Origin of the sequence: Vibrio chemaguriensis (genome assembly GCF_012275705.1) — a bacterium.
Classification (GTDB): domain Bacteria; phylum Pseudomonadota; class Gammaproteobacteria; order Enterobacterales; family Vibrionaceae; genus Vibrio; species Vibrio diabolicus.
The window spans coordinates 1-57,671 of the sequence record NZ_SHOE01000007.1 but is presented as its reverse complement, the minus strand read 5'-3'; the positions used below and the strand labels follow the sequence as shown (position 1 = coordinate 57,671).

The window sequence follows — 57,671 nt, the reverse complement described above, 5'->3', positions numbered from 1 at the left end:
ACCCTGCAGGACAACACATGATCGTCACTTCCGGTACCGCACTTACAGGAACGCGTGATGGGCATGTAATTCGATTTGCTGCTGGTGATAGTGTTTGGTGTCCGCCTGGTATCGACCATTGGCACGGTGCAACACCAAATGCGCCAATGACTCACCTAGTTGTTACGGCGTCAAAAGACGGTGAAAACGTTATCTGGAAAGAGCAAGTCACCGATGGTCAGTATGCAGCAGGACAGCAATAACTAAGGCCACGTTTTTATAGTGAGCGCAGAGCTTTTACTCTGCGTTTTTTATTGTCTTGTTGGGCCAACCAAGCGCATTTCCCAATCCTCGACTTCGCCAGTTTCTAGGCGGCGCTCGACCAACTTGCCCCAAGACTCGACTAACGGCAGCTCAGACAGTTGAGTGAGTTCTTTTCTATCTAAACAGCCAGTGAAAACCGCCCCCATGATGCGAGCCAGTGGCCATTCTGGATAAGGTCTTTCACACAGAATAATCTTGTCACCTGCACCGATATCGCCTTCCTCCAACACTCGGAAATACCAGCCTGTTCGAAGCGTATCTTGCAGTCTCCTAGCCATGTCGTGTTGGTCAAATCGTACGTTAAGCTTCCAACAAGGCATGCGACCTTGCGACACTTCCAGTAGTGTTGAGCCGATACGGATTTTATCTTTCAAGCAAATCGTGGATTCGGTTACGCCTTCGGAGCTGATGTTTTCGCCAAAGCCGCCAGCGGATTGGAAAATTGTTCTTTTTCCTAATTGTTGTTGCCAGATTGAGTAGTGCTCGCTTGGGTAAATATGAAGCGCTTTTTGAATGCCACCATGAAAGCGTGGATCGCCTTGCTCATCACTGGTAAAACCAAGCTCTGTTGCGTGCTGGCGATCGGGCAACACTTGTTTGTTGATTGCGCTTTGCGCTCCATGAGCATAAGGGACAGTTTTCCCTGCTAGCACAGCTTTTACGACGCCGATTTTCTTCATGTAACCTCCTTATTGTTTGAATGAGAGATAAAGTGTTTATCTTCATTCGCGATGCGGAGCATGATAGCCTAGTGAACTTGTGTCGGAATAGGGATGAAAAGACAATCAACAATGCTAACTCGCCAAATTGATTCGAAGTCAGGCGTCATGACCTCCAATGAGATGATGGCCGCGAATCCCCATTCTCCTGTTTTGGTGAAAACCATCGACATGCCAAAAGGTTACATTGATGCGCTGCATCAACACACTTGGCATCAAATCATCTTTCCTATCAAAGGGTTATTGCAAACGCAAACGGAGCATTATCAGCATTTGGTTCCGCACACTTCTGCGTTATTTGTTCCTGCGGGTGTTCAACACGAGTCGGTTGCTGTGAGCAACACGATATTTGTTGGTATTTACCTCAACCCTGAGTTTGGTGCGACGTACGATCCACAAGTGAGAACCATTGCTTTAACGCCGTTTTTAAATGAGCTTTTACAAGAGATCCGCAGACAGTGTGAAAATGAGGCAAGCCATGAAGAAGTGCTGCATTTGCTGGCGGTGTTGCATGATCAAATTTTGAAAAGCAACGTGCAGACATTTCAGTTATTACTGCCACAAGATCGCCGACTCAAACTGATTTTCGAGCAACTGACTGACGAGCCCGCGTTGAGCTGTTCGCTAAAAGAGTGGGGGGAGAAAATTGGGGCGTCTGAGCGCACTTTATCACGGTTGTTCGCCAAGGAATTCAACACTTCATTTCTGCTTTGGCGGCAACAAATTCGGCTGATTTACTCGCTTTCTTTGTTAGATGAAACGTTACCAATCCAAGCCATTGCAGACCGAGTGGGTTATCAAAACGATTCATCCTACATCAAAGCATTTAAAGCCTATTTTGATATGACGCCACAACAGTTTAGAGTGAACGGCGCATCGCGCAGGTAGAAATACAGAGCTTCGACTTAACTCAATGCGTTTGAGTAGAAGTCGCGAAACTTCCTTTTTGAATTTCAATTACATGGTATGAATAACAATGGCACCAACGATAAATACTCGAGTGAACCAATTCTGCTTTGGTCAGCCAAAAACATCGCTGTCGTTGGAAAAAGTGCCCCTCAAACCGCTTGCTCAGGGCAAGGTTCGGGTGCGACTGGAAGCCACCAATATTAACCCAAGTGACTTGCTTTCCATTTATGGTGTTGGGCAATACCGCCGCGTTCACGTACCCCCTCGCGTGCCAGGATTTGAAGCGGTTGGGCGTGTGGTGGAAGTCAGTGCTGTCGGTCACACTGGCTTTCAAGTTGGGCAAAAAGTGTTGGTGGCGATGAGTGGTACTTGGCAATACTACATAGATGCTTCGCCTGAGAATCTTTTTCCGCTACCTGAACGTTTGGATAACGGCTATGCCTGCCAGTTGTATATCAACGCGCTAACCGCGTGGGTTATCACCACGAAAGTGGCTAAGTTGAACAAAGACGATGTGGTGATCATCAATGCGGCAGGGTCAGCGATCGGTAAGATATTTGCCCAGTTCGCCCATTCACTGGGTTTTACACTGATTGCTGTCACTTCAAAGCCAGACGAGTATCCGTACGATACGATTCCAGTGTTGGACGCGAAGCAAGACTTACACGCGCAACTGCAAACGCGCAAACTGCCACAACCAACGGCCGCTTTGGATGCGATCGGTGGTGAGGCTGGCACGTATCTCATTCGTACCTTGAAAGAAAATGGCCAATACATCAACTACGGAACGTTGTCGTTAGCGCCTTATACGCCTGCGTTTTTTGAATCGATGAAGACCAACAACATCGACTTTAACCCCTTCTTTTTGCGGTATTGGGAAGAATCGGTAGGTAAAAGCGTGAGAAAGGCGGTATTCGCTGAAATGTTAGACCACTTTATTGCCAACGATATAAAGTTAAATGTAGCGTCTGAGCTGCCGCTAGAGGATTTTCAAACTGCGATTGAAATGGTTGAGCAACGCTCATCGGCGGTGTCAGGAAAAATCATTTTGACGCTATGAATTACAGTGAGTCTGTTGAGAAAAGGGAGGATAAAATCCTCCCTTTTTGATGGGTTATTTGTAATGATGGGACTATTTTAGATGGAAAATTTGTTCTGTTTCGAGCGATGTCATCGTACGTACTTGACGCCAAATGTAATAAAAAATACCGAACATCATTAACATACTTGGAATTGCAATCATCGGGTAGCTGTAAAGCGTCATCTTACCCAACTCTTCATTAAAGGCAGCCGTGCCCGAAGGACTGGTCACGATCCAAGTCGCAAGGAAGTAGTTCATCGCGGATGAAAACGCAAAAGTACTCGCAAACAGATAGTTTGATGACATTAGACAACGTTCAAATGCCTCTGATTGACCGTTCTCTTTCAAGCGTTCGTTAATCAGCGATAAATTCAATACCGTGTCATTCAGTACTAACTTCTGCATCAGTGGGTAGCGGGTAAACGTTGAGCCCAAAACCGCTAAACCGATCAGGCCAGGGATCAGGGCTTCTTTCAAGGCTAACCAACGTGTATCGAGCTCTAACAAGCCAATGCCGCCAGTTAATAAAACACTGATAAAGCCAAGTGCAGAAATAAAGTTAAATTTCTTGTTCCGGACAAGGTCCATACCGCCGTAAATGATAGGAAATAGCAAAGCGACAACCAGCGCCATTGCTGTTCCTAGGTGTTCATCGCCGCTAAACTTCATCAAGATAAAGGAAGGGATGAATACGTTAAAAAGAATCTCGAATAGGGGATTCGGCTTTTTCGCCGTCGTGTTACTCATAATGTTTTACTGACTCTACTCTATGTCGGCTGTTATTGTACTTTGACGAGAAGTGTTCATCTAGTCGCGCTTGATGTAAAGCGTTAAAGCGCCGAGTTGTGTAACGACTTATGAAATAGACCGGAGCATAGCCAGTTAGTTGACATGATTGACTACTTTTTTTGTGTCTTAATCGCTCTCCCTCTGCGCAATGATCTGATTGCGTGCTCTGAATAATCGAGTCGCCACGGTGTTGTGATTAAGCTCTAATACTTGAGCAATTTCATTATGATTAAACCCGACTACGAGTTTTAAGACCAATGGCTCTCGGTATTTGGGTTCGAGAATCATCATTTGTTTTTGAAGCCAATCTTGTGCCATGTCGTGGTCACTGCCAGGGTAGGTTTTTGCCTGTATTACACACTCATCAATATCGACAAAATCGTACTGCTTTTTATCAAAGCGCCGAGCATTCTCACGACGCAAAATGGTGATGAGCCAAGGCTTCGCGGCATTGGGATCATTTAAGTTATCAAAGAATCGCCACGCTTTCAGGAAGGTGTCTTGCGCCAAATCTTGAGCAAGGTGATGATCTTTGCATAGCCAATATGCGAGACGATAGATATCTTGGTATCGCTCCTTCGTCAGTGCTTCGTATCGTTTGTGTTTTTCCATAGGATTAAGATCAGAAGTGTAGAGCTGAGTAGTAAGGTAACCTCTGAAGCTCAAAGGTTACCTGCGGTTTAGTTCTTGCCCGCTTAAAAGGGCTGGGTAGAAAAACGTGAGTATTGAAGGGCGTCTGCGACTTCTTGAGCTTTAGATTCTGAAGTCATGAGATGCAGCAATTTAAGGGCGGCTTGATAGCTAACTAGGCTGCCGTTTGAGGTGATGACACCCTCATCAACAACAAAATTCTGGTCGACCTGTACATCAACTGCTGGATAGTCTTTTTGTAATCCGTTTTCACCTCCTGCCCACGTCGTCGCTTTCTTACCGTTTAACAGGCCAGCCTCGGCCAATAGATACGCACCAGAGCAATTACTTGCCATCCAATCTGCCGCCTTTGATGTGGTTTGAATAAAGTGAATGAGATCCTTGTTTTCGATTAGCGCATCCATGTCGTAGCTGGATGTTAAAACCAGCACGTCGAGTTCCGGTTGATCGCCAATCCAAGCATCCACACCAATTTTTAATCCCTCTTCAGTGGTGATGGTTTTCTGCTCAGAGACGGAAATAGTGAGCACTTCATAATCACTAAACCAAGTCAGCCGACTTGCGACGCCAAAGACCTCTAAAGGCGCAGTAACATCAGAGGTCAATACGCCGTCATAAACCAGAATGCCAATGCGTTTATCCGCCGCATGTGCCGTTTGAAGCATCCCAAAGAATAGGACTAAGGTCGCTATCAATAGTTGTAGTGCATTCTTTAATCCATTTTTACCCATTGTTTTTTCCTCGCTAACAGAGCATCAAGTTATTGAGATTCATTATATTTGGGCTGATTGGTGATTGAAGAGCCACTTTGTCTTTACTAAAGTGAATAAAGTTCACGAATGGAGTGCACGAGTTTTATGGATAAGATACGGTCCCTACGATTTTTTATTGCCACTTTAGAAGGTGGCAGTTTTGCTGCGGCCGCCAAAGCGTATGGCACAGACCCTTCTACGGTGAGTAAGGCCATCCATCGTCTTGAAAGCGACTTGGGAATACAGCTTTTCCAACGTTCTACGCGACAGATCCGTCTGACAGAAGCCGGTCGTCGATACGCAAATACCGCTAGGTTTGTACTGGACGAACTGACAGCGTGTGAGGATTCATTGAAAAGCCACAATGATGTGCTTTCAGGACTGCTTAAGATTAATGTGCCGGTCTCTTACGGTCGCCTTTACATTCGCCCTTTATTAAAAGAGTTTTGTCGCCGCTACCCCAGTATCACTATCGATATTCATTACGATGACGCCTACGTTGATATTATTGAGCAAGGGATTGATGTGTCGATTCGTTCTGGTGTTGTTCAGGACAGTCAGTTGATTGTGCGCCAGCTGAGTCCTATCGATTTTATTATCTGTGGCAGTCAGGATTACTTAGCGCGGCATGGTATTCCGAGTGGCCCGGATGTATTCAATGACCATTCTTGGGTTCGTTTTCGTTTTAAACAAACGGGGAAACTGTTGCCGATTCGGATGCCAGAACCAGACGGTGCAAGTGAGTATAACCCCGAGAGAAATTTTATTGTAAACGACGGCGAATCCATGGCAGAGCTTTGCGCAGAAGGCTTAGGGTTAACTCAGATTCCTCACTTTATCGCGAGAGATTGGCTCAAAGCGGGGCGTTTAGTGCCGATATTTCCGAGTATGCGCCAAGCTGGAAATGGCGTGTATCTGCTCTATGCCAACCGGGAATATGTGCCTGCTCGAGTAAGGGTGTTCATCGATTTTATCACCCAAGCGATACAGGATATGGATGAAACGCCATTCCATACGTGGGCTGAAACGTTGCCGATTTACCAACCGAACCAAGGAGATTGAAAACTTCATGTGAGTCTTTGGTTAAAACACTCCAAGCCATATGGTGCTTTTATGGGTTTTTGTTAGGTTATTGGGCGTTATTATCGACAAGCGCAGTTTGCTCTTCGTCACTCATAAAGGAAAGACAATGCCAACTAAGATCTTAGTTCCAGTTTTGGCTCTACTTCTCAGCGCATGTGGCGGCGACGGGGAGTCGTCAGCACCTGTAGACAGCGGCTCTCAAAACACAGGTTCCACATCGTCACAAGGCACATTTGCCGAGCAGATGCTCGCAGCTGTCAACAGTGCTCGCTCTACTACACAGCAGTGTGGGGCAACCACCATGCCACCTGTTGGGGCCCTGACTTGGAGCTACGATTTGGAAAGCGCCGCTTATCGACACTCAAGCGACATGGCGAACAGCGATTTCATGAGTCACACAGGCTCCGATGGCAGCAATATGTCAGATCGAGTCAACGCAACGGGCTATGCTTGGAGCGCTATTGGTGAGAATGTCGCCGTAGGGCAAAGTTCCATTAACGCCGTCGTTAATGCTTGGTTATCGAGCGAAGGTCACTGCCTCAATATCATGAGTGCGGATTTTGATCAGATGGGCGCGTCGCTTGTCGAAAATCACTCGGCAAGCTACGGGTATTACTGGACTCAGGTTTTTGCCAAACAGCGCTAATGCGATAAAGAAACCTGATAGATAAACTAAAACGCCAGTAGTCACCATCTGCTGGCGTTTTATTGTTTACGTCTCTTTTAGCTTGTCAGGTTACGAAGTTTTGGATCATCCGTCAGGTATTCAACAAATTCGATCTCAAAACCTGCAGGGTCAACAAAATACACATTCTTGCGGTATGGCTCATCAGCCCCAGGTTGGGCAATTGAATAACCGGCATCGGTCAGTCTTTTTATGATGGCATCGACGTTGTTGGTCACATAAGCAAAATGCGCTAGCCCTACTTGGTGGCCGCCCAACTCGCGGTTCTCTCCTTCACCGTGGTCACTCATCGCAATGTATTGATACTCGTCGCCAAAGTGCAGCCAGTTTCTATGCTTGCCGCTCCATGTACCTTCTCCCTCGTCACGCACGTACCAATGTGGAAATGCAGTTTGATAAAACTTCAGCATTTCAGGGATGTTTTTCACGACTAAATTAATATGTTCTAGTTGGATCATGATGTGCTCCTTTTTGTCATCTCCTAGCCAACGATGAACATGCTAAAACCTCAAGTTAAGTCGAGGTAAAGGGCTTTTTTAAAATTTTTTAGGGTTGATATCTTTGGATCTTGATACATGGAGAGATTCGGTGGGGTGGTACTTTGAATCTGCGAGTTGGGTTAGGTGCTTGCAACCCTCTTTCATCTTTTGTTCGTGCTAATCATTTTCGAGCGAGTTTGTGGTGAGTAGATTCCCAGTCTCACCTAGGTTCGCGGGGATGACGTGAAGAGAGCGCTAAACGAACAGTCATTCTGAAGGAGCCTAAGCGAGTATTCAGAATCTATTTGCAGCGCGTTTTGATGCAGGTGGTGTGAATTGAATTATCCGCGATTGTAGAACCAGCCCCCCCCCCTTTTTTAGTCCGGAGTGCTGAGATCTTTAGAGTTTGATACAAGAGAAGGTTAGGTGGGGTTGGTGGTTTGATGTTGAGAGAAGGAGCATGTTCATGAACCCTCTAACCGTTGATGCTTCACGTATATGTGTGACTTTCTTTCGTTCAAGCTTGCGGTGGGTAGATTCCCAGTCTCACCTAGGTTCTCGGGAATGACGTGAAGAGAGCGCTAAACGAACAGTGTCATTCTGAAGGAGCCTAAGCGAGTATTCAGAATCTATTTGCAGCGTGTTGTGATGCTAGCGGTGTGAAGTTAACTGTCCACGATTGCAGAACCAGTCCCTCCCCTTTGAGCCCGGAGTATTGAGATCTTTAGAGTTTGATACAAGCGAAGGTTAGGTGGGGGTGGTGGTTTGAGGTTGAGAGGAGGATCATGTTCATGAACTCTCTAACCGTTGATGCTTCACGTGTATGTGTGTGAATTTCTTTCGTTCAAGCTTGTGGTGAGTAGATTCCCAGTCTCACCTAGGTTCGCGGGAATGACGTGAAGAGAGCGCTTAACGAACAGCGTCATTCTGAAGGAGCCTAAGCGAGTATTCAGAATCTATTTGCAGCGCGTTGTGATGCTGGTGGTGTGAATTGAATTATCCGTGATTGTAGAGCCATTCCCTCCAGTTTGAACTCGGAGTGCTGGAGGATGTGCTTACACCCCTCTCCAAAACCAAAAAAAGCCAGCAGTTGGTACCTGCTGGCAAAGTCTTTGGGCTTCTAGGTTTTTTGCTTTTATTTCTTGTTACTCATCGCTGTCACGGTGCCCCGATTGGTTTTCAGGGGAAGAAAACACAGCACCGTGCGCTTTGTGCTCAAGAAAGTGGAGATTAACCTTGCTTACGGATTAGGTAGTCAAATGCGCCTAAGCTTGCTTTTGCACCTTCACCCATCGCAATGATGATCTGTTTGTAAGGAACCGTCGTTGCGTCACCCGCTGCGAAGACACCTTCTAGGCTGGTTTCACCACGGCTACCAACTTCAATTTCGCCGCGCTCAGAAAGCGCTACTTCTGAATCTTTTAGCCATTCTGTGTTTGGTACTAGACCGATTTGAACAAAGATACCTGACAGTTCAATCTCTTTGATTTCATCTGTGTTGCGGTCTTTGTACTTCAAGCTTGTTACGCGAGTACCGTCACCCACTACTTCTGTGGTTTGTGCCATCGTGATGATGTCGATGTTTGGTAGTGAGTTCGCTTTGTCGATAAGTACTTGGTCTGCGCGAAGTACGTCTGCAAATTCAAGAACGGTTACGTGCTCAACAATACCTGCTAGGTCGATAGCCGCTTCGATGCCTGAGTTACCACCACCGATAACGGCGGTTTTCTTGCCTTTGAACAACGGGCCGTCACAGTGTGGGCAGTACGCGACGCCTTTGTTGCGGTACTCTTGCTCGCCCGGAACGTTCATTTCACGCCAGCGTGCACCAGGGCTTAGGATGACACTCTTACTTTTCAGCGTTGCGCCGCTTTCAAGTTGGATATGAATCAAGCCATCATCTGTGTGCGCTGCGCCCATCAGTTTTTGCGCTTGTTGCTCAGTCACGACGTCTACGTCATATTCTTTTAGGTGCTCGGCTAGGTCAGTCGCCAATTTTGGACCTTCAGTACGTTTTACCGAGATAAAGTTCTCGATTGCCATGGTGTCCATCACCTGACCACCGAAGCGTTTAGCGACAACGCCAGTGCGAATACCTTTACGCGCTGCGTATAGTGCTGCTGCACTACCACCAGGGCCACCGCCGACAACTAGCACGTCGTATGGGTCTTTTTCGCTCAGTGCTTTGGCTGCTTTCTCGCTCGCGCCGTCATCCACTTTGTTTAGGATTTCAGTCAGAGACATACGACCTTGGCCGAATAGCTCACCGTTCACGAATACGCTTGGTACTGCCATGATGTCACGTTGTTTTACTTCATCTTGGAAGAGTGCACCGTCGATCATGGTTGCTTTCACTTTCGGGTTGATTGCCGCCATCATGTTGAACGCTTGAACGACGTCTGGACAGTTTTGGCACGACAGTGAAATGAACACTTCAACTTCCAACTCTTTATCTAGCGCTGCGATTTGTTCAATCACTTCCGGCTCTAGTTTGATTGGGTGACCACCAGAGTGCAGCAATGCCAATACCAGAGAGGTAAATTCGTGACCCATTGGTAGGCCAGCAAAGCGAAGTGCTGTGCCTTTTACTGGGTTGGTCACCGTCATCACTGGTTTACGTGCGCTTGCGTTGTCGTCACGTTCAACGGTGATAAAGTCGCTCATCTCTGCGATTTGGTTCGCCAGAGACAGAATGTCATTCGATGCTTTGCTTTCATCTAGACTAACCACTAGACGAACGTCTTCTTTTACATTAGCCAGATATTGTTTGAGTTGTTGTTGGATCGCTTGGTCTAACATAGTTGTTGTTACCTTAAATAAACAAAAGAGTGGTTACTCTGGATAAAATCAGTAGGGAGAGAGCAAACCAGGCAGAAGGTCGTCAAGGTATCTAACCTGGAATGCTCTCTAAGTTAAGCGTCAATTAGCATGTCAAATTGAGCTTAAATTCAGTGGCTTAGATTTTGCCTACTAGGTCTAGAGAAGGAGCTAGCGTCTCTTCGCCTTCTTTCCATTTCGCTGGGCAAACTTCACCTGGGTGTGCTGCTACGTACTGAGCTGCTTTTACTTTGCGTAGTAGGTCTTCTGCGTCACGACCGATACCTTCAGCAGTGATTTCCATTGCTTGGATAGTACCTTCTGGGTCGATTAGGAACGTTGCACGGTCTGCAAGACCTTGACCTTCACGCATCACACCGAAGTTGTTTGTGATGTTGCCTGTTTGGTCGCCAAGCATGTAGTACTGGATCTTGCCGATGGTTTCTGAGCTATCGTGCCAAGCTTTGTGAGTGAAGTGTGTGTCTGTTGATACTGAGTACACTTCAACGCCGCGTTTTTGTAGCTCTTCGTAGTGGTCTGCTAGGTCACCTAGTTCTGTCGGACATACGAATGTGAAGTCTGCTGGGTAGAAGAAGAATACAGCCCATTTGCCTAGAACATCTTGTTCTGTTACTTCAACGAATTCGCCGTTTTTGTATGCTGTAGCTGCAAATGGTTTGATCTTTGTATTAATCATTTTTACTTTCCTCAGAATGTTTTAGGGTGAGCAGTTCTTGCTTTCGGAAAGTATATTCGCATTGGAACGTGTTTAAGGAAAATCGCTTGTAACTATCCTATTGATAGTCATTTCCTATCTTTCTTAATAGGGAAACCCGATGTAAGTGAGTTTGCTTTGATAGGTTTTATTGAAGAGGAAGGCCAAGTGGTAATAGAGAATACTGATGATGACCTTTAAGAGATCGTCTGGCTAAGATCGAAAGAACCTGCATCTCGGCAGGCTCTTTCTAATAGGAAGTGGGGAAGCTGATGTTTCTATTTGGTTAGCCCAGATTGTCGAGCACCTTGCCGCACAACTTCTTCAGCATGATCATTTCATCCAGCTCCAACGTGATTTTACACATCATGGCGTTTGGCACTGACTTGGCTTGCTCTTTGAGGTCACGACCTTGCTCTGTAAGGTTGAGTACGCGTACGCGCTCATCGGTGTCACTGCGACCACGTTCTACATAGCCCTTTGTTTCTAATCGTTTAAGCAGCGGCGTGAGCGTGCCTGAATCGAGGTGAAGCTGTGATCCCAGCTGTTTTACGCTCGTGCCATCTTTTTCCCACAATACCATCATTACCAAGTACTGCGAGTAGGTGAGATCAAGTGCGTCCAACAACGGTCGGTACGCGCGAATCACAGCGTTAGCAGCGCTGTATAGCGGGAAGCAAACTTGGTTTTCGAGTAAGAGTTTATCGTCGTCGGTCATGGTGTTGTCGGTGTAACACTGGCTCATTGGCGTTGCCTACCTGCTCACAGAGAAAGAGAGTAACAAAATAAATTGTGCACAATATAGTTGCAAACGATCTTTACTTCGATATAAGATTGCAAGCAATTAAATTGCGCACAACTTAAATTAAGAAGGACACTCGCATGACTACTCTATACAAAACTCAAGCTACTGCTTTGGCTGGTCGTAATGGTCAAGTAAAAACAGATGACGGTCTTCTCGATCTAGAGCTGTCATACCCGAAGGAAATGGGCGGCACAGGTGCAGCAACTAACCCTGAGCAGCTTTTCGCAGCGGGCTATTCAGCATGTTTTTCTAACGCTATTCTGCACGTAGCACGTGAAGGTAAAGTAAACCTGAAAAGTGCACCCGTAACAGCGGAAGTGGGCATTGGTCCGAATGAAAACGGTGGCTTTGCGTTGACCGTTAGCCTCGCGGCAGAGTTAGATCTACCACAAGAACAAGCATTAGAGCTAACGCGCATTGCACACCAAGTTTGCCCATACTCAAACGCCGTTCGTGGCAATATTGATGTTGCTGTTACAGTAAACGGCGAAGCGATCTAATCGATTTAGACATTATTTCTAATAGAAGGAAAGCCTGCGAACGTGCAGGCTTTTTTCGATTATTTGATGGCAGTGCAGAAGCTGACGTCTGCATGGTGCGTTTGTGGATCGTAGCTATGATAAAGTTCGAAGCAAGGTCGACAGTCGTTCTCAATACCAGATTCAACCACTTTGCTCATCAAATCATCCCATGCTTTAGGGTATTGGCTGAATTCGGTAATTTGCTGGCGCATCACCGCATATTGACCGCCGGGGAAGTCTTGCAGCTCAATGCCTTTTGGTACTTTGGTATCTTCTGGCACCATTAGACAGATGTCAGTACGGCACTTCTCGTCTGGCGTGATTTCTGGGTTATCGTGATAAATGAAGATACAGGTATTGCCCGCCAAACCTTTCATTCCTGCCCATTGATACAAGCGACCTGATGGTTCTTCATAACCTTGGCCATAAGGGCCGTTAACGCGAATGTAAGCCAATTTTGCTTTATCAAAGTTTTGCGTTTCCATATTGTTGCTCCATGTTGTGAGTTCAGAGTCAGTATATGAATCGTTTAGGGTTCGTTCGTTTCCATTCTTGCGCAGTGCGTGTCCAATCTTGCTGTTTCGCGCGAGTTCAGAAAATTGCTGGTAGTTTTTACAGTCGCGAAAGGCGGTTGGTGTTACGCCATAATGCTGCTTAAACGCTTTAGCTAGGCTTTGCGAACTAGAAAAACCGTACTCTAACGCGATGTTCAGCACTGGTTGCTTTGATTTGAAAAGATCGTCTGCTGCCGCCTCTAGCCGTAAACGTCGAATGAAGTCGGCTAATGTTTCGCCTTGTACCGCCTTGAAGGTACGGTGAAAGTGATAGGGAGAGAGGTTGGCTAGCGCTGCCACTTCGAGCAAATTGAGAGGAGCGTTAAAGTGCTGTTCCAGATAGCGAATAACAGGAACGAGTCGTTGGTGATAATCGACACGCATGAGAGGGGCCACCCTTGTTTGATTTGCTCAAAGCGTACCGCAATGAAGCAAGGATTCAAGGCTAGTATCGAATAAATGCGTCGTAGTCATTTATTTCTGATTGTGATGCATTCTGTTGCGGGTAGGAGATGGTTCTTAAGATGGCTTCTCAACGGTAATTGAAATCCGTTAAGAGCGCTTAATATCCCGTCAGCTCCATATAACCTGTCCCTGAATGAGAGCCCTCAATACGCACAGGGCCTTCCCAATAAGGCACAGAAAGGGGCATTTTCGCGTTCGGGTTGAGTGCAGAAACCGTAAGCTCAATTTGCTGCTTAGGAATCGACACTTGCCATTCGGTTGGATACTTTCGCCCTTGGATTTCTGTTTGCTTGGTCGCCTTTAACTGAATGTTTTTTTGTGGGATAGCGATGCCAGAACCATCTTGCTGCATCAGCCTTGCGCTGGCGTAACTGGCTTGTCCTGTTTTGGAATCCCGCAATTGGAACACTACCAAGCTGGTTTCGTCACTCAACCTTAGAGCAAACCAGTCCCAGCCTTGTTGTGAGTCGAGTAAGAATTGCGAGCTCCATTCTCGATCTATCCAACCTTTGCCCGACACTTGATGGGTTTCGCCGTCGATGGTGACTTCACCGGAGACATCAATAAACGGTTGGCTGTAGTAATAGGAAGCCACCTGACCATCGGCACTTTTGGTGCTGTAACCTTGTTCACCTTGTTTTTGATAAGGTGCGCTGCTGGTAAGCGTCAGCGAATAGCCAAACTGCTCTGAATTGGCATTTAGCGTGGCGGGGAAAAGGTCGGTGGTTGAAGACGTCCACTGCCAATCATCGAGATAAACTCGAAATGGTGAAGTATCAACACCTGCTAGAGAGGCTTGATCGCGTGACCATTTTTCATCAGCATAATGTTTGTCTTGCGTTGTAACCGCGCTGTGCGCCATGTAGATTTGTTGAGCTTGCCACTCGGTTTTCTTCACGTCATCTTCGCCCGTTGGTGGCGCAGCAGAAAAGCGAAATTGTGTCCATTGAACGCCAAGTGGGTTGCCGTCTTCATCGATTAAGTTAGCGGTTAAGTACCACCATTCATGACGAAAATTCGGGTGTGCTTGATGGTCTGCTGGGAAGGTCAGTTCGACACCTTTTTCCACGGGTGTGAATGGGTTGCTCTCGCTTTGTGTTTCTCCACTGCCCAGCAAAGTGCCCATATTTTTTTGTTGGGGATCTTCACAACCGAATAGGACTAAGCTGCTTATGAGTAGAGTAAGCTTGCTTGCCAATCGAACCATCACAACACCTCGCTTTGCAAACTGGAGACGACAGGCTTACTGACCAATCGCCACAGCGGAATCAAGGTGGCAATCACCGCCACCAAGATGGTGATCGCCGCAATGCTGAGGGCATCACTCCAATTCCACAGATAATTTAAGCTCCAACCAAAAGCGCGCAAGGTGACGATGTCTGTTAGTACATAACCCACCATAGCACCGAGAGGCAGGGCGATAACCAGAGTAAAACTGACCAAAGCGACGATCTGTCCGACTACCATGGTCATTAATTTTCGACGGCTGACGCCAAGGGCATACAGCCTTGCAATGGCGGCTTTGCGCGCGTCGAGCAACATGAAGCAAGCACTGAACAAACCAATAACCGCGACCATCAAAGTCACGCCATTGAGCGCTCGCGTAATGGCGAAGGTCTGCGAGAATATATCCAACGCGATGGATTTGATTTGCGCCTGATCGTAGATCTGACTTGGATGCAGATTCAATTGATCGCGCAGTTGCTCGTAGACGATTTGTGGGTCCCCCGAGACTTTAATGCCAAGGCTTGTCGGCAGGTCGGTAAATCCGCTCTCTTTCCATAATTTGGGTGCTAATAACACTTCACCATTGGGTGAGCCGTAATCGTGGAATATCGCACCCACAAGCAGGCGCTTATTTGGAATGGCATCAAGCTTAAGTTCGCTACCCAGTGATAAACCCAGTTTGATCGCGGTTGGTTCACTGATGGCGACTAACTCACCTTGGTAAAAACGCTGCCAGAAGTTCTCCAAATGCGATTTGAACACCATGGTTTGTTCTAAGGTATCTTTGTCTTTGGTGCCAAGCAAAATCGGTAAACCTTGCAGGTTATCGTCGACGTAGTATTGCTTGTAGACTGTCTCAACCTTGTCGAACTGCCCTAACGCGCGCTCCACATCTGCGATTTCCCCTTGAGCAGGGCTGACGTAAATATCGGCATGTAGCCTCTGTTCTAGCCACTGTTTTAGGGTGGATTCGAAGCTGCCCACTAAGGTATTCATCCCCATATTGGCAGTAACGGCGAGTAGCAGTGCCATCATGGCGAGAGAAAGCGGAGAAATCAGCTCACGCAGCTCTGCAAACAGATACTGCATCAAACCAGAACTGGTGCGCTTTTCACACCAATTTGCTAAGACGCTGAGTGTTTTGGGTAGATACAAAGGAATCGACACCACAAGCACGCCGAGCCACGCCATGGTGAAGCGGTGATGCTCACTCAGCCATAACCCTGCAAGTGCGAAAGCCGTCAACACAGCACCTATCACGAACAATTGGTTTTCGTTAGAGGCTTCAGGCGCTTGATAAAAACCGCCATGAGAGGAAAGCGGCTGGCGCACTCGCTGTTTAAAGTGCTGCCAACATGCCAATAGGGTTGCGGCTAACGTGAGCAGCAGGGCTTGAGCCCACCATTGCCACTGCCAAGTGCCGGGCAGCAGTGTCGCACCATAAAGTTGTTCTAAAGTCAGTGCCACGGTCGGATGCAACCAATGGCTGAGCTGCATGCCCAATACAAAACCGAGGGAAGCGCCGATGGTAACGAGAATAGTGAGTTCAACTAACAGCGCAGAGAACACAATGCTCGGCGCAACGCCTGCCTGTTGAATCTGCACTAACAGTCGATTGCGTTTCAGCAAGCTGTACTTTACGCCGTTGTAGGCAATGAACAGCCCGACTAAAAACGCGAGTAAGCTCATTGCCGTGAGGTTGAGGTGAAAGCTGTCGGTCAGTGAGCCAAGGTCTGTACTTTGATTATTGGAAATCCATTGTCCTTGATCGCCAATGATGCTTTGCCAATTTGCTTGCGTGTCTTTATTCCCTTTATCACCTGAATGGAAAACCGCAATGTAACTGATCTGTCCTTGTTTATTGAGCAGTTGCTGGGCAAAGCCAATGTCCATCAACATTCGGCTACCTAACTGCCATTCGTCAGGCAACACCACCACTTGGGTTGGAATGTCGTCCAAAGTTAGGGTTTCTACCTCTCCTAAGTTTTGATGTTGAGATTGGCTCATCATCACGATTGGCTTGCCGACTAAAAGCTCAGGCAAAGGTAAAGCACTGTCGAACAAAGAGACGTTCTGTTGGTTTTCTGAAGAATAGCGCGAACGTGAGGAAATTGCGGCAATCAACTCGCTACCTTGCACTGACCAGCGACGCCCTTGTTCGTCTCTCACTCGCCCTTCGATTACAGGTAGTGTTGCACTGAGTCCGTTTTGTCTGAGGGTGAAGTAGAGCGATTCGGGCAGATAGTTTTGCCCTGCTGGTGGAATAATTAAGTTCTGAGCTTGTGCGCTAAGCTGCTCGGTAGACTCAGCATAACTGCGCTTGGCATTGAGGTTGATGGCTTGCACCGCAACAAACAAGGTCACAGCCAGCACAATACCGATCAGAATCGCGGCGGCTTGCAGTGGTGCCTGCCGATAGTGCGCCGCAAACAGATTCAGGGCGAGTCGAGTATGAGTGAATCTGGTGTTTGGTTGCTTAGCTTGCTTCATGATGTTGCTCATTTACATCGCGCTGATTTTGCGTCAGTCCGCTTTGCAAACGACCATCTTTTAAACGTAATTGGGTTTGCATGAACTCGGCACACTCAGGGCTGTGGGTGACTAACAGCACCGCCGTATTGCCTTGGGTGGTGATTTCACTCAGTAGTTTCATCACTTCCAAGCCGGCTTTTTGGTCGAGGTTACCTGTGGGTTCATCGGCGAGTAGAAGCTTGGGTTTGTGTGCCAATGCGCGTGCGATAGCGACTCGTTGCTGTTGACCACCGGAAAGGGCAGAAACATGTCTGTCGAGAAGTTGGCAGATCCCTAAAGTCTCGACCAAGTAATCGCACCAGTCGTTCCATTTCTTTTGATTCAAATGCAGAGGGAAGGCGATGTTTTGCTGCACGTTGAGCGGCGTTAATAGATTGAATTGCTGAAAGATAACACCGAGTTTTTGGTGTCGAAATCGGCTCCATTGTGGGTCTTTCCAAGCCGTCGTGTTATCGCCATCTAACCACAACTCACCTTCGGAAAGCGGCTCAAAGCCAGCGATGATATTGAGTAGGGTACTTTTGCCGCTACCACTTGCGCCCGTCAGCGCAACACTCGCTCCTGTGTTCAACGTAAAGTCGACGACTTCCAACACGCGATGTGTCTCTTTGCCATCAACAAAGCTTTTGCTGGCGTGTTTGAGTGTGACAAGTGGGCTTTCCATTTCCTCTCCCTATATTAAAAAGGTGTCGTTTCTTTTGGCAATCGCTATTGCAGTTCGTTCTTTAGAAACTTTAGACAACAATCAGATAAAAACAGCGATTTACATCGATTTCTTAATAACTTGTACTGAAAAGAAGAGGGAAGAGATTAAATGAGGAAGGGATATGACAGGCATTAAAAAAGCCCGAGTCAAACTCGAGCTTTCAAATACATTCAGCGTGGTCAGCTTACACGTAGTACGCTTCAACTTCGCCTTTAAGCTTGATTAGCATTGGGTTACCGAAACGGTCTTTTGCTTTAGGAGAAGCAATTTTTACCCAACCTTCGCTGATGCAGTATTCTTCTACGTCAGTACGCTCTTGGCCGTTGATACGAATACCGATTTGGTGCTCGAAGCATTCTTTGATGAAGAATGGGCTACGTGGGTTACCCGCTAGGCGATCTGGTAGAGCTGGTTTAGCTGTATCTGTCATGTTTGTGACCTAAATTCCGTAAAAAGTGCGCCATTGTAGTCAGTGCACAGTGAGTGTTCAAGATATGTTGAGAGACTTAATACTAAAGCCTTTTGAAATAATGCAAAGTTTCCCGCTTTCAAAGTGTGGAATAAAAACACGGTCTCGTTGCTCAAAGGTGTTTTGCTCTCGAAACTTCTCCTGCCACCCCTTATTTGGTTTTGAATCATGACTATACTCATTACTGGCGGTTCTAACCTTATTCATACAACTTAATGTCTCAGAGCAGGCCACTAGTCGAGAAACGATTAACAAGGAAGGGTGAATGGAAACTGTTGAACAGGTTAATAAACGTCATTTATCGGATAGAGATACTACCTCTAGCACTTCTATTTTTCTTTGTATTCTAATCGTAGTAGCTGTAATCGCTCGGTTTTTTGTTGCGTTTAATTACGAAGTAAATTGGGACGAGTTTTATTACCTATCTTTTGTGCATCGGTTTATTAACGGCGAGGTGATTAATAGTTTCCAAACCTTTCACATTCACTTCTTTACTTGGCTGAGTGGTGTATCAGATAACGATGTTGACCAGATCATTGTGGCGAGAGTCGTTATGGTGTTCTTTCAATTACTCACGGGATTTTATCTATACAAGTTATGTCGATTGTACTGCAACAAATCGGCGGCACTTTTTGCGGTGCTTGCCTATTTTTCTTTTGTTTATAATGTTCGTATGGGGGCCAGTTTTCGTACTGATCCTATCGCGACATGTATGATCATGGCGGCGCTGTATTATGTGTTTAGTGCAACATTTTCTTGGCGTGTATCCATTCTTGCTGGTGTCCTTACGGCTGTCGCCTTGCTCGTCACTTTAAAGACCGCTCTGTATATCCCGACTTTTATAGGCATAGTTTTAACCTCGCTTTATTGGTCGCGAAATCGTAAGCGTTATTTTAGGCAAGTTCTCATGTATGGAGTCGCAATACTGGTTGCCTTTGCGATGCTATACAGTTGGCATTACTTCTCTATACATGGAGCGAGTTCGGTTGGTGATGCAGGAACGATGTTCGGTGCTGCGGATAAGACACTAAACCAGCGCGAGCTTTTTCCTCGATTGTTTTACTTTGTTCATTCAGTTTCGACGAACTCATGGTATTGGTTAGCTCTTTTCATTGGTATTGGTACTGCTGTTTATGCGTGTTTTTCGCAAAAGCTATTAAGCCGTGAGTCATCGATTAAGTTTTTGTGCCTAAGTTTATTACTCTTCACTTTGCTCTTTTATCGCAACGCTTTCCCATACTATTACGCTTTTATGCTTGCTCCAGTGAGTGCTTTGTTTGCTGTGGCTTGGGTTGGTATCCAGAATTTCACTAACGCAAGAGTTGCACAATTTTTTAATTTTATTGTTCCCTGCTTGTTTGCGGTATCCATTGTGGTGAATGGTTTTGTTTTACCGATAAAAAGCAACTTGGCCTACCAGCGTCAGTTTCTTGATGAAATACATAAAATCTTTCCTCAGCCTGTTGCTTATATTGATCGATGCTCCATGGTTCCGACTTTTTCAAAACAAGGTTTTTTCATGAGTACGTGGGGCTACGAAGATTATATTGCGAGAAACATCCCCGTTATTCGCAATGCTATAGAGCAAGACAATCCGGCTTTTGTACTGGTTAATTCGCACTATTTAGATGTGTTTGGCCCTGACAAAACCGATAAAGGGCTATTAAGGCAAGATATTCAAGCGTTAAGGCAGAACTACATTCATCATTGGTCGCATCTGTATGTTGCAGGAAAGACGTTTGCACTGACGCCCAACTCTCTTAGTCGGGAAGTTAAGGTCAACATCGAGGGCGTATATACGCTTGAAGCTAGCAATAGTCTTCTGATTAATGGCAAGGTTTGGTTGGCTGGTCAAGCTCGATACTTGGCGCGGGGTGTCTATGAATTAGCGTCGAAAGAGCCAGGTAAAGTCGTTCTGCGTTGGGGAGATAACCTGTACCGACCTCGCAATCTTGAAGAGAAGCAGAGGTTATTTACCGGCTTCTAATACGCACAGTAATGTTGATTTAGAACATGAGGAGCATGCATGAAGTTAATTGTTCAAATTCCGTGCTTTAACGAAGCGGACAATATTGCTGATGTTATTCGCTCAATACCAAAGCGCGTTGATGGTATCGCTAAGGTAGAGATTCTAATCATCGATGATGGTTCTACGGATGGCACTTCAGAAGTCGCACGCAAGTGTGGTGTTGAGCACATTATTACTAACCAGGGCAATAAGGGGCTTGCTTACTCATTTCGAAGAGGGATTGAGGAGTGCCTTCGTCTTCATGCTGATATCATTGTGAACACCGATGGCGATAATCAATATAATGGGGCCGATATTCCGCACTTGGTTAAGCCTATTATCGAGCACAAAGTAGAAATTGTTGTTGGTGACCGAGGAGGGTATAGCAATACACATTTCTCTGTATTTAAACGATGTTTACAAGTGTCGGGGAGCTTTATTATTGCCAAAGCGACGGGATTGGATGTTAAAGATGCTGTGAGTGGTTTTCGCGCAATATCGAGAAGTGCGGCACAACAACTTAATATCGTATCGGATTTTAGCTACACAATAGAAATGTTGATTCAAGCAAGTGCAAAAAGGATTGGTGTGGTTTCGGTGCCAATCCGAACTAATGAAAAAACGCGAGAGTCCCGTCTGTTTAAGAGCATTCCGCAGTTTCTAAAAATGTCGCTCTCTACTTTGGTCAGGGTTTATACCATGTACCGACCTCTGCAAGTGTTTTTGTTTATTGGCTCTGTGGCGATGATTTGCGGTGTGATTCCCATTATGCGATTCCTGTATTTCTTTTTAAATGGAGCGGGAGATGGCCATATTCAGTCATTGGTCTTGGGATCAACGCTACTTATCTTGGGTTTCATCACTTTGTTGATGGGGTTGGTGGCCGATCTAATAGGGTTCAATCGAAAGCTGACCGAAAAAGTATTGCACCGAATTGAGGTACTGGAAGAAAAGCTGGAGCATCAGGAAAAGTCGCCCACTTATCAGTTTGAAGCCAAGCGAAAACGATCTGGAGAGTAATAGCGAGTTACCTCGATACTTTAAAGAAGTGAGTTATTTGATACGGCTTGCTTAGGCCTAAATACACTCGAGATAGCGAAGAACAACATATCTCCTAGAACAGTGACGATTCTGGAAACAAGGACGGCAACTAAGAGTGTATCTTCAATACTCGGCGAATCTAGGAGTGTGATTAAAACAGCCTCTCGGACACCCAACCCCGCAGGAGAGCCTGGGGTGGCAAACCCTATTAACCATGCGATGATGAAGTAACAAGATGTTTGTAAAAATGTCTCTAAAGTTGGAGTTAGACTGTCGTTTAGCGTAAAAAATATGAGTGAGAAAATACCGCCCGATACCAAAAAAAAGCAGAGATACAGCCCACAAGCTTTTAGGTAATTGCGATTGGCTATCAAGCTTAATATTGATCCGGTGATCACGATAAGTCCAGCGAATAAAGTCATCTCGTACCCCATTAAATTAGGGAAGTACTCATTCAGCAGAAAGACGCCAAACGAACCAGCCGCAATACCCATCAACCCTATTTCCCATAAGGTCGATTTCAGTAATACATTATTTTTAATTCCGTGTTGTACGCCAATTACTTGTCGGCTAGCGAATTGGAAAATGTTTCCAGGTAGATACTTAGCAATTTGAGACCCGCCAAACATCCAAATAGCAGTTGATGCAGACAAAGTATATTCACTGTTCGCGACTAAAAGTCGCCACGCCATAGAAAGAATATAATTGCCAAAGGCGTAGAGGCCTATGCAAAAAATAAATACCAGATAGGAGTAAGAGGAAATACCCTGAATATTCAGTTGCTGCGAGTATGTAGAGAGCTTGATTAATACAAAGGCGATGGAAAAAATAGTAATGACTCGCCCAACCCAGCGTAATATGAATTTACTCTTATTATGTTTCATGATTCACACGCTGGCATAAAACCATGGTCCAAGGAATGGGAGAGCGTACTTCGAGAATCTCAAAGTGTTGATTGAGCAAAGTCAGAAAGGCATTCTTGGACCAGTGTTGGATATGTCCGGGAGTATTGCCCCAACTGTTTAAATATTTACCTCTTGCCATGTTTAACGCACACCACAACGGCTCTCTTGGCACACTAAAAATGTAATAGTCAGTATCGAGCTCTTGCAATGTTGCTAGTGCTTGCTCGGGATGCTCCAGGTGTTCCAAGACCTCACAACAAACAACAAGGTCAGCAGAATCAGTCTTTCTAGCAACGTCATACACACTTTTTTGTTCAAACAAAATGTCTTCCAAGTTGTGTGCTTGGGCATTGTCTCTTGCTAGTTGAATCACTTGTTGGGAGAAGTCACTCCCTTTCACACGGATCCCTTGTTGATGCCATTTAAGTGCCCAGACTCCTTCTCCGCAGCCGATCTCGTGTATCGACTTTGGTGTGACCATATCGACCAGTTGCGATAAATGATGATCGAAATTGCTCATCATTTTTCTGGCGATGGGGTTCTGAGTATTGTATTTGTCGTAATAGTTTCCGACAGGGATCCCCTGCTCTTCGATACCTTTAGATATTTTCATGGCGTACTCAAATAAATTATCTCAAATGGCCAGGAAGTTCTTCTATTGATGAACTATGTTCTTCAGCCAACCATCTGACTTACAAAGCGTTACGCTTCCCTCTAGTAGAGTGTAGGATAATTTATTGTTTTGTTTGCCTCGTTAGAAAAATTCTACAACCCCTTTAAATACTGCGCGTTGGCTGTTGGTTGAATCATGGCATTCAGCGTTTGGACGGTTTGTTCGCTGTGTTCTTCAAGTAGAGCTAAGAACGCGTCAATCAACTCAGGTTTGCTTGCTGAGACTGTCGTTTCGGTCTGGATATCACGCAGATCGATCAACACATCGGTAAACAATTGCGGCAGATCGTGCAGTACTTGCAGGTTTAAGACGTTGTGCTCGCTGTAGATTGAATTGTGGCTGCCTTTTTGTTTTTGCACCACGTAAGGATTGTCTTTTAAGTTGATGATAGACGTGCGTTTATCACAGCGTTTCAAACAACCTTTGTTGACCTTCACCTTACGGCATCCTTCGGTTTGTTGGAACAAACATTGGCGGCTCGTGAGTAGGGTATTTGGATGATAAATGCTGTAGAAGCTGCGCATGTTTTTCGGACGCTTGATATGGCGCATCTGCTTCATATTCAGCTCGTTAGAAACAAACGCGCCACTTGCCGCGAACTCGTCTTGAAGGCATTTAAACGCGTATGAGTTCACCGTGTTCATTTGTGGGCCTGCCACCCAGCCTAAGCCGAGCTCTTTTGCAATCATGCCGACGCCTGAGTTGTTGGTGATCGACAATTTAGGTTGGATGGTTTCCAAAAATACGCGTGCGGCTTGGTAGTCTTCGCCAATCAAAATGGCAGGAAACCAAGGTTTGAGCATTGGGTTGGCTTGGAACAACTCAATCATCGCGCTCAGTTCACCAGACAATCCCATTGGCAATTGATAGTAAACATCTATGTTGTGGTATTCGCACAGCATGGCTTCTTGTGCTGACGAGATCAGAACCGATAATTTTGGCGCACCTTGGCGAGGTTCTGGTTGAGGTAACGCTGGCAGAGTTGGTACATCAATCGACCCTTTCAAGCTGCTGCCGGATACTTGTGTCGAAGTGACATCGAACGACTTGGTTTGCTCTGCCACTTTCTCAATGATCGCGGTTTTGTCGTCGTAGAGTTTCTTTTTCACCGCTTGCACATCATCAGAAGACTGGCATTGATAAACCTTCGAAAAATGCTTTACAGCGTGGTCGCGCGGGTTGTCGATGTACATCGCCTTGCCGAAATCACCTTGCAAAAATGCGTTGGAGAAATCACGGTTGAACACCGTGTACAACTCAGTGGTGTCCTTAGAGAGCTCCAAACCCTCGCACAAGCGATCGATTTGCTGACGCCAATTGTCGACCACGGTATAGACGTAGTGCGATTTCTTGATTCGTCCTTCCACTTTTAATGAATACACGCCAGCATCGGCAAGCGCTTTCAAGTCCCCAAAGGCGGAATTGTCTTTCATATTGAGTGGGTAGTTGTTGCCCGTTTTGGTCGTTTCGTACTGTTCGCGACAAGGTTGGCTGCAGCGTCCACGGTTACCTGATGCGCCATTGCGAGCGGAACTGATGTAGCAAATTCCGGAGAATCCAATGCAGTATGAGCCGTGGACAAACACTTCCATCATTACGTTGTGCTCGCGACCAAATTGCGCCAGATGTTTTATTTCATCGATGTTAAGTTCGCGAGATAAGTTTACTCGGCTTGCGGTGAGCTGGTTGAGAAAGAGGATCTGGCCTTCGTTATGCGTGTTCAGTTGCGTTGAAGCGTGCACATCTAGATCGGGAAAGTGATGTTTGAGAATGTAGGCCAGACCGAGATCTTGCACGATCACGCCATCGATTTTGGTGGTGTTCAGTTGGCTGAGTAAGCGAACAATCGCTGGAATTTCACTTTCTAAAATCAGCACATTCAACGTTAGGAAAATCTTACAGCTGTGCTGATGGGCCAACGTTAACACGCCATTTAAGTTATCTAAGGTGAGGTTGGTCGCTCGGTTACGAGCATTGAAGCGGTCGAGCCCACAGTAAATTGCATCGGCGCCAGCGGCAATCGCGGCTTTGATGGAATCTAAATCACCACCGGGTGCTAATAACTCAAATTGATCGCGTGTCACTACTTTTCTCGTTCTTACTAAAATAGGCTGCAAATGTTACGTATTTCACGCTTTTGATGCTCAGCTAGTTAACGCTTTATTAATCTGAATCAATTAATCCGTGTTACACGGTCGACTCTTGAGTGGGTAGAGTGCAATTCGCGATAGCGGAATCTGACTTCTATAGTTTTCCTACACTTGGTTTTTCTATATTTAGTTTTCGACTCAGAGAGAGGAAGGGACGACAAATGAAAAAAGTAATCATCGGGTTGGTCGTGGCGTTGACGTCATTGAGTGCGTTAGCTGGTGAGGGTGTGGTAACCGTTGCGAGCACGCATTCAGCAAAAGATACGGCGGATAAATTTGTCGCTATCGCGCAAGAAAAAGGGTTGAACGTCTTTGCGCGCATTAACCATCAAGAGAATGCCACGAAAGTCGATATGACGTTGCGACCAACCGAAGTTATCGTGTTTGGAAACCCTAAAGTGGGCACGCCACTGATGATCTGTGCGCAGGAAGTGGCGCTCGATTTACCCCAAAAAGTGTTGGTGTATGAAGATGATGAAGGCAAAACGTGGTTAGCTTACAACGATCCGATGTATTTAAAACAGCGCCATCATATTGAAGGCTGCGACGAGGTATTGAACAAAATCAGCGGCGTGCTGGGCAATTTAACCAACGCGGCGGCGAAGTAGGGCTGGTTATTGGCTTCGCTTTTTTAACTCCGAAAACGAAAAAGCCAACCTCACAAGGAGGTTGGCAAATCTTACCTATATTGGGGGAGGTAAGATCAGGAGGTGGCGAGTACGCTGTGCACTTCTGACTTAATTGAGTCAGACTGCGTACCGAAAATCGCTTGTAAACTGTCGCCAATCACTAACACATCTCGCGCGCCGAGCGCTTTTAGCTTAGCAACATCAACGTTGGCAATGTCTTTTACCGAGACACGCAGACGGGTGATACACGCATCGACTGACTTAATATTGGCTTTACCGCCCAATGCAGCCACTACATCCACCGCAATTTCATCAGGTTGTCCGGCAATCTTCACTTCTGCAATGTCGGTTTCACGACCCGGCGTTTTCAGATCCAACTTCACGATTAGGAAGCGGAACAAGCCGTAGTACAGCGTCGCCCAGATTGGACCGATGATGATGAACATCCACGCGTTGGTCGACATTGGGTAGTAAAGGAAGAACTGGATCGCGCCGTGCGCAAAGTCAGTACTGTGTTTGATTTCCAAAAATGCGGTGATCGCAAACGCAATACCGGTGAGGAAAATATGGATCACATACAGCACTGGCGCGACGAATAGGAAGGTAAATTCGATTGGCTCTGTGATACCAGTTAACCACGAGGTCAACGCCGCAGACATCATCAAACCGCCGACGATTTTCTTACGCTCAGGAGACGCGCAGTGGTAAATCGCCAGTGCCGCTGCTGGGAGCGCCCACATGGAGTACATAAAGCCACCAGACAGATAACCTGCGGTTTTATCGCCCGCGAAGAAGCGAGTGAGCTCACCGGTAAACTCTTTACCTGTTTCTGGGTCTATGTAACTGCCGACTTCAAAGAAGAACGGCGCATTCCAGATGTGGTGCAAACCCACCGGGAGTAATGAACGTTCGCCCGCTCCGTAAACCGCCCACGCGAGTACAGGGTTTTGGTACGCTGCCCAATGAGAGAATGCATCAAGAAGTTGTCCGACAGGTGGCCATGCAAACGCGAGAATCGCACCAACGACGATCGCCGATAGACCGGTGACAATGGGCACAAATCGCTTACCCGCGAAGAAGCCCAAATATTCCGGCAGTTTGATATTGTAGAAGCGGTTGTACATGATTGCCGCGACCGCACCGATAAAGATGCCGCCAAACACCCCGGTTTGCAGCGTCTCAACGCCCATGATGGTGGCGTCAGTTTCTAAGCCACGCAGACCAGTCACGATACCGAGCGATGCGTTCATAATAATTAGGCCAACTAAGCCAGCGAGCGCAGCCGCACCGTCATTGCCTTTTGATAACCCGAGCGCTACACCGACCGCAAACATCAACTGCATGTTGCCGAACACGCCTTCACCGGCGGCGAGCATCACTTTGTTGACCGCGTCTGGAATAAACGCAAAACCCGCGTTACCAATACCCAGCATCAAGCCGGCCACCGGTAACACCGCCACAGGCAGCATCAACGACCGCCCTATTTTTTGTAGTTGTCCAAATATACTTGCAAACATGGTTTCCTCCTGACGAATGCCAGTGTTGTAGGACCTGATTCCTTCAGGTCATGTTGTTTCACGTAAGGTCAGGATGATCATAGCGAGCAAGGCGGCGCCTAAGGTTACAAAAGGCAATCAGTTTGTAAGTGGCCGCTTACAAATCTCTTACACCGAGAAGTGAAAATTGCAATCGGCTCGATTGTGCATGGGCGTTTAAGAATGCATCATATTGGCCAGCGCCAAACTCAGGACGGACACAGGGAAAGTAGGATGGAAAACAAGCAGATACTGGTCGTCGATGACAACCTCGACCTTCGTGAAGCCTTGTCAGATTACCTTGGCCGCGCAGGGTTTGAAGTGCTTTGCGCGGAAAACGGCGGCGTGATGTGGCAACTGCTCAACGATCACCATCCTGATTTGATCATCCTCGATATTATGATGCCCGGTGAAGACGGCTTTACCTTGTGCCAAAAACTGCGCAAAAAGTCCGATATCCCGATCATCATGCTGACAGCCGTCACCGAAGAAGCCGACCGAGTCGCAGGGCTAGAAATGGGCGCTGACGACTACATCACCAAATCATTCAGTCCGCGTGAACTGCTCGCGCGCATCAAAACGATTCTGAGACGCAGCCAATCGACCGCCAATAGCAAACTGACGCGTAAAGTGCGTTTTGACGATTGGTTGTTGGATACCGTAACCCGGCAACTAACCCATGTTGCTAGCCGCGAGGTTAAGCAACTTAGTGGCGCGGATTTGTCGCTGCTCGGTTTGTTCGTCAACCACGCGCAATCAATATTGTCGCGCGATGATATTGCGCGCGAGATCTGGGGACGCGATGCTGACCCGTTTGAACGCGGCATTGACGTGCAGATCAGCCGCTTGCGTCATCACCTTGAAGATAAAGACCGTTCGCTGATCCTAACGGTGCGCAATAAAGGCTACATGCTGACCACGGACGTGCATTATGAGAATTAAACGCTGGACGGGGTCACTGGTCGTTCGCACCAGTGTGTTCTTGTTGCTGGTGATCATTCTGGCGCAGGTATTATCCGGGATTATCTGGTATCAACACGCCAGCGAACGCGATAAAGAAGGCCTGACCACCACGGTCAAAAGCTTAGCACTGAGTGCTTCTTCTACCATCGCCTTCTTTCAAACCCTCCCTTCGGAATATCGCCACTTGGTGCTCAATCAACTACGCAACATGGGTGGTACGCGCTTTTTCGTCTCACTCAACAATCACCAGATTGACGTCGACCCACTGCCAGAGAGCGAGCGCAAAACGTTGGTCATCAACCAAGTTCGCGAGGTATTAGAAAGCGAGTTGAGCGGCATTCCTAATATCGAGGTGGAGTTTACCCAGCGTGACAAACTCAAAGTGTTCAACAACGAGCTACCTATCGACGAACTGCCGCTATTGTGGGCGCATTATTCGCTTTCGTTTGGTGACCTCAATCCGCCTATTCTGGTGATGCAGGTCGAAGTCGCGCAGAACGAATGGTTTTATCTCGCGGCGGTGCTACCCGCACCTTACATCAACCTAGAAACTAACTATTTTGAGTTGCGCCAATGGCTGACGCTATTGGTGTCCGCGCTAATGCTGTTGCTGTGTACCTGGTTTATCGTTCGCAAGGAGATTCAACCCATTCGAGAGCTGGCAAAAGCCGCAACCCTGATGTCGAGCCGACTAGACGTGCCCGAAGTCTCTGAGCGAGGCAGTAACGAACTGAAAGCGGCGGTACGCGCGTTTAACAAAATGAATCGACGCATCGACAGCCACATTAAAGACCGCGAGATGCTGTTCAGTGCCATCTCCCACGATCTGAAAACGCCAATAGCCTGCCTAAAACTGCGGGCGGAAATGCTGGATGACGACGCCGACCGAGAACGTTTTGTCCGCCTGAGTAACGACCTAGACTTGATGGTCAAAGGCGCATTGCAATGCATTAAAGAGACCGATATCCACGAGGAAATCGAGCCGATCAATTTCACCCAACTGATTCAGCACATTTCCGCCAATATCGCCGATGCGCCGGACACAATTCGCATCCACGGCGAAATCCGCACCCACTTTGCTGGTAAACCGTTAGCGATTAAGCGCTGCATTCAGAATCTGGTCGATAACGCGCTCAAATACGGCTATCAAGCGGACATTACGCTGAGTGAAAGCCCAGAGTCGATCCAGATTGAAATTGAAGATCACGGTGATGGTGTTGACGATTTATTACTTGAAAAGCTCTGCCAGCCATACTTCCGCGCTAGCAACGATAAAGAAGGCAGTGGGCTGGGGTTAACCATTTCACAGAGCATTGCAAAGGCTCACGGCGGCAGTTTGTCGCTGAGCCATTCTCAGTTTGGCGGCCTCTGCGCCACACTGACTTTCCCGAGAGACTGACTATGAACAAACTGGCATTCTTGTTCCCACTGTTGCTCGCCCCTTGCGACGCTCACGCTGAGTCGCCACAAGGGGTAGAGTTTTTACATTGGTGGACTTCTGACGGCGAACAGCAAGCGCTGCAAACACTCAAAGCTCAGCTAAAACAGCATGATATCGAGCTGCTGCAAAGCCCGGTGTTAGGCGGTGGTGGCGACAGCGCGATGACAGTACTGCAAGCTCGCGCGCTGGCGGGCAATCCACCGAGCTTCGCGCAAATCGAAGGGCCAAGTATTAAGGCGTGGGATGCCATCGGTATTTTGCACAACGTTAACGCGGTTGCCGATGAGCAACGCTGGGACGAGGTGCTCTACCCGCTGTCTATCGAAATCAATAAAACACAAAACGGCTATATCGCCCTGCCACTTACACTGCACCGCTTGAACTGGCTGTGGGTCAACCACAAGCTGCTTAAACAACTGAATCTGTCCGCGCCGAAAAACTGGCAAGAGATGTTCGCCGCCATGGAGCTTGCCAAGCAAAATGGTATCGTACCGATCGCGGTCGGTGAGCAGCCGTGGCAAGTCGCCCAACTTTTCGAGAACTTAGTGATCTCCACTGGCGGTGTTGAGTTCTACACCAATGCGATGGTTAAACTTGAACGAGACAGCATCGACAGCGATACACTGCGCCAAGCGCTGACGCAATTTCGCCGCCTGAGTTTGTTGATCGACAACCAATTACCTGACAGTAAGTGGGATACGGCGACCCAAGCGCTAGCCGACGGTCAGGCGCTGTTTCAAATCGGTGGAGATTGGATTTTGGGTGAGCTGCTCGCCAATCAAGTCTCAGTTCCGCAAGAGGTCGGCTGTTACCCAACGCCTGACAGCGATGGTGTATTCCTCTACAACATGGACAGTTTGGTGTTTATGTCGAGCAAGTCGTTTTCTGCCGAGGCGGCTCAGCAAACCGCAAGCGCGCTGGCAGACGTCGAGTTTCAAGCTAAGTTCAATAAGGTAAAAGGCTCGATTCCGGTACGTACCGATATCGACATCAGCGATTTTAATCCGTGTCAGGTCCAGTCATATCAAGACTTTCACTACGGCGTTAAACACAACCTCGCTGTGCCGAGTATGATTGATTCGATGGCAGTCAATCCGGTTGCCCAGCAAGCGATAAACTCGGAAATCTTCCGTTTTTACCGCAATCCCAAGATGGAACCCGACGAGCTGATAAAACGCATTATTGCTATTTCGCAAAGCGGTTAATGGCAATGAATTTGTGCCGAGTGGAATAAAAAAGCCCCAATGATTGGGGCTTGAATGAAGCGAAGTATGCCGTTTAAAAATAGTGGAAGATCGGCGGTTCATGCATCAAGAAGTTTTGATGGGAGATGTTCCACGCATACGCGCCCGCTAAGGTAAACACAACGTAATCACCAATATCGACGTGGGCGACGTGTTGATTGCGTGCCAGCACATCTTTGGGCGTACAAAGCTGGCCGACAAAGGTCGCTTGTGCATGCTGAATTGGGTGAGAAATCTCATGGTGTTGCTCGCTTTTCAGGATGACGAATGGATGATCATGGCTCTGCGCTGCTGGCGTGCGGAAATGGTGGGTTCCTCCGCGCGCGATGACAAAGTTTTCGCCAAGATTTTGCTTAATATCCAGCACTTCCATTACGTAATAACCGCATGCCGCCGTGATGAAACGTCCGCATTCAAAACGCAGTGTCCAATCTTGCACTTGCTCTTTAGCGATGAGGAATTCCAACTTGTCGCAAAACTCCATCCACGGAAAGTGTTGCTCAGGGTTTTGGTAGTTAATCCCCATGCCTCCACCCAAGTTGATCATCAGCTCACCGAGTTCAAACTCTTGTTGCCACGTTTTCACGACTTGGAAATAGCGCTGCATTAACGCTAAGTGACGTTCAACATCAAGCTGATGCGACATCAAGTGAAAATGGAAGCCTTTCAGCGACACTTGCGGGAAATCGCGCAGCAACATCAAAGCATTGCTCAGTTCGGACTCGTCCAAACCAAAAGGAGTCGGCTTGCCGCCCATCGCCAACTTGCTGAGCGTGATGTCGCCAATATCAATGTTCATACGCAAAAAGATCGAAGCAGGGCGGTTGAGGCGCTCGGTTAGCGCACCAATGCGTTGCAGCTCGGTGAGGCTTTCGACATGAATTGCATCAACATCAAGATCAATCGCTTGTTGCAATTCACTTGGCATTTTTCCTGGGCCACCGAAGATCAATGGCTTATCGAGTTGTTGCTGGTGGAGGTGTGTCAACTCCCCGCCAGATGCTGCTTCAAAACCATCGACATACGGCGCGAGCGTGTTGAGAATAGGGCCCGATGGATTGGCTTTGGCTGCGTAAAATAGCTCGACATTTCTCGGCAAAACGTGACGCAGTTGTTTGATGTGTTCTTCTAAGGCGTTTAGGTCATACAAGTACGCGCACAAGGGTTGATTTTGCTGCTGTGCGAGCGTGTGAACTTGTTGGCTAACGCGTGTCGGTAGAGAGAGGGAATTAGGCATGTTGCGCTCCTTTTTCGTGTTGCTGCCAAGGCGCGGCGACTTGGGTATAGCCCGACTCCTTATCGGCTTTTTGCATCAAACGCGTGGTGAAATTATTTTTGCTTGGGAAGTGACCGCCATTCAGCAACGCTTCTAGTTCCGGCTGTTTTCCATTCACTGATTGCCAACGCACAATGGCACTTTGCACCGCATTCCATAGCGTTTGCTCTAGTGGCTCATCACCTTCTGCGATGAAGAAAATCGCTTCGCTGATGTTGTTGATAAAGGTGCAGTATCCGATGCGATTCCAGCCTTGTTCGCGACTGTAGTAAACCGATTGTCGCGCGCGTTCAGACAAGTCAGTTAATGTTTCTGCTGGCCAGAACTCCGGCAGTAATTTAGTGCCTTCCAAATCACGAATCCAAACACAACACGGCATCTCTTGCTCAAAGCCAATCAAGGTGTTTTGCAAATGCGGCTCAAACGCCACCCCGTGTTTGAAGTAGTAGTTAAACACACCCGGAATTAGGCAATGCAAATAGCGTTCAAACCACAGTGTCGCGATGTCGGAATAGCGATTTTGCGTAGTACGCGCTTTGTTTTTAAGGCGTTGAGCAATGCAACTGTTGCCGTTTTTGTCGTAAGCAAACAGAGCGCCAGCGAGGGTTGGTTTTAAGATATCGACTTCGCTCAGCGAGAAATTTTCGCGATACAAAATCCCAAACGATTCGCGCGCTTTGGTGTTGTCGTCCCAATTACGCTCAGCGACGCTTTCTAGATTCAACGTGGTGGCGTAAGGCTCTGTCATCACTTTAAATACGGGGTTGTGCAGCTGTTCGTTTTCTCTAATTGGTTTAAGAATCGACGTGAGCTGCACGGCGCTGTCGAGTTCGTACCACGCGTTTTTGCGCACGCAATTGGTTAATCGTACGTTGATGGAGAATTTCGCAAACCAGTCCATGTCTGGGTGGTAGAGGGTACGAACCGAAGAGGTCGGCTGCATCTTTTCACCACCTAAACCCAGTGGCGTGATCTTGCCTTGTTCAATGGCACGCTTCACGCTTGGGTTGCTCAAAATGGTGTAGCTTTCCCAAGGATGACAAGGGTAGAGGGTCTTCCCATCGCTGGTGGCGTGTTGTGGCGCGAGCTGTTGTAGCATGCGTTGCGCAGGGTTAGCTTCTCCGTCGGAACTCAGCACATCAAGTAAGGACGTATCCACTTCAAACCAGTACAGCGGGACTTGCGCGCCGACTTCTGGAGAAAACGCCAAGAGATCATCCATGGTGACGCCCGAACGACTTTTTGGGGTCGGATGGAAAGTGTGCCCCCAAATCAGAGACTGTTCCGAAGCGATAAATTCGTTGTGATGCGATTTGGGCGCGACGTTGAGAAACTGCTCGGTAACCAGCACGCTATTTTCCAGTTGTTCGATCAGCTCATGGTTAAACGGGATCGCCAACACCTGCTTGAGATAGTTAAGCAAAAGCGTAAGAGTTTGCGTGGCATCCAATTTCGCCCAGCCAGATCCCGGCATTTTCGCCCACGGCAGTTCTGCCAATTTGATTTTGCCCAGTTTGCTCGCGTAGTGAATCGGCAAAACCAGCACGCCATTTTGTTGAGACAGATGAACGGCTACCCGTTGCTTGGCGGAATAGTTGCGTTTTAACGTTTGGGGTAGCGATGTCGATTGGTAGCGCCATTCCACTTGTTGATTCGGTAGCGCAAATTCACGTAAGTAACAATTAAGAACACCCATTATCGTGTTGAGTTGGGCTTTCTCTCTATTGAGCTGCACATCATGCGCGCGCAACTCGCTAGTCTGAGAGGATTGAGTTTGTAACATGTTGATTTCCAAATTTTGAATGGAGAACCAGCGCGATCAAGGTGATTACGCTGACTATCGCAGAAAGTAGGAAAGGAACCTCAAGTAGCCCCAAGCTAGAAATGAAAGAAGCGCAAAATCCCGCCGCCACGCCACCCCATTTGGACATGGCATCAAAGCGAGAAAATACTTTGCCACTAAGTTTGCGATCCAGATTGCTCGCAAGATGCTGATGCAATCCGTGATAACAACACACCATCGCGATGCCGAAGATAATTCTCGCAGCAATGAGTGCGGTTTCGGACGCAATCAAATGCAAGGCAGAGCTCACGGCAAGCAATGCAAACCCGAGCCACAACGTGCGCAGCGGTTGATGGCGATTCAGCCCATCTGACAACACGTGGATTTTGCCTGCCAGCAACAGATAGAAGCCATGCGGCAGTGCGTACAAAAAACCGATCCATGCGTGGTTAGTGATGCCATATTGCTGCACAAACGGCGAGAAATAAGGAAAGGTCACCACCATGGAAAATGCAAACCCGAACTGAGCAAAGAAGATCCAACGAATGGCATGCATTGCGTTTTTCTGTGCAACCGGTTTTTCTTGCTGAGATTCTGAGTTTGGCTTTTCGAGGTTTCGTTCGGCGGGTTTATCCGCAGGCAGTGTTAGCGTGATGCCCATAGCAATTAAAGGCAAAACGCATAACCACAGGTATGCGTTGAGCGGGTTGGTCTCTGACAAGCTCCAGCCGAGCCCAATGGGCGCAACGATCAGCGCCAAGCGAGCAGATAGTTGGGTTTTATTGAGTGACTTGCCGAGTGTTTTGGCTTCTTTAATTTGACTAGATAAGTAGCTGTTCGAGGCGGCCATGGTGCCGCCAAAGGTTCCTTGAACAATAAGACCAAACACAAACATGGCGAGGTTGTCTGCCAAGCCGCACAGCGCAAACCCTGCTGCAAGGCCAAGTTGCGCACGCAAGAGTGAGCGGCGGCGACCGTAGCGATCGGCAAAGTTGCCCCAAAATCGCGCCGCCAACGCAGTACAAAACGTGGGTAGGATAAACAATACCCCTGCCCAGTCCGCATCAATGCTTGCGCCTAACGTTGGCAACACGACGGGTAGAAATAGCGGCATACCTAACGCGGCAAACGCAGCGATAAAGTGGCACAACAACACACTGTAGATGAGTTTGGTCATAATCGTTTAACGTACGCTTTTTTTGATGGCTTCTAAGTAGGCGCGTTGCGCTTCTTCGCTAGAAAGCAGCAAGAAGTTCGGAGCCGACAAACCATAGAACTTATTGATGTCGCTCGCGCCAGAGGCTTCTTTCGAGAGCAAACTGCCAGAGCTCAACAAGTACTTGGCGTACAAATCAGGTGCTTCTTGCAGTAACTCGCGTGCCAGTTTTGTCTCTAACCCTTCGCCTTCTAATCGGTTGAGTTGTTCTGCAATGCTTTTGGCCACGATGGCGTAAAGCGATGCTGAAGAGGCAATGCCCTTCGCAGCCATGGCTTCTACAATCGCTGCAATATCCAGTTGTAATGTGATGGTGGTAAACATCTGACCGAGCGCCAATTCATTGTCGACTTTGATGCGCTGGTCGAGCAGTTCATCGCAATTCACAGGAGTTGTTCCTGCGCCGTGTTTTTGGGCAGCATGCTCTGTTGCGAAGTTGAAGCGCTCTGGCCAAATTCGCGCCGCGTCGTTGTCTTTCATTGCGAGCGTCATTTTGCCCTGTTGATCAAATGCAACGATGGCGTTTTGCTGGTTGGACTCCAATGCGATGCCATAACGAAGCCACAAGGTAAGGTGTACTTGGCATAATAAGTCGACGTAATCTTGGAACCACGCCAGCGTATCTTGTTGATAGTACTGCTCCGCCAAATGTTCTAAGAACAAGCGGTCGTCAGGCATTGGGCTTGCCAGTGCGGCAACCGGAACTAACGCTTTATCTTCGCAATGAGTAAGTGGGTACTCACGTACGATGTACGCGAAGGTTTTATCCTCGCCGACGTGTCCACCGTGTTTTTCGTTGCAATGGAACAAGCGACTGTTTAAGTCGGCGTCCGTTTGTTCAAGGTGGCTGAGTAGGCGTTCAAACCAGTGGCCGTCATACAGTGTTGAAGGCTTGATTAAGCGAATGTTTTTCGTGCCTAGCGATCGCATGATCAGCGGAACTTTGATGTGAATGTGCGGTGCGTCGTTGACGACCACAGTACGAACGGAAAGCGTTGGCGTCACGTCTAGGCACGTAAACGGCGCTTCTATCATGCCTTCGGGTAAGGCTTCTAAAGAGCGAAGGGTTAGCGGATGCGCAGGGAACAGTACGTGGTTCAGTGCAAAATCAGCAGGAAGCCCCACTTGATCCATTGTTGGCCAGCAATCAGGTTGTTCGCTGGTTAATGTCACCAGTGATTTTTCAATCGCAATCCAATGCAGAGCAAAGCTTTGTGCGAACTCGGGCGCGTACTTAGCAAGGTCTTCATCGCTCAGACCAAACTTCGCACGCGCAGTTGGATAGTACGGATGGTCAAGGTAAGAAGCGATCTGGTCGGCTAGCAGCAGCTTTTTATGCCAGGAACCAAGCTCGGATATTGGTTGAGAAATGTGGTCTGCGTGATGATGAAACGCTTGGTCACACAGCGCTTTGTGTTTCTCTGCGCATCCCAGTTCTTGAAGGTACCCCGCCAACAATTCGTGAGAGCTCTCATGCGCCAGTGTCGTTAGTAGCGCAATCCACTCTTTGTAATGTTGTTGATGCTCGACTTGGCCATTTTTCTCCACCCACCAACCTTGCGGTGTTTCGTCATTGGCGTGACCGTAGCGCCAGTGCTGCATGTAATACGTTGGCGCAACGGGTAAATACAACGTGAAATCAGAGTTGGCAAATATCAGCCAGACTTGCTCGTCTTGAGGAACAATTACCCCTTTTGGCGCGTCGCTACTGAACTTGGCTTTTGACAAAATGCCAAACATATCTTCGCGTAAGCAAGTGTCGATCAATCGTTTCGTTAGATACAAAGCGTTGTCATTCATGCTGCCACCTCGCGAGTCGGAGCTAGATCGAAATTGCTAAGCGCGTTCTGCAGCGCTTGGTCGAGGTTTCGCCCTGATGGTGAGACAATCGAAATTCGGGCGAGATAATCCTTATTGGAATAACTCTGTTGGAAGTGTTCTCCAGCGGTTTTTAGTACCTGTTGCTGGGTGATGATATCGTCATCGTGTTGGATGAAGGAGGTCGAATCTCCATCAATCACACCGCTGTGCTCCGCAACTACGTAGTGCACGTGAGCTGAACCATGAATTTGGTAATCGCCGTCCAATCTTCGGCCTAAATGCAGACCTAAAATCGTGCTAAACCAACCGAAGTGAGCGAGATTGTTGAGCAAGAATTCGCGACCATCTCCAATGCTGCGGTAGTTAATTTCCACTAGGACTGGGCCGTTTTCAGTGATAATAAATTCGCTGTGGCAAACACCAAAACCAACGCCAAACGCTTTCAGTTGAGCCACGCAAGCTTCTCGGTGAACAATGCCGTTTGGTCCGTTCCAGTCTGCGGCCGTTTCAATAAAGTAAGGCGGCTCTGAGAGCGACACATCAAAGCCGCCCACGGCGATAAGGCGCTCACCATCTCCTAAAGTTTCTAGCGTAACCAACGGCCCTTGAAGGAAATGCTCCACCAGAATGGCGGCGTTTGGGTGTTTTTGCCAAAACGCATCGCAGTATGCGTCGAGCTCGCTTTGGGAGTCACAGCGCTGCACATCTAAACTTGCCACGCCTTCTTTGGGTTTTGCCACGACAGGAAAGGCCATGCCTAATGCCACATTCGAATGGCGGTGCAGCAAACAGCTTTGTATGTTGGGTAGGGCTTTTTCATTTAACACTTGTCGAGTTAAGTGTTTGTTTTTGGCCTTTAACGTGACAGACCAATCTTTGGATGGGAGGCCAAAAAATTGCGCGCAGATGGCGGTGGAAGTTTGTAAGTGATCACTATTGCTGAAAATAGCGTCTGGCTTTAATTCATGCTCCGTGATGGTTTCGATGAGTTCTAATGGGTTGAAGACATCACATTCTAGAATGGTATCCGGATTAAAGTGACTATCACGACTCGCCAGCTCTAAATGGCTGAGCTTATGGTCGGTGATAAGAACGACGTGAAGGTCCATCGCTTTAGCTGCAGGCACGAAGCCGTGAGTGACTGCATCGTTAACGACATGACTTACGATAATCATCGTAGATTTCATGAGCTTTCCTAATTTTCTAACATTTTCTTCTAACGTTGATAAAGTCGCTCACGGTCGTCTTCCAATGTGCCTCTCGCAAGACGGAGGGCAGAAGTTTTAGTGTTTATTGTTATTATGTTTGGTTTTTTTTGTTGTTAGTTGTGTTTTTAGGGTAAATAAATATAGAGCATAAAATTAATATTGCAAATAGAAATAATATTTGTTCTTATTTCCATCCGTTGGCTTTATAACAACTAAACGGAATTATGGAATGAATAAATTATTGACCCTGACCCCCTTGGCGGTCGCGATTGGTTCTTCACTAGTAGCACCAAGCGCAGTGGCTTCAGAAGAGACGAACTCAACCTCATCAGCAACTGAAACGATTCAAGTCTTCGGGCATCAGTACGAAGGTTATGCTGAACACATGCCTCAATCAGGCACCAAAACTGACGTGGAATGGCTTGATGTGCCACAAGCAGTATCCGTAGTAACGAAAACAGAAATGCAAGACCGAGGCGCGGTGCGCTTAGTGGATGCGCTAGATGGGGTAGCCGGGGTCAATAACACCTTGGGCGAAGGCAGCCGCGATCAGTTCATGATCCGTGGTTTTGATTCACTCAACGATATGTACCGTGATGGCTTGCGAGATGACGGTACGTTGCAGTCTTACCGCAGCTTAGCAAACGTTGAACGCGTTGAAATTGTGAAAGGCCCTGCGGGTGCTTTGTATGGCCGTGGTTCTGCTGGGGGCATCATCAACTTGGTGACGAAACGCGCTAACGGTGAGGATTTTACTCACGTAAACGGCAGTGTAGGCAGCAACAACCAGTATGTTGGTCAGGTCGACAGCTCAATGGCGTTTTCAGATAAGGTCAACGGGCGTATTAACTTGGAATACCGTCAAGCCGACTCGTACGTTGATCATGTTGATTCAAACGATTTCTTCATTGCACCGACCATTCGTGTGTTACCAGCGGATGGTCACACCATTGATATTGAAGTGGAATACGCCCATCAAGAACTAGTGCCATATCGTGGTGTGCCATCAAAAAATGGCAAGCCAGTTGATTTGCCAGTAAGCACTTACTTTGGCGGCACAAACGACTATCAGGAGTCAGACAGTCTCCGTATTGCGGTGGATTACGAATGGCGTCTGAATGATCAATGGGTATGGAACAACCGAGCGGCGTTCAACCATATCGAACTTGAGCAAAAAGGCACGCGTCAGGGCAAAGTGACGGGTAATGAAGTGTCTCAAACCGTCAACAACTTTGGTTACGATCCGCGTACTACGACCACTTTACAATCTGAGTTGGTTTGGGAAACCAGGGACAATCAATTGATGGTGGGTGCAGATTTCAACCAGATCGATATCGACCTAACGTTGGCAAGTGACAAAACGCTTCCTCCGCAAAACATCTACGACCCAGTCGTTGGTCCAACGCCTGATCCGGGCTTTAAGCCATTTCGTGACAATACCACCACCACGACAGGTTTGTATGTGCAAGACGTCTATACGTGGGGTGACCTTTCTTTGATCGGTAACGTGCGTTACGACTCGATGGAGCTAGAACAACAAAAAGCGGGCTCAGATAAGGAAAAATTGGATGATGACAAAGTCAGCTACCGTGCTGGTTTGGTATACCGCATCAATTACGACACATCCGTTTACGCCAGTTTAGCGCGCTCTTGGCAGTTACCGTACGCAGGCATCTACATCAATCCAAAGTTGGCGGAATTCTTCCATACCGACTTAAAAGAGGTGGGGGCGAAAGCGTACCTTTTGGATAACGCATTAATGTTGAATGCGGCACTGTTCCAGATTGATCAAGAGCAACCACAAACTAACGTGGACGGTGATGTGATCGACAAAATTGAAGTGCGTCACCAAGGCATTGAATTAGAGGCTCGCGGCCAAATCACTAAACAGTGGGACATCTCTGTGGGTTACAGCTACTTAGACGCGGAAGACAAAGCCACAGGCAAAAAGCCGAACGATGTATCAGACCACTTGTTCTCTCTTTGGAGCACTTACCAATTGGATGACAACTGGCGTTTAGGCGGTGGTGTGAAGTACGTGGGCGACCGTTACGCAGGTAACGACGAAGCCGTCGCACTTGGCGATTACACAACGGTGGATTTGATGGCGGCGTACACCACTGGTCGTCACAAAATCCAAGCGAACGCTTACAACATTTTGGATGAGAAATACATTCTTGGCGCAACAAACGGCACGTCTGGCTTAAACCAGATTGGCTACGGCGCACCAGCCGAGTTCATGCTCAGCTACGGATATCAGTTCTAGGCTTTTTGTGCGTAGTTAGCGCCTGTTAGCCAATTTTTACCTCATATTGAGGATGTTTAGCCCCGAGAGCCTACGGGATGTATTCTGCCCGAGGCTCAATTTCTCGCAAAGGAGACCTTAATGTCTTACCAGAATTTGGATGGTAAAGTGCGTGTACGTGCTGGTTTGTCTACCACTTACAGTGTGCTCGCGATTGCTATCGCTTCTGCCACCTCCATGAGCGCAGTTGCCGCTCCTGCCGCAAAAAACGAAACCACCGTGATGGAAACGGTGGTTGTCACTGGCAGCGTGATTGGCAACTCTGACATTGAAGACGTCAAAGAGTACCCAGGTGCTCGTACCGTCATTACCCGTGATCAAATTGAGAAAACCGCAGCGGGTTCGATTGATAATGCGTTACAGCGCGTTCCGGGTATTAAAGTTCAGGATGAAAGCGGAACGGGCGTATTGCCTAACATTTCCGTACGTGGTTTGAAAGCAAGCCGCAGTGGTCATGCGCAGTTCTTGATGGATGGTGTGCCGCTAACGCTCGCGCCTTACGGTCATACTGGTCAGTCTATCTTCCCAGCAACGCTGTCGATGCTTGATCGTATTGACATTGTACGCGGCGGTGCCGCAGTGCAGTACGGTCCAAACAACGTCGGTGGTGTGATCAACCTAGTGACCAAACCGATTCCACACACGTGGCAAACGGAAATCAGTAACCGCCTTACCGTGTTTGATGGCGGTGATGCGCCGCTGAATGATTTTTACCTACGCACGGGCGGTTGGTTAAGCGACACATTCGCGCTGCAGTTGGAGGGTAACTTCCTAAAAGGCGAAAGCTTCCGTGAACATTCCGATACGGACGTGAAGAACTTTCAAGCTAAAGCACAGTGGCTATTGAGTGATACTCAAGAGATTCAAGCATTCCTGCAACGTTACGATGCTGAAACGCAAATGCCGGGCGCACTTTCGCCACAAGATTACGAGCAAGATCGTCATCAATCGAAACGTCATTACGATGATTATGAAGGTAAGTCGACGCGCTGGAGTGTTAAGTACATCCACGATTTGCCATTTGCCGACAGTGCCGAGCTAGAAGTGCTAACGTTTGGTCATAAGTCAGAGCGTCTTTTCAAGTGGGGCTTTAACAGCGCGGGTGGCCATTGGGCGGATCCGGCTTTGCCTTCTACGAAAGTAAGTACTTCACCACGAGAGTTCCGTGTTTATGGTATCGAACCTAAGCTTGCTGTTTTTGTTGATGGAGGTGCCATTACGCAAAACTGGATTATAGGGACTCGTTACATTAATGAAGACATTCAATATAAAGTGACACAAACACCAGTGTCAGGCGGAGCCACAAATGTACCGCGAAACTGGCACCTTGATACCGATGCGTACGCAGGATATGTGAGCAACGAAGTCGGGTTGTTTAATGGTGCGTTAAAAGTCACGCCCGGACTTCGTTATGAATTTGTTGATATGTCCTATAAAGATTTGGGCAGCGGGCAAGAATCTGGAAACAAGGTGACTGAATTATTGCCTGGTGTGACGATCGCATATAACTGGAATGAACAATGGCTGAGCTATGCCAATGCGCAGAAATCTCTTCGCGTTCCTCAGCTTGTTAATGTTCGAGGGGTCGGTAAGGAAAGCAGTGAGTTGGCTTGGAACTACGAACTTGGCGTTCGGTATGTTCAAGATTCAACAAGCTTCAATGCAGCTTTGTATCGCATTGACTTTAAGGATCAGTTGCAGTGGCGGAGTGCGACAAATACGTCTGAAAATATAGGTAGAACCCTTCACCAAGGTTTAGAGCTTTCTGCTCGTTACGTGCCTGAAGCACTACCTGCACTGAGTTTAGGCGCAAGCTATAACTATCTAGACGCTACGCTTGAAGAAGAAGGTGAGAATAAAGGTAATCAACTGCCTTACACCTCTAAGCATCAGCTTGGTTGGGATGCAACCTACGCATTTTACGGCATGGACACCACGCTATCGGGCTTCTACTTCAGTGATTCGTATACCGATAACGCCAACACCAGTGCCGAAGACGCAATAGGTGAAACGGGCAAAGTGCCGTCTTACATGGTGTGGAACTTCAATTTAGGCACGGATTTATACAAAGACGACAAAGGCAAGTTGCGCATGAATGTTGCAGTAAACAACTTGTTTGACGAGGAGTATTACTTCCGTGGGATTGATACCAGCCCAGTTGGTCGATACCCAGCTCCGGGACGCTCTTACACGCTGGATCTGAACTATCAGTTTTAAGCGTTTCGTTCACCGAGTTTGAAAAGAAAAGTCGCCAATTTACCTTGGCGACTTTGCCGATCTTAGGTACTGGAAAACTCTTAGCACTGGAAAAGCAAGATGAAAAATAAAAAACAATTTACGATCAAACACTTTTCAACCGTTTTGCTGATGCTACTGAGCTCAGCTTTGATGTCATTTAGCGCATTGTCTCAGGCGCGCAGCGTGCAAGATGAGCAAGGCATTTTTGAGCTAGAAGCGATACCTCAACGTATTGTGGTTTTGGAGTTTTCGTTTGTGGACGCTCTGGCGGCCGTCGATGTCTCACCAGTAGGCGTTGCCGATGACAACGATGCCACACGAGTCATCCCTGCTGTTCGTGACAAGATCGAACCTTGGCAATCGGTCGGCATGCGCTCACAACCGAGTTTAGAGGCGATTGCGGTGCTCAAGCCTGATTTGATCATTGCCGATGCCGAACGCCATCGTGCTATTTATCAGGATTTGCAGCGAATTGCGCCAACCTTGCTGTTAAAAAGCCGTGGAGAGACATATCAAGAAAACCTCGAATCTGCACAGAAAATCGGGGTTGCGATTGGCAAGCAAGCGCAAATGACGCAACGCATTGAGCAGCACAAACAGACCATGGCAGAGTTTAAACAGCATTTTGCGACACAAGAAACCATTCAGTTTGGTGTGGTTTCCGACAAAGGGATGTGGCTGCATAGTCCGGTTTCTTACGCTGGTGGCGTTTTGAGCACACTAGGCATCCAAAGCCCGCTGGCTCCATCTGAGCGCAATGCGTATATCCCAACCAGCTTCGAACTTTTACTAAAAACCAACCCTGATTGGTTGCTGGTTGGACTTTACTCTCAACCAAATATCGTGGATGAATGGCGCAAAAATCCATTGTTTAAGCTGCTAACTGCGGTGAAAAAACAGCAACTGGTCGAAGTCTCTCCGGAACTGTGGTCATTGAATCGCGGCATGTTGGCAGCGGAAGAAATTGCCCGCAACCTTGAAGCGTTATTGGGGCGCTCATGAGTGCGTCGATAATCTCGGATAGCCCGTCTTCGGTTAGCAAATCGCATTGGAAAGCGAGCTTGTTTGTCTGTGCTATGGCGTTGTGTACGCTGTCAGGCTATACCGCCTCAATGATTGGCTGGTCTAACTTTTCCTTGAGTGTTAATGATCTGACAAGCTATTGGTTTGCGTTTGATGAGGGCAATATGCTGCATCAAATCCTCGCGACGCTGCGTGCGCCTCGTGCCTATGCTGGGTTATTAATTGGCGCTTCGCTTGCGGTATCCGGAGTGCTGATGCAAGGATTAACTCGTAACCCTTTGGCGTCGCCATCCATTCTCGGCATTAATGCTGGTGCGGCGTGTTTTATGGCCTTGGCGTCCATCAGCGTACCATTCTTTAGTCAATTAAACCCAATCATCAATGCGGTATTCGGCGCGCTACTAAGTGGTGGTGCGGTCATGTTGTTGGGCGGTTTTTTCTCCGCACGTTCTCACCCATTGCGTTTAGTGCTAGCGGGCATTGCCATCAGTGCACTGCTGATAGGGTTAACTCGTGCGTCGGTAATTTTGGCGGATGACATGGCTTACAGCGTGTTGCATTGGTTAACGGGTTCACTCTCCGCGGTAGATTCTGAGCAGTGGCAGCAACTGTGGCCTTTTGCGACTTTAGGTTTGGTGCTCGCCATGGGCTTAGCGCGAAACTTAAATTTACTCGCGTTGGGGGACGAAGTTGCTGTTGGGCTAGGTGGTAACATTCGTCTTACGCGATTTATCAGTGGTTTATCGGTTGTGCTGTTGGCAGGAACTAGCGTAGCGATTGCTGGGCCAATTGGCTTTGTCGGGTTGTTAGTGCCGCACTTGGTGCGCCCGATTGTTGGTCACAACTATCACATTCTCATTCCGGTTTCCGCCTTGTGTGGCGCGGCATTGGTGACGTGGTCAGATGCTTTATCACGCGCGATTGCTTTTCCGGCTGAAACGCCAGTGGGCGTGATTACCGCGCTGTTGGGCACACCTTGCTTTATCGCGATTGCAATGAGGAAATCATCATGATGAATCAAACCAAACTGTTTGCATTAGTTGGATTGTTGCTGATTGCGTCTTCTCTCACGCTGTTTGTTGGCGCGGCGAACATGTCGGTTCAACAGGTTTTTGCATTACTGTTTTCTTTCTCTGACTCGGACTTTGTGATTCACCAATATCGATTACCGAGAATGTTGCTCGCCATTGGCGTGGGCGCTGGGTTGGGGCTGTCAGGCGTTTTAGTGCAAGGCGTCATCCGTAATCCACTTGCCTCACCAGATTTAATGGGGATAAGCGCCGGAGCAGGACTGGCGGCTACCGCTTGGTTGGTGCTGTATCCGAATGCGCCGGTGGCAATGTTGCCGATGGTCGCCATGGCGGGAGGCTTGCTTGCCGCAGGCTTTATTGCAGTGTTGGCTTATTGGTCGAAGCCAACACCTGCGCGTTTGGCGCTGATTGGTGTTGCTGTCAGCGCATTTTTAGCCAGCGGTATCGACTTTCTTCTGATTGTGCACCCTATTGAAATCAACACGGCGATGGTCTGGCTAACGGGCAGTTTGTGGGGACGAAACTGGCAACAAGTGCCGTTTATTTGGAGTGCTCTATTGCTGCTACTGCCATTGGCGTTTTGGTTGGCATGGCGGTTAGATGTGATGGGACTGGGAGAAGAAAGCGCCACTACACTTGGCACGAAACCAAGACAGATCCAAATTCTTGCGCTGATTGCTGCGGTACTGCTGGCGAGCATCAGCGTGTCTGTGGCAGGTACAATAAGCTTTGTTGGCCTGCTTGCGCCGCATCTTGCGCGTTTGCTGTTTGGCCACAATCACAAGTTGTTGATTCCTGCCGCTGCAACCCTTGGCGCTTTGTTGGTGATTTGCGCCGATGGTCTAGCGAGAGGCTTACAGCCACCAATTGAACTACCAGCGGGTGTGCTGACTTCTGTTATTGGCGCACCATATTTCATTTTTCTTTTGTATCGTTATCGAGGTTGGTAAGCATGTTACGAACGCAGAACTTATCCGTCGCGTACGGCAAACAGACCATCATTCCAGATCTCTCTTTGTCGATTCCTCAAGGTAAAATTACCGCGCTAGTTGGCCCAAATGGTTGCGGTAAATCGACACTATTAAAAACCTTGGTACGCATCAATAAACCAGCTTCTGGCCAAGTGTTGTATGACGACAAACCACTAAGCAGCTACGGTGATAAACGCTTGGCACGCTCGTTGTCTTTGCTGCCGCAGATTCTTGTCAGTCCTGAAGGTATTACAGTCAGAAAACTGGTCGAATATGGCCGCTCGCCTTATCTCTCTCATTGGGGCCGGTTAAGTCAGCAAGACAAAGCCTTAGTCGAGCAAGCAATGCAAGATACTGGCGTGATTGAGTTTGCTGACAAGCCAGTTGAATCGCTGTCTGGCGGTCAAAGGCAAAGGGCGTGGATTGCGATGGTAATGGCGCAAGATACCGACGTAGTGATGCTTGATGAGCCAACCACTTACTTGGATCTCTCTCACCAAGTTGAGCTGATGAAACTTATGAGGCAGATGAACGACAAAGGCAAAACTGTAGTGGTAGTGCTGCACGATCTAAACCAAGCGTGCCGTTACTGCGATCATTTGGTGGTGTTGGAAAAAGGTCAGTTAGTCACGCAGGGAACGCCGCAAGAGGTACTGACAGAAGGCATGTTGGCATCGGTGTTTGATTTACAAGCGAGAGTATTTAACGATCCAATCTCAGGCACGCCGATGTGTGTGGCGGTGTAGGTCTTACGTCTTTCGAAAGCTATCTGCAATAAAAGCGTCGAGCCATAAAAATAAACCCCGCTAGTTATACATTTGCTAGCGGGGTTTGTTGTTTTTAAGTGCGTTCCTAGCGTGGCGTTTAAGCCAGTTTAAACGTCGCTACTTTCGAGTTGAGATCCTCGGCTTGTGATTTCAGCTCAGCAGATTGATTCATCGATTCTTCGGCACCAACCACCAAGTGATCAGTCACATCTTTAATTGACGTGACGTTTTGTGTGATTTCATTGGTTACGTGCGTTTGCTCTTCGGCTGCGGTCGCGATTTGCGTTGCCATATCGCTGATCAACGCAACGGCCGCGTTGATTTCATCCAGAGCCAGTGCTGCGCGATCGGCATCTTCCACTGATCCTTGGGCAAGTTGAGAGCTTGTATCCATGATGGTCACAGCGCGTTGTGTGGTCTGTTGCAAAGTCTCGATCGTCGAGCGAATTTCTTCGGTTGAGGTGTGTGTGCGTTGTGATAGCACACGAACCTCGTCTGCAACAACGGCAAAACCGCGACCTTGTTCACCTGCACGCGCCGCTTCAATCGCCGCATTCAGAGCAAGTAGGTTGGTTTGCTCTGCGATGTCTCGAATCGTTGATAGTACTGTAGAGATGTCTTGCGCGTGCTGGTTGAGCTCGCCGATGACAACGCTCGCTTGGTTGACTTCAGAAGACAAATTATTGATGGACGATTTGGAGTTGATCACCAACTCATGACCATTTTGTGTGCTCGCTGAAGAGTCTTGAGCGGCTTTAGCCGTCTGCTCTGCATGTGCTGCAATCTCTTGCGTTGCCGATGCCATTTCAGTCACAGCGGTCGCCACCATAGTGATTTCTTGTTGCTGATGGTTCAGATCGGAAACCGATTGATTCGCGCGAGTCGTGCTCAGCTCCGATTGTTGGCTCAGTTCTTCCGCTTGGTGACGAATGTGGCCAATAAGTTGCTGCAAACTTTCAACGAACTGGTTGAAGTTTTCAGCCAGTTCACCAACTTCGTCATGGTTTTCTACTTTGATGCGTTGAGTCAGGTCGCCGCTACCGTTGGCGATTTGCGCGAGCGCATTCGAAACATTGTAGAGCGGACGGAACAAGATGTTACATAGCAGGTTAAACAAAGCCACACAGATAACGACGACGATAGTGGTTGCGATGATTTGATCCCAAACAGCATCGTAAAGTGGGGCAACCAACGAGTTTTGATCTAACACTGTGACCGTTGTGAGTTTGGTGCCCTCAATATGGCGCGCGTAAACCACATATTCGGTGTTGTTAATCGAGACACGACGCTCTGTGCCGGAACGTGCGGCAGAGGTAATATCGCTGTTGTTTAGGCCTAGCTTGCTAACAGGTTGGTTCAGCAGCTTACCGTCGTTATGGGTGAAAATATTGCCCTGTTCATTGGCAATAAACATATAGCCTTCACCCGGTAGGATCACTTGGTTGAGGCTGTTTAAAATATCTCCAATTTCGACATCTGCACCCAGAACGACGGCTTGACCATGTAGTTGCAGTGCTTTACCAAGCGACACGACGTTGGCCCCCGTGGCCGCTGCGACGGTTGGGTTATCCATAAAGACTTTCGATGGATTGGCAATGGCGTTGGTGTACCAACCCCACTTGCGTGGGTCGTTATTACCTGGTGGCAAAACCACCCCATTAGCGTTGTCTTGTGAGCCGTCTGGGTAAGCGAGAAAGACGTTATCAAACGCGCCAGAGTCTCGGACTTGTTTCAAGTGCGTAACTAGAGAACGCTTTTCTGAATCGGAAGAGAGTGACGTCAGTGCTCGCTCTTTTGAGAGTAACCAGTCCTTTACGTATTGATTGTAAGATGCGCTGGTGCTTTCTAGTCGTTGCGCGACTTCGACATCCAGTCTGTTTAATGAATCTCGAAAAGACAGCCCTTCTACCAGCACTCCCCCGAGAATGATGGCAGCACTGGCAGAGATCGCCAGTTTGTTTTTTAATGATAGATTTTTGAACATAAAGCGAATAATAGATCTTTGAATAATAGTTGTTGTGTTTTTATTCTCATCAGGACTCACCGAGCCGTTGAATATGCAGCAGAAAGTCAGATTCGAATCTGTTCAATAATTATATTTTATTGCTCAAAATAAATACTGACTCCATGTCGCGATTTTGAGTTTTACATCAAATAAGAAAAAGGCTTTTAAGCTGTGTTATTTATCTATTTGTAAAGTAAGGATTTGTCTATTTTTGTAAATGATAATTAATTTCATTGAAAGGTGATTTATGTCACGTTTGAGTAGTAAATAATCCATTAAAAATGTGAAGGTCATGGAACGAGGATTATATTGATCGGCTTAATCATTGTTATGGGCAATAGTTATGCGCAGTATATTGTTAGTCCCCGCGTTATTACTGTCAGGGTGTGCTCTGACACAACAATCGACGCCGATTCAGCCTGACGCCAACTGGCATGTCGACCAGTTATCGAACGGTATGAAATACCATCTTTACCCAACAAAAGACCAAGAAGTATCGGTCCGTTTGGTTCTGAATGTCGGCTCATTCCAAGAAGAAACCAATCAAAAAGGTTACGCTCACTTTGTTGAGCACATGGCGTTTAATGGCAGCACGCATTTTACCGGCAACGACGTTGTTAAACTTTTCGAGCAATCTGGTGGTAGCTTTGGTGCCGATATCAACGCCTTTACCACTTATCAGCAAACTTCTTACCAACTTGATCTTGCCAATAATACAAAGCTGGAAGATGCCCTGAAGTGGATGAGAGATATCGGAAACGGACTTCAGTTTGCTCCTGAACAAGTAGAGAAAGAAAAAGGGGTGATTCTTGGTGAATGGCGACGTGCTAACCCGGATGATAAGTCCTTTTCTATGCATGCTTATCAAGCGTCGATTGAAGGCACTATGTATGGTGAACACGACCCAATTGGTACTCGCGAAGCGATTCAAAATGCCTCATCAAGCAAGCTAAAAGCGTTTTACGACAAGTGGTACCAACCACAAAATGCCGAGTTGGTTGTGACCGGTAATATCGACGTGGATTCACTGTCCAATATTATCAAAAACAAATTCTCGAACTGGGAAAGCACCTCGGATACCGTAATAGAGAAGCGCCGCGATATTCGAGTGAATAACCAAAACCGAATCTTGCCAAGTAACACGATGGAATCACCAAGCCTTCATTTAGTGATTGAGCGTGGTCTAAGTGGCAGCACTACGATTGAACAGCAGCATCAAGTGTGGCGTGATGAAGTCGCAACACAGCTAATTCAACAACGTCTGATTCGTGTACTTAATGATGCTGCTGAACCTTTTCAGTATGCTTATGCCCAGCCTTACTATTCCAACTACCAGCGCATGATGTCGGCAGGTATTTCGTTTGGGCCTGAGCGTCGTGAACAAATGCATCAAACTTTCATCAGCACGTTGGCGTCACTGAGAGATTATGGTGCGACCCAATCTGAGTTAGAGAGCATCATGTCAAATTGGCAAGGTGAGCTCGCAAATATTGATTCAGACTGGGACCAGCGTAAGCCAAACAGTTATGCAGAAGCGCGCGTTTTCCAAATTGACCAAGGCAGTGTGAGTCAATCAAAAGAGAGTTACGCCCAGAGTTTGTCTGAATTCATCAACAACGAGAATCTAGAGAGCATTAACACGCAATTGAATGCCTTGTTGTCTGAGCAACCAATCTTTGTGGTTGGGTTGGGGAAAAGTGAAACGTCAGCTCAGTTCAATGATGTATTTACCGAACTATACAGTGCCTACCTCCAAACTGGCGAAAAACCGTTAGAGATGTATGACAAAGTGGATGGATTCTTACAGCCTACTCAAGAAGGTACCATCACCAGCATGCGTCAGGAAGCGGGAGGCTTTCAAGTTTATACGCTATCAAACGGTGTCGAAGTGTGGTTCCAAAAAGATGCCAAAGCGGGTGGCCGAGCTTATATTTACTATGCTAGCCAAGGCGGTAAAGCCGCCGTTGATCCAGCGTTATATGCTGCGTATGAAATCGCTGCAACGACGGCGATACGCAGTGGGTTAGGGGCATTTTCTGGTTCAGAGTTAGACAGTTACTTACGCAAAAATAACATTGCGCTTAGCGCGATTCTTGATGCGACCAGTCACGGCTCACAAATTACTGCGCCAACAACGCATTTAACTTACGCATTGAATGGGTTGTACAACCTAGCGACGGAGATCAAAGTTGACGAGCGCCAGATGATGGCAGCGAAGCAAGAGTTTAAACAGCAGAGTGGCGCTTTTTTTGAATCGCCGATGGGAAAACTGATTCAAAAAGCAAACGGTAATTCTTATTTGCCGGGTAGTCGTCATCGTATAGTGTCCAGTCACGATGTGGAGCAAGTGACTTCCGAGCAAATATTGGCGGTGCATGAGCAACTTTTCAAAACCAATGATGGTTTTAAGATGGTTATTGTGGCAAATGTCGAGCCGGAAGAAATTACGCCACTCTTGCGTAAGTATGTGGCCTCCATCGAGATGAAACCGGGTCGTTCGATTGATTACCATGTTGCGTTCAACACCGACGTGCCGGCGCGAACAGTCGTTGCGGATGGTCATGAACCTTCATCGTTGTACGTAATGCGTTTGACTAACACGAACGATTACCAACGTACGGCAAGGGACACGGTTATCGAAGACATTTTGCAACGTATCAGTAATGCGCGTGTTTTGGATATTGTGCGAGAAGAGTCTAGTCTTGATTACAGCCCAAATATTTACACTGTGACGCAAGATCGCGAACCAATCTCTGATTGGCTCTTGGAATCTCAAGTTGAGCCCGAAGACGTGGCAGTTTTAGATAGCAAGTTAGGCAAAATGTTTGATGACTTAGCTTCGAACATCACGCAAAAAGAAGTGGATACGGCAGCGAAGCAATTGGCAGTAGCGATGCAAGGATTAGATGATAACCCTGCTCAGCGTGCATGGTCGTATACTCGCTACTTAGTGCATGATTACGGCGTCGATGTGTTACTTGACGTTGAGAAAGCGGCTAAGAGTGTGACATTAGAAGAAGTGAAAGCGCATGCGAGAGCAGCTTTTGGTCCACAAGCAAAGCGCTCGGTGGTGATTTTAAACCCGGCCGAATAACCACTGTAGCTTCTGACGAAGCTCGTGTCTCTAGTAATAAAAAAGACGGCGTGAAAGCCGTCTTTTTTATGCACTTTAACCAAAGAGTTTATGCTGATTTACGCGCAGGTCGCTTTTCATTGTTGGTATTGTTTTCTTTCGTGCTGGCGTTTTCTTGAGCCTTTCCTTTCAGTGTCACCACTTCTTTTTCAGGTAATTCGGCCGCTTCACCAAAGAATTTACCACCAGGTTCGATGCTGAGGTTATTACTCCAGATCCTCCCACTTACACGTCCCTTGGCAAGTACTTGAATGTGTTCTGCGTGACAGTTACCATCCATCATACCATTGATGATCAGTTGCTTAGCGTAGATCTCACCGTTTACTCGGCCGCTTTCTGCAACGACGAGAGTGCCTTCTACATTAATTTGACCATCGACGATGCCATCAATCTGGACATCGTTTTCTACTTTGAGTTCTCCGCTAACAGCACAGCCTTTGGCGATGAGAGTTGAAGCTGCTGAGCTACTCGTTGTTCCACGGTTTTGATTAAAGATTCCCATCGTATTCTTCGCTCCTTAGTAAAAATGTCTTCGAAATCATTGAGGCTCCAATCGACAAATGGCTTCGGATTCAGTGCTCGCCCAACAAAACGCACCTCGTAGTGAAGGTGAGGGCCAGAAGAGAGCCCACTGTTGCCGGAAATTGCAATCAGTTGCCCTTTTTTGACGAACTGACCGCTTTTAACTTTGAACTTTTTCAAGTGCGAATAAGAACTCGAAAAACCGAAAGAATGTTGCAGCCTGAGGAAGTTACCAGAGCCTTTATTGCTGCGGCGGGTGACTTCCACAACCCCATCTGCTGGGGCATAAACCTTAGTACCGGTATTCACGGCAAAATCGAGCCCGCGATGCATCTTAGCGACTTTTGTCACCGGATGAATGCGCTTACCGAAGCGAGAAGAGAGCCGCGCTTTACCGACCGGAGACCCGCTTGGTATTTGGTTTAACAACACCATGCGAACGTTCGACGTAATCGCCGCCGCATCAAGTCGGGCATCCAAATTATCCGTGGTAGTATGCTCTCCAACTCCAAGGACTTTCTCTAACTCTCCCAAACGCTCCGAAACAAGTTGTACTCGCTCTTCTCTCTCTGAGAGATCACTTTCCAGCTCGGATTTTAATGCTTTCAGTGTGCTGAGCTCTTCACCCATAGTGCGCGAATGTTCTGTCAATTCAGCTTGTTTTAACGCGGCATTATCGACGCGAGTGTACAAGTGATGAATTAAGATCGCGGTTGCGGCCAGAGCAATGACAAAAAAGCATAAAAACGTCTTTAGATTGCGTTGCATCCTTTTACTGAAGTACCAATGTCTGGAGCCATTGATGGTTGATATAGAGATCGTCAACTGGTCTTTCATCGTCTTCTACTGCTCGTATCTGGTATACGTCTCGTCACTGAGTTAATGGGAATGTAAGGAAAACGAACGGGGACCGCTAGAGGCAAATTGGAAAGAAGTGTCAGGCCGTGAGGCGTTTTCAGATATTAGATAAAAGACTCAATAAAGATTTAATATCCTAGCGCTTTTGGTCGTAGTTACTCCAAATCGCTTTATTGAACTGAAGATTTTGATTTGTAAGGTGGTTATCCGAGAAATTAGATTGTGAATATTGCCAATAGCATCCTCACGCAATTCAACTTACTTCACGGTTTACCTTATAAATGTTGGATAATTTATCAAACCGACATTCATTATATCGATAACTTGTTTATGATAGCGGTCGATATAAAAGTGCTATTCAAAGGCTTTAAACCTAAGCGTGATATTTCGCTTAGGAACACATAACTATGACAACGGAGTTGGTCGTGAAAAAACTACTATTGGCTACAGCAGTGGTCGCAGCTGCAGGGGGCGCTGGCTACCTGTACCAAAACAATACTACCCCGAGTGATTCAGCATCACTACTTTCGCAAGTTCCTGCGGATTCGCTCATGGTGACGTATCAGACGGAACCTTTTAATCATTATAAATACATGAATGCATTTGGCACGGCTAACCAAGGCTCGATTGCTGAACTTTTTGCCGATGAACCACTTTCTCCACAGCAACAGTTTGCCGTTAACTTGTTTGATGGATATCTGGAGAGCGCTGCATCGCCAGAAACGTTAAAAGCCTACTTGGGTACCGGAGAAAACATTAATCCTGTGTTGTACACAATCGGTATGGTACCAGTGTACAAATTGAAGATTGAAGACCCTGCCGCGTTATGGAAAACATTGGATCACGAAGAGCAGATGAGCGGTGCTAAGCACGAGCTGGTTAAACTTGGTGAAGTGGAGTTTCGTCGTTACGAGATGACAGATTCGGTTGACCCGCAAGATGGCATTGGCTTGGTTGTTGCCGTGGTTGACAACGTACTTACGTTAACGGTTGATATTCCGCAACTGGGTGTTCAAAACCCGCTTAAAATGGCATTGGGACTTGAGTCACCAAGTCAAAACATTGCGGAGAGTGGACGCCTAGCGGCGTTGCAGGCTAAATACGGCGAAAACAATAACTCTTTCGGTTACGTTGATCACCGTGAATTGGTTAAAGGTTTGACGACGAAAGATGGCAATATCTTTGCGCGTCAAGTCAGCATGCTGGATGCCATTGATCCTGAGCCGACTATTCAGGAGATGCGTTCACCAGCCTGTCATACTGAACTTACTCAAGTTGCAGAAAACTGGCCTCAGTCCGTCGCATTTGCGGAATACAAGTTGAAAGGCGAGCAGGCATTCATTAAAGGTGCTTTTGTTGTTGAATCGAAAAATAAAGTGATTCTAGATGCGCTTAAGTCGATTCGTGGCGTTTTGGCAGAATCGAACAATGATAAGAGCTTCTTTAGCATGGCGCTTGGTTTAGACATTAATACGCTAGCGCCATCGATTGGTCAGATTTGGAGCGACTTGACTCAGCCTCAGTACCAATGTTCTTTATTGACTCAAATGCAGCAAGAGATGGGGGGCCAAAACCCAGCCGCAGCCGTGAGCATGGGCTCCGGCATGGTTAACGGCCTGAAAGGATTAAGCCTGCAAATGTTTGATATCCACGTTGACACTAATGCTCAGCACGGTGAAGTATTTAGCCAGCTAGATGGTATGTTGTCTCTATCTGCCAATGATCCAATGATGCTGATTCAAACCGCGCAAATGTTTGTCCCTGAACTTGCTCAATTACAAATTCAGCCGGATAACCAGCCAGTTAATGTCAGTGACCTGCTAGAAATGCACACAGGCTTGAAGATGGATGTGTTTGCTCGCTTAAACGAAAACCATTTTACGCTCTACAGTGGTGAGAATGCCGAAGACGCGAGCAAAGAAGTGATGGCACAACCACTTTCTCCAAATGGCTTGTTCAGTTTTGACTTCGATTCAGAACGCATTTTGGAAGTGTTGGAAAGTGCGTCAGCCGTGACTGGTGAGCCGTTACCTGATGATGTTATGAAAAGCTTACAAGGCGAGCTTGTTGGTGGTATGACGATGGATGTAACAGATCAAGGTATTGGTTTTGAGTTTGATTACCGTGGTGCGACCAAACCCGTGACGGTTGCACAGCAGTAAAACATCGAGTAGAAAAAGGCGGCGCAGTGCCGCCTTTATTTCATCGTCGAACTCAGGTTTGTTTACCATCGAGTCGGACGTTCATCAAGACTATGACTGCAACCAAACAGGGTTACTCCAGGCCGTGCTGCCGTCTTTATCTTCGACTTCTAAACTTATCCATCCCTCTGCGTCGCTAGGTATAGGTAGCGACAGCTCTATGCGTTGAGTATCAACTTTCGGGTTAATCGTTAGGGTATTCAGCACGTTGCCGCCTTTACCGATCAATCGAATTTCTTTTAGACCATCGGCTGCAACGACGTGGATGTCCCACGTATCGCCAGCTGTTGCTGTTTCACCAAACATAATGTTTTGCGGATAAAGAATAGGGCCTTGTGTTGCGTAGCCATGGCCGGCTTTAAGTGCTTGCGCAAACTTCGACGGCGTTAGCTCGCCATCGACTCTTGCCATCATTCGAATCTGCCCCGTGAGTTGGTTCCACGCATCGTGGGTGTCGGTTCCCGCCGTAAAGTACATTGCTTCACCTTGATCCCAGAGTTTATGCGCTTTCTTCAACGTTGGTTCATTGTCTACGCGCGCATTAAGCTCCATAAGGTCGAAGCGATCCGTTTTACCACCAGGGACTGCATTTTTAGCGATGTTCGTAAAGTAGCCATAATCGTTGTATGGATGGTTCATCGGTACGACTTCAGCCCCCATCTCATGTACGGCGTCAAGTAACGTGTGAACGTCAGCAGTGCCAGGATCGACCTTTAGCTCGGCGCCATTATCGATAGGAAATGGGTTCATATGTCCCCATGATGGCGAAACTTCGATCGACGGGATGAAAGGCACGCCACGTTTCGCAGATAGTTCTGCAAACTTCTGGTGGTTAATGGTTGAGTCATGATCGCTAATGAAAGTCAGGTCAAGATCCGTTGCCAACTGAGCGCGCACAACAATTTCTGGCGGAGTAACGCCTTCCAACACGTTGCCATGATGGTGTAAATCTGCGCCATACCAATGCTGACGGTTAGGAAACGTCACTTGAGGCACTTCTACTCGTTGCTTCGTCGTTTTACCGGATGTTAGGGTTACGTCTAATGTTTGGGTTTTAGCTGTAAAGCCTCCACCAGAGTTGATACCTAATTTGTATTGACCGGGTGCCAGTTTTAGCTCCGCATGACCTGCAGGCAGCAGATCGGTAAAGAAGGTGCGTTTACCCAAAAATTCAACCGGTGGCGCTTGACCTTCAAGGATGGTGATTCTCGCATCTTTGGCCAGACCTGATGTTGCCTCTTCAACTTGAAGTGAGAGAGTTGCTGGGCGTTTTAGCGACGTAAAATCGAGTGTTTGCTCGCTATTTCTCGCCACTTGAATCGATTGCAGCTCGCTGTTTGCGTGACCAGTCGCTGTGCCGTAGATTTGGTACTCACCCTCAGGCAGCGCCATGCTGTACTGGCCATCTTTGGCCAATGTCCAGGCATAGGGTTGTCCTTCTTTTTCGATCATCACGATAGCATCTTCAGGAACACGACCATTATCTGCACGTAATTGGCCGTTGATGGTGCCTGTCGCTTGTCCTAGTCGGTCAGCTTCTGCCTTGACAATGGGGGCCATGTCTCCATTTGGAACCACTTGTAATCGGGATTGGAAAGTGCGGCTTTCACCTGCTTTCAAGGTATGTCCTAGGTACATGTCACGACCATTGTATTTGACGCGATCAAAATAAGGAGCATGAAGTGCAAAGGCCCAGTCTCGATCATAAGCGACCATGCGATCGGCGAGGGCATTGTCGGCCATGGATTCTTCTTTCCCTTCCAACCCCGGCACGGCAAATTGGTAGCCAGTGTCTGGCCAAATGGTGTGCCCTGATTCTAACGCGAGATCTTTTTTACCTTGGTTGGTCATGACCGTTTTAAGCGCAATTGAGTCAGATCCAGAAGCGAGCGTATACCACGTTGTGATATCAACGTTATCGAAGTTGCGGCTCACTTTGATGACCGCTTTATTGTCGCTGTCTTCGATAATTTCAATGGACTTGCGATCATTCGGCCATGCGGACCAGCTGTTAGGAATGAAGTCAGCAAAGGCAACCCGGTCAAGGTCTACTTTGCCATTCTTTACTGCTGCCAAATCGACCAATGTTCCTCGCGGTACGCCCCATGGTGGTGCTGATTCAACAGCGAGAGCGAAGGCGACATGTTCGTTTTGAACGGTAATGTCTTGAGCGTGTGTTGCTTCGCCATCGGGGATCGTGGTCTTTCCTTGTGTGATACTCACTCCCGCATTCGCTGAAGTTCCAAGCAAAAGGCCAGAGATTAAAGTTGCCACTGCACTTTTTGAAAAATTATGCATGAAGACACTTCCTTTTTTTCATGATTTATTATGTGAGTTGTCGATGGCATTGTGCGTTAACTTGATTAGACGTTCAATTAAAAAAGCTGTCTCTTATACACATCTCAAAAAAAAAATATCACATAGACACATCTCCGAGCCCACGATACTAAAGCGAATAACAC

The 57,671-nt window shown here is 47.5% G+C and carries 46 protein-coding genes (1 of these 46 running past the window's edge); 20 read left to right on the top strand and 26 right to left on the bottom strand.

The features are described 5' to 3' along the window. Positions 1–242 carry the 3' end of a (R)-mandelonitrile lyase gene (locus EX191_RS08585; RefSeq protein WP_167427836.1) on the top strand. It extends 259 nt beyond the left edge of the window, so only the last 242 of its 501 coding nucleotides appear in the window; the start codon falls outside the window, past its left edge; it ends in the stop codon at positions 240–242. 48 nt (positions 243–290) lie between these two features. Here the strand turns inward: EX191_RS08585 and EX191_RS08580 are convergent, their stop codons facing one another. Next, complete coding sequence (locus EX191_RS08580) at positions 291–983, bottom strand: MOSC domain-containing protein (RefSeq protein WP_193447566.1); 693 nt, start codon at positions 981–983, stop codon at positions 291–293. 111 nt (positions 984–1,094) lie between these two features. Here EX191_RS08580 and EX191_RS08575 point away from each other — a divergent pair, with 111 nt between their 5' ends. Further along, entirely contained in the window at positions 1,095–1,910 is an 816-nt protein-coding gene (locus EX191_RS08575; protein ID WP_193447620.1) for an AraC family transcriptional regulator, read from the top strand. An 88-nt stretch (positions 1,911–1,998) separates the two neighbouring features. Next, positions 1,999–2,991: a zinc-dependent alcohol dehydrogenase family protein gene (locus EX191_RS08570; protein ID WP_193447565.1), complete on the top strand. Its 993-nt coding sequence runs from the start codon at positions 1,999–2,001 to the stop codon at positions 2,989–2,991. A 72-nt stretch (positions 2,992–3,063) separates the two neighbouring features. Here EX191_RS08570 and EX191_RS08565 read toward each other — a convergent pair whose 3' ends face one another. From EX191_RS08565 to EX191_RS08555, 3 genes are all read right to left on the bottom strand, one after another. Further along, positions 3,064–3,759, bottom strand: a complete 696-nt coding sequence (locus EX191_RS08565) for a VC0807 family protein (protein WP_046875662.1) — start codon at positions 3,757–3,759, stop codon at positions 3,064–3,066. A gap of 168 nt (positions 3,760–3,927) precedes the next feature. Beyond that, positions 3,928–4,413, bottom strand: a complete 486-nt coding sequence (locus EX191_RS08560) for a sigma-70 family RNA polymerase sigma factor (protein ID WP_193447564.1) — start codon at positions 4,411–4,413, stop codon at positions 3,928–3,930. An 83-nt stretch (positions 4,414–4,496) separates the two neighbouring features. Beyond that, positions 4,497–5,183 (bottom strand): DJ-1/PfpI family protein, encoded by a 687-nt coding sequence (locus EX191_RS08555; protein WP_046875663.1) that lies wholly within the window; start codon positions 5,181–5,183, stop codon positions 4,497–4,499. A 126-nt stretch (positions 5,184–5,309) separates the two neighbouring features. Here EX191_RS08555 and EX191_RS08550 point away from each other — a divergent pair, with 126 nt between their 5' ends. After that, positions 5,310–6,266, top strand: a complete 957-nt coding sequence (locus EX191_RS08550; protein ID WP_193447563.1) for a LysR family transcriptional regulator — start codon at positions 5,310–5,312, stop codon at positions 6,264–6,266. 127 nt (positions 6,267–6,393) lie between these two features. Beyond that, on the top strand, positions 6,394–6,933 hold the full coding sequence (locus EX191_RS08545; protein WP_006740864.1) for a CAP domain-containing protein: 540 nt from the start codon (positions 6,394–6,396) through the stop codon (positions 6,931–6,933). A gap of 77 nt (positions 6,934–7,010) precedes the next feature. Here the strand turns inward: EX191_RS08545 and EX191_RS08540 are convergent, their stop codons facing one another. From EX191_RS08540 to ohrR, 4 genes are all read right to left on the bottom strand, one after another. Beyond that, on the bottom strand, positions 7,011–7,430 hold the full coding sequence (locus EX191_RS08540; protein WP_193447562.1) for a VOC family protein: 420 nt from the start codon (positions 7,428–7,430) through the stop codon (positions 7,011–7,013). Between the two features lie 1,251 nt (positions 7,431–8,681). Beyond that, positions 8,682–10,250 carry an alkyl hydroperoxide reductase subunit F gene (gene ahpF, locus EX191_RS08535; protein WP_054390893.1) on the bottom strand — a complete coding sequence of 523 codons (1,569 nt, stop codon included), beginning with the start codon at positions 10,248–10,250 and terminating at the stop codon, positions 8,682–8,684. Between the two features lie 157 nt (positions 10,251–10,407). After that, positions 10,408–10,965, bottom strand: coding sequence for an alkyl hydroperoxide reductase subunit C (gene ahpC, locus EX191_RS08530; RefSeq protein WP_005395542.1), 558 nt, complete (start codon positions 10,963–10,965; stop codon positions 10,408–10,410). 304 nt (positions 10,966–11,269) lie between these two features. Beyond that, a complete protein-coding gene (gene ohrR, locus EX191_RS08525; protein ID WP_193447561.1) occupies positions 11,270–11,728 on the bottom strand; it encodes a transcriptional regulator OhrR in 459 nt (152 codons plus the stop codon). A 137-nt stretch (positions 11,729–11,865) separates the two neighbouring features. Between ohrR and ohr the strand changes: the two genes are divergently transcribed. After that, positions 11,866–12,288, top strand: a complete 423-nt coding sequence (gene ohr / locus EX191_RS08520) for an organic hydroperoxide reductase Ohr (RefSeq protein ID WP_006740859.1) — start codon at positions 11,866–11,868, stop codon at positions 12,286–12,288. 59 nt (positions 12,289–12,347) lie between these two features. Here ohr and EX191_RS08515 read toward each other — a convergent pair whose 3' ends face one another. The 5 genes from EX191_RS08515 to EX191_RS08495 form a co-directional block, all read right to left on the bottom strand. Beyond that, complete coding sequence (locus tag EX191_RS08515) at positions 12,348–13,247, bottom strand: AraC family transcriptional regulator (RefSeq protein WP_193447560.1); 900 nt, start codon at positions 13,245–13,247, stop codon at positions 12,348–12,350. A 178-nt stretch (positions 13,248–13,425) separates the two neighbouring features. After that, positions 13,426–14,535, bottom strand: a complete 1,110-nt coding sequence (locus tag EX191_RS08510) for a lipocalin-like domain-containing protein (RefSeq protein WP_193447559.1) — start codon at positions 14,533–14,535, stop codon at positions 13,426–13,428. Then, positions 14,535–17,045 (bottom strand): ABC transporter permease, encoded by a 2,511-nt coding sequence (locus EX191_RS08505; protein WP_193447558.1) that lies wholly within the window; start codon positions 17,043–17,045, stop codon positions 14,535–14,537. Before EX191_RS08505 ends, EX191_RS08510 begins: the two co-directional genes overlap by 1 nt. After that, entirely contained in the window at positions 17,032–17,751 is a 720-nt protein-coding gene (locus EX191_RS08500; protein ID WP_193447557.1) for an ABC transporter ATP-binding protein, read from the bottom strand. The genes EX191_RS08505 and EX191_RS08500 overlap by 14 nt, the downstream gene beginning before the upstream one ends. A 226-nt stretch (positions 17,752–17,977) precedes the next feature. After that, positions 17,978–18,223 (bottom strand): DUF3297 family protein, encoded by a 246-nt coding sequence (locus EX191_RS08495; protein ID WP_005374689.1) that lies wholly within the window; start codon positions 18,221–18,223, stop codon positions 17,978–17,980. A gap of 304 nt (positions 18,224–18,527) precedes the next feature. Between EX191_RS08495 and EX191_RS08490 the strand changes: the two genes are divergently transcribed. Together EX191_RS08490 and EX191_RS08485 are read left to right on the top strand one after the other, a co-directional pair. Then, on the top strand, positions 18,528–20,249 hold the full coding sequence (locus EX191_RS08490) for an ArnT family glycosyltransferase (RefSeq protein WP_193447556.1): 1,722 nt from the start codon (positions 18,528–18,530) through the stop codon (positions 20,247–20,249). Positions 20,250–20,288: 39 nt separating this feature from the next. After that, the gene (locus EX191_RS08485; protein ID WP_193447555.1) at positions 20,289–21,290 is read left to right on the top strand and encodes a glycosyltransferase family 2 protein; all 1,002 of its coding nucleotides are present in this window, start codon (positions 20,289–20,291) and stop codon (positions 21,288–21,290) included. A gap of 20 nt (positions 21,291–21,310) precedes the next feature. Here EX191_RS08485 and EX191_RS08480 read toward each other — a convergent pair whose 3' ends face one another. The 3 genes from EX191_RS08480 to EX191_RS08470 all read right to left on the bottom strand — a co-directional run bounded on the left by EX191_RS08480 (position 21,311) and on the right by EX191_RS08470 (position 24,973). Continuing rightward, a complete protein-coding gene (locus tag EX191_RS08480; RefSeq protein ID WP_193447554.1) occupies positions 21,311–22,195 on the bottom strand; it encodes a hypothetical protein in 885 nt (294 codons plus the stop codon). Next, positions 22,185–22,829 (bottom strand): class I SAM-dependent methyltransferase, encoded by a 645-nt coding sequence (locus EX191_RS08475; protein ID WP_065646128.1) that lies wholly within the window; start codon positions 22,827–22,829, stop codon positions 22,185–22,187. The genes EX191_RS08480 and EX191_RS08475 overlap by 11 nt, the downstream gene beginning before the upstream one ends. A 152-nt stretch (positions 22,830–22,981) precedes the next feature. Further along, positions 22,982–24,973 carry a U32 family peptidase gene (locus EX191_RS08470; RefSeq protein WP_193447553.1) on the bottom strand — a complete coding sequence of 664 codons (1,992 nt, stop codon included), beginning with the start codon at positions 24,971–24,973 and terminating at the stop codon, positions 22,982–22,984. Between the two features lie 227 nt (positions 24,974–25,200). On the opposite strand from EX191_RS08470, the gene EX191_RS08465 reads away from it, so the two are divergent. After that, positions 25,201–25,647 (top strand): DUF302 domain-containing protein, encoded by a 447-nt coding sequence (locus EX191_RS08465; protein WP_053808215.1) that lies wholly within the window; start codon positions 25,201–25,203, stop codon positions 25,645–25,647. A 95-nt stretch (positions 25,648–25,742) separates the two neighbouring features. Here the strand turns inward: EX191_RS08465 and ptsG are convergent, their stop codons facing one another. Beyond that, positions 25,743–27,185, bottom strand: coding sequence for a glucose-specific PTS transporter subunit IIBC (gene ptsG, locus EX191_RS08460; protein WP_078532154.1), 1,443 nt, complete (start codon positions 27,183–27,185; stop codon positions 25,743–25,745). A gap of 252 nt (positions 27,186–27,437) precedes the next feature. Between ptsG and EX191_RS08455 the strand changes: the two genes are divergently transcribed. The 3 genes from EX191_RS08455 to EX191_RS08445 are packed head-to-tail and all read left to right on the top strand — an operon-like array spanning position 27,438 to position 30,812. Further along, complete coding sequence (locus tag EX191_RS08455; protein ID WP_193447552.1) at positions 27,438–28,145, top strand: response regulator; 708 nt, start codon at positions 27,438–27,440, stop codon at positions 28,143–28,145. After that, the gene (locus EX191_RS08450) at positions 28,135–29,565 is read left to right on the top strand and encodes an ATP-binding protein (RefSeq protein WP_193447551.1); all 1,431 of its coding nucleotides are present in this window, start codon (positions 28,135–28,137) and stop codon (positions 29,563–29,565) included. Before EX191_RS08455 ends, EX191_RS08450 begins: the two co-directional genes overlap by 11 nt. 2 nt (positions 29,566–29,567) lie before the next feature. After that, positions 29,568–30,812: an ABC transporter substrate-binding protein gene (locus EX191_RS08445; protein ID WP_193447550.1), complete on the top strand. Its 1,245-nt coding sequence runs from the start codon at positions 29,568–29,570 to the stop codon at positions 30,810–30,812. 73 nt (positions 30,813–30,885) lie between these two features. On the opposite strand, the gene EX191_RS08440 is transcribed toward EX191_RS08445, so the two are convergent. Genes EX191_RS08440 through EX191_RS08420 form a run of 5 tightly spaced genes read right to left on the bottom strand, consistent with a single transcriptional unit; the run spans position 30,886 to position 38,134 of the window. Beyond that, a complete protein-coding gene (locus tag EX191_RS08440) occupies positions 30,886–32,088 on the bottom strand; it encodes a type III PLP-dependent enzyme (RefSeq protein ID WP_193447549.1) in 1,203 nt (400 codons plus the stop codon). Beyond that, positions 32,081–33,910, bottom strand: a complete 1,830-nt coding sequence (locus tag EX191_RS08435) for an IucA/IucC family protein (protein ID WP_193447548.1) — start codon at positions 33,908–33,910, stop codon at positions 32,081–32,083. The genes EX191_RS08440 and EX191_RS08435 overlap by 8 nt, the downstream gene beginning before the upstream one ends. Further along, entirely contained in the window at positions 33,882–35,087 is a 1,206-nt protein-coding gene (locus tag EX191_RS08430) for an MFS transporter (protein WP_047009667.1), read from the bottom strand. The genes EX191_RS08435 and EX191_RS08430 overlap by 29 nt, the downstream gene beginning before the upstream one ends. Positions 35,088–35,093: 6 nt before the next feature. Beyond that, on the bottom strand, positions 35,094–36,926 hold the full coding sequence (locus EX191_RS08425) for an IucA/IucC family protein (RefSeq protein ID WP_193447547.1): 1,833 nt from the start codon (positions 36,924–36,926) through the stop codon (positions 35,094–35,096). Then, a complete protein-coding gene (locus EX191_RS08420) occupies positions 36,923–38,134 on the bottom strand; it encodes an ATP-grasp domain-containing protein (protein ID WP_193447546.1) in 1,212 nt (403 codons plus the stop codon). The genes EX191_RS08425 and EX191_RS08420 overlap by 4 nt, the downstream gene beginning before the upstream one ends. A 250-nt stretch (positions 38,135–38,384) precedes the next feature. Here EX191_RS08420 and EX191_RS08415 point away from each other — a divergent pair, with 250 nt between their 5' ends. The 6 genes from EX191_RS08415 (at position 38,385) to fecE (ending at position 46,469) form a co-directional block, all read left to right on the top strand. Further along, positions 38,385–40,421: a TonB-dependent receptor gene (locus tag EX191_RS08415; protein ID WP_193447545.1), complete on the top strand. Its 2,037-nt coding sequence runs from the start codon at positions 38,385–38,387 to the stop codon at positions 40,419–40,421. A 120-nt stretch (positions 40,422–40,541) separates the two neighbouring features. After that, positions 40,542–42,677 carry a TonB-dependent receptor family protein gene (locus EX191_RS08410; protein ID WP_193447544.1) on the top strand — a complete coding sequence of 712 codons (2,136 nt, stop codon included), beginning with the start codon at positions 40,542–40,544 and terminating at the stop codon, positions 42,675–42,677. A gap of 99 nt (positions 42,678–42,776) precedes the next feature. Further along, positions 42,777–43,700, top strand: a complete 924-nt coding sequence (locus tag EX191_RS08405) for a Fe(3+) dicitrate ABC transporter substrate-binding protein FecB (protein ID WP_193447543.1) — start codon at positions 42,777–42,779, stop codon at positions 43,698–43,700. Positions 43,701–43,774: 74 nt separating this feature from the next. Next, positions 43,775–44,734, top strand: coding sequence for a FecCD family ABC transporter permease (locus EX191_RS08400; protein WP_374045184.1), 960 nt, complete (start codon positions 43,775–43,777; stop codon positions 44,732–44,734). Beyond that, positions 44,731–45,702 (top strand): FecCD family ABC transporter permease, encoded by a 972-nt coding sequence (locus EX191_RS08395; protein ID WP_193447541.1) that lies wholly within the window; start codon positions 44,731–44,733, stop codon positions 45,700–45,702. Before EX191_RS08400 ends, EX191_RS08395 begins: the two co-directional genes overlap by 4 nt. A gap of 2 nt (positions 45,703–45,704) precedes the next feature. After that, complete coding sequence (gene fecE / locus EX191_RS08390; RefSeq protein WP_005374717.1) at positions 45,705–46,469, top strand: Fe(3+) dicitrate ABC transporter ATP-binding protein FecE; 765 nt, start codon at positions 45,705–45,707, stop codon at positions 46,467–46,469. A gap of 118 nt (positions 46,470–46,587) precedes the next feature. Here fecE and EX191_RS08385 read toward each other — a convergent pair whose 3' ends face one another. Next, positions 46,588–48,474 (bottom strand): methyl-accepting chemotaxis protein, encoded by a 1,887-nt coding sequence (locus EX191_RS08385; RefSeq protein WP_193447540.1) that lies wholly within the window; start codon positions 48,472–48,474, stop codon positions 46,588–46,590. A gap of 364 nt (positions 48,475–48,838) precedes the next feature. Between EX191_RS08385 and EX191_RS08380 the strand changes: the two genes are divergently transcribed. Then, positions 48,839–51,589 carry a M16 family metallopeptidase gene (locus EX191_RS08380; RefSeq protein WP_193447539.1) on the top strand — a complete coding sequence of 917 codons (2,751 nt, stop codon included), beginning with the start codon at positions 48,839–48,841 and terminating at the stop codon, positions 51,587–51,589. 88 nt (positions 51,590–51,677) lie between these two features. Here the strand turns inward: EX191_RS08380 and EX191_RS08375 are convergent, their stop codons facing one another. Then, the gene (locus tag EX191_RS08375) at positions 51,678–52,130 is read right to left on the bottom strand and encodes a bactofilin family protein (protein ID WP_080619267.1); all 453 of its coding nucleotides are present in this window, start codon (positions 52,128–52,130) and stop codon (positions 51,678–51,680) included. After that, entirely contained in the window at positions 52,034–52,987 is a 954-nt protein-coding gene (locus EX191_RS08370; RefSeq protein WP_005395595.1) for a M23 family metallopeptidase, read from the bottom strand. Before EX191_RS08370 ends, EX191_RS08375 begins: the two co-directional genes overlap by 97 nt. Positions 52,988–53,415: 428 nt before the next feature. Between EX191_RS08370 and EX191_RS08365 the strand changes: the two genes are divergently transcribed. Beyond that, positions 53,416–55,170 (top strand): hypothetical protein, encoded by a 1,755-nt coding sequence (locus EX191_RS08365; protein WP_193447538.1) that lies wholly within the window; start codon positions 53,416–53,418, stop codon positions 55,168–55,170. Positions 55,171–55,260: 90 nt separating this feature from the next. Here the strand turns inward: EX191_RS08365 and EX191_RS08360 are convergent, their stop codons facing one another. Further along, the gene (locus tag EX191_RS08360; protein WP_193447537.1) at positions 55,261–57,507 is read right to left on the bottom strand and encodes a CehA/McbA family metallohydrolase; all 2,247 of its coding nucleotides are present in this window, start codon (positions 57,505–57,507) and stop codon (positions 55,261–55,263) included. Between the last annotated feature and the right edge of the window lie 164 nt (positions 57,508–57,671).

Coding starts and splice junctions, on each gene's coding strand:
- EX191_RS08580 (WP_193447566.1), bottom strand. CDS start 983: ATGAAGAAAATCGGCGTCGTAAAAGCTGTGCTAGCAGGGAAAACTGTC.
- EX191_RS08575 (WP_193447620.1), top strand. CDS start 1,095: ATGCTAACTCGCCAAATTGATTCGAAGTCAGGCGTCATGACCTCCAAT.
- EX191_RS08570 (WP_193447565.1), top strand. CDS start 1,999: ATGGCACCAACGATAAATACTCGAGTGAACCAATTCTGCTTTGGTCAG.
- EX191_RS08565 (WP_046875662.1), bottom strand. CDS start 3,759: ATGAGTAACACGACGGCGAAAAAGCCGAATCCCCTATTCGAGATTCTT.
- EX191_RS08560 (WP_193447564.1), bottom strand. CDS start 4,413: ATGGAAAAACACAAACGATACGAAGCACTGACGAAGGAGCGATACCAA.
- EX191_RS08555 (WP_046875663.1), bottom strand. CDS start 5,183: ATGGGTAAAAATGGATTAAAGAATGCACTACAACTATTGATAGCGACC.
- EX191_RS08550 (WP_193447563.1), top strand. CDS start 5,310: ATGGATAAGATACGGTCCCTACGATTTTTTATTGCCACTTTAGAAGGT.
- EX191_RS08545 (WP_006740864.1), top strand. CDS start 6,394: ATGCCAACTAAGATCTTAGTTCCAGTTTTGGCTCTACTTCTCAGCGCA.
- EX191_RS08540 (WP_193447562.1), bottom strand. CDS start 7,430: ATGATCCAACTAGAACATATTAATTTAGTCGTGAAAAACATCCCTGAA.
- ahpF (WP_054390893.1), bottom strand. CDS start 10,250: ATGTTAGACCAAGCGATCCAACAACAACTCAAACAATATCTGGCTAAT.
- ahpC (WP_005395542.1), bottom strand. CDS start 10,965: ATGATTAATACAAAGATCAAACCATTTGCAGCTACAGCATACAAAAAC.
- ohrR (WP_193447561.1), bottom strand. CDS start 11,728: ATGAGCCAGTGTTACACCGACAACACCATGACCGACGACGATAAACTC.
- ohr (WP_006740859.1), top strand. CDS start 11,866: ATGACTACTCTATACAAAACTCAAGCTACTGCTTTGGCTGGTCGTAAT.
- EX191_RS08515 (WP_193447560.1), bottom strand. CDS start 13,247: ATGCGTGTCGATTATCACCAACGACTCGTTCCTGTTATTCGCTATCTG.
- EX191_RS08510 (WP_193447559.1), bottom strand. CDS start 14,535: ATGGTTCGATTGGCAAGCAAGCTTACTCTACTCATAAGCAGCTTAGTC.
- EX191_RS08505 (WP_193447558.1), bottom strand. CDS start 17,045: ATGAAGCAAGCTAAGCAACCAAACACCAGATTCACTCATACTCGACTC.
- EX191_RS08500 (WP_193447557.1), bottom strand. CDS start 17,751: ATGGAAAGCCCACTTGTCACACTCAAACACGCCAGCAAAAGCTTTGTT.
- EX191_RS08495 (WP_005374689.1), bottom strand. CDS start 18,223: ATGACAGATACAGCTAAACCAGCTCTACCAGATCGCCTAGCGGGTAAC.
- EX191_RS08490 (WP_193447556.1), top strand. CDS start 18,528: ATGGAAACTGTTGAACAGGTTAATAAACGTCATTTATCGGATAGAGAT.
- EX191_RS08485 (WP_193447555.1), top strand. CDS start 20,289: ATGAAGTTAATTGTTCAAATTCCGTGCTTTAACGAAGCGGACAATATT.
- EX191_RS08480 (WP_193447554.1), bottom strand. CDS start 22,195: ATGAAACATAATAAGAGTAAATTCATATTACGCTGGGTTGGGCGAGTC.
- EX191_RS08475 (WP_065646128.1), bottom strand. CDS start 22,829: ATGAAAATATCTAAAGGTATCGAAGAGCAGGGGATCCCTGTCGGAAAC.
- EX191_RS08465 (WP_053808215.1), top strand. CDS start 25,201: ATGAAAAAAGTAATCATCGGGTTGGTCGTGGCGTTGACGTCATTGAGT.
- ptsG (WP_078532154.1), bottom strand. CDS start 27,185: ATGTTTGCAAGTATATTTGGACAACTACAAAAAATAGGGCGGTCGTTG.
- EX191_RS08455 (WP_193447552.1), top strand. CDS start 27,438: ATGGAAAACAAGCAGATACTGGTCGTCGATGACAACCTCGACCTTCGT.
- EX191_RS08450 (WP_193447551.1), top strand. CDS start 28,135: ATGAGAATTAAACGCTGGACGGGGTCACTGGTCGTTCGCACCAGTGTG.
- EX191_RS08445 (WP_193447550.1), top strand. CDS start 29,568: ATGAACAAACTGGCATTCTTGTTCCCACTGTTGCTCGCCCCTTGCGAC.
- EX191_RS08440 (WP_193447549.1), bottom strand. CDS start 32,088: ATGCCTAATTCCCTCTCTCTACCGACACGCGTTAGCCAACAAGTTCAC.
- EX191_RS08435 (WP_193447548.1), bottom strand. CDS start 33,910: ATGTTACAAACTCAATCCTCTCAGACTAGCGAGTTGCGCGCGCATGAT.
- EX191_RS08430 (WP_047009667.1), bottom strand. CDS start 35,087: ATGACCAAACTCATCTACAGTGTGTTGTTGTGCCACTTTATCGCTGCG.
- EX191_RS08425 (WP_193447547.1), bottom strand. CDS start 36,926: ATGAATGACAACGCTTTGTATCTAACGAAACGATTGATCGACACTTGC.
- EX191_RS08420 (WP_193447546.1), bottom strand. CDS start 38,134: ATGAAATCTACGATGATTATCGTAAGTCATGTCGTTAACGATGCAGTC.
- EX191_RS08415 (WP_193447545.1), top strand. CDS start 38,385: ATGAATAAATTATTGACCCTGACCCCCTTGGCGGTCGCGATTGGTTCT.
- EX191_RS08410 (WP_193447544.1), top strand. CDS start 40,542: ATGTCTTACCAGAATTTGGATGGTAAAGTGCGTGTACGTGCTGGTTTG.
- EX191_RS08405 (WP_193447543.1), top strand. CDS start 42,777: ATGAAAAATAAAAAACAATTTACGATCAAACACTTTTCAACCGTTTTG.
- EX191_RS08400 (WP_374045184.1), top strand. CDS start 43,775: ATGGCGTTGTGTACGCTGTCAGGCTATACCGCCTCAATGATTGGCTGG.
- EX191_RS08395 (WP_193447541.1), top strand. CDS start 44,731: ATGATGAATCAAACCAAACTGTTTGCATTAGTTGGATTGTTGCTGATT.
- fecE (WP_005374717.1), top strand. CDS start 45,705: ATGTTACGAACGCAGAACTTATCCGTCGCGTACGGCAAACAGACCATC.
- EX191_RS08385 (WP_193447540.1), bottom strand. CDS start 48,474: ATGTTCAAAAATCTATCATTAAAAAACAAACTGGCGATCTCTGCCAGT.
- EX191_RS08380 (WP_193447539.1), top strand. CDS start 48,839: ATGCGCAGTATATTGTTAGTCCCCGCGTTATTACTGTCAGGGTGTGCT.
- EX191_RS08375 (WP_080619267.1), bottom strand. CDS start 52,130: ATGGGAATCTTTAATCAAAACCGTGGAACAACGAGTAGCTCAGCAGCT.
- EX191_RS08370 (WP_005395595.1), bottom strand. CDS start 52,987: ATGAAAGACCAGTTGACGATCTCTATATCAACCATCAATGGCTCCAGA.
- EX191_RS08365 (WP_193447538.1), top strand. CDS start 53,416: ATGACAACGGAGTTGGTCGTGAAAAAACTACTATTGGCTACAGCAGTG.
- EX191_RS08360 (WP_193447537.1), bottom strand. CDS start 57,507: ATGCATAATTTTTCAAAAAGTGCAGTGGCAACTTTAATCTCTGGCCTT.